This window comes from Paenibacillus sp. J5 (genome assembly GCF_054955055.1).
Genome location: NZ_JBUEDD010000008.1, coordinates 230,687 through 288,357, shown reverse-complemented (window position 1 = coordinate 288,357; position 57,671 = coordinate 230,687). Strand labels below are relative to the sequence as shown.

48 protein-coding genes and 1 pseudogene (2 of these 49 running past the window's edge) are annotated in these 57,671 nt (G+C 56.1%); 39 read left to right on the top strand and 10 right to left on the bottom strand.

The features are described 5' to 3' along the window. Positions 1–679, bottom strand: the 5' portion of a protein-coding gene (locus ACY1JZ_RS16565; protein WP_462630172.1) for an SDR family oxidoreductase. 194 nt of this gene lie to the left of the window's left edge; only the first 679 of its 873 coding nucleotides appear in the window; it begins with the start codon at positions 677–679; its stop codon lies off the left edge, out of view. 118 nt (positions 680–797) lie between these two features. Further along, positions 798–1,742, bottom strand: coding sequence for a glutaminase A (gene glsA / locus ACY1JZ_RS16560; RefSeq protein WP_462630212.1), 945 nt, complete (start codon positions 1,740–1,742; stop codon positions 798–800). A 200-nt stretch (positions 1,743–1,942) separates the two neighbouring features. Here glsA and ACY1JZ_RS16555 point away from each other — a divergent pair, with 200 nt between their 5' ends. The 5 genes from ACY1JZ_RS16555 (at position 1,943) to ACY1JZ_RS16535 (ending at position 9,555) form a co-directional block, all read left to right on the top strand. After that, a complete protein-coding gene (locus ACY1JZ_RS16555) occupies positions 1,943–2,626 on the top strand; it encodes a tetratricopeptide repeat protein (RefSeq protein ID WP_462630170.1) in 684 nt (227 codons plus the stop codon). Positions 2,627–2,629: 3 nt separating this feature from the next. After that, positions 2,630–4,372: a sensor histidine kinase gene (locus ACY1JZ_RS16550; protein ID WP_462630169.1), complete on the top strand. Its 1,743-nt coding sequence runs from the start codon at positions 2,630–2,632 to the stop codon at positions 4,370–4,372. A 153-nt stretch (positions 4,373–4,525) separates the two neighbouring features. Beyond that, complete coding sequence (locus tag ACY1JZ_RS16545) at positions 4,526–6,136, top strand: SWIM zinc finger family protein (protein ID WP_462630168.1); 1,611 nt, start codon at positions 4,526–4,528, stop codon at positions 6,134–6,136. Further along, entirely contained in the window at positions 6,133–9,225 is a 3,093-nt protein-coding gene (locus ACY1JZ_RS16540) for an SNF2-related protein (protein ID WP_462630167.1), read from the top strand. The genes ACY1JZ_RS16545 and ACY1JZ_RS16540 overlap by 4 nt, the downstream gene beginning before the upstream one ends. Positions 9,226–9,255: 30 nt before the next feature. Then, positions 9,256–9,555: a hypothetical protein gene (locus ACY1JZ_RS16535; protein WP_270169715.1), complete on the top strand. Its 300-nt coding sequence runs from the start codon at positions 9,256–9,258 to the stop codon at positions 9,553–9,555. A 267-nt stretch (positions 9,556–9,822) separates the two neighbouring features. On the opposite strand, the gene yfbR is transcribed toward ACY1JZ_RS16535, so the two are convergent. Next, the gene (gene yfbR, locus ACY1JZ_RS16530) at positions 9,823–10,443 is read right to left on the bottom strand and encodes a 5'-deoxynucleotidase (RefSeq protein WP_270172402.1); all 621 of its coding nucleotides are present in this window, start codon (positions 10,441–10,443) and stop codon (positions 9,823–9,825) included. 184 nt (positions 10,444–10,627) lie between these two features. On the opposite strand from yfbR, the gene ACY1JZ_RS16525 reads away from it, so the two are divergent. The 4 genes from ACY1JZ_RS16525 to ACY1JZ_RS16510 all read left to right on the top strand — a co-directional run bounded on the left by ACY1JZ_RS16525 (position 10,628) and on the right by ACY1JZ_RS16510 (position 15,921). Then, complete coding sequence (locus ACY1JZ_RS16525) at positions 10,628–12,175, top strand: fumarate hydratase (protein ID WP_462630166.1); 1,548 nt, start codon at positions 10,628–10,630, stop codon at positions 12,173–12,175. A gap of 84 nt (positions 12,176–12,259) precedes the next feature. Next, positions 12,260–13,180, top strand: coding sequence for a bile acid:sodium symporter family protein (locus ACY1JZ_RS16520; protein WP_270169719.1), 921 nt, complete (start codon positions 12,260–12,262; stop codon positions 13,178–13,180). Further along, entirely contained in the window at positions 13,177–14,985 is a 1,809-nt protein-coding gene (gene pnpS, locus ACY1JZ_RS16515; RefSeq protein WP_270169721.1) for a two-component system histidine kinase PnpS, read from the top strand. Before ACY1JZ_RS16520 ends, pnpS begins: the two co-directional genes overlap by 4 nt. A 216-nt stretch (positions 14,986–15,201) precedes the next feature. Continuing rightward, complete coding sequence (locus ACY1JZ_RS16510; protein ID WP_270169723.1) at positions 15,202–15,921, top strand: response regulator transcription factor; 720 nt, start codon at positions 15,202–15,204, stop codon at positions 15,919–15,921. A 143-nt stretch (positions 15,922–16,064) separates the two neighbouring features. Here the strand turns inward: ACY1JZ_RS16510 and ACY1JZ_RS16505 are convergent, their stop codons facing one another. Continuing rightward, a complete protein-coding gene (locus ACY1JZ_RS16505; protein WP_270169725.1) occupies positions 16,065–16,940 on the bottom strand; it encodes a helix-turn-helix transcriptional regulator in 876 nt (291 codons plus the stop codon). Between the two features lie 250 nt (positions 16,941–17,190). Between ACY1JZ_RS16505 and ACY1JZ_RS16500 the strand changes: the two genes are divergently transcribed. Beyond that, positions 17,191–17,715: a DUF420 domain-containing protein gene (locus tag ACY1JZ_RS16500; protein WP_462630165.1), complete on the top strand. Its 525-nt coding sequence runs from the start codon at positions 17,191–17,193 to the stop codon at positions 17,713–17,715. A gap of 195 nt (positions 17,716–17,910) precedes the next feature. Here ACY1JZ_RS16500 and ACY1JZ_RS16495 read toward each other — a convergent pair whose 3' ends face one another. Then, on the bottom strand, positions 17,911–19,266 hold the full coding sequence (locus ACY1JZ_RS16495) for a sugar phosphate nucleotidyltransferase (protein WP_462630163.1): 1,356 nt from the start codon (positions 19,264–19,266) through the stop codon (positions 17,911–17,913). A 51-nt stretch (positions 19,267–19,317) separates the two neighbouring features. After that, positions 19,318–20,229, bottom strand: a complete 912-nt coding sequence (locus ACY1JZ_RS16490; protein WP_462630161.1) for a DUF6492 family protein — start codon at positions 20,227–20,229, stop codon at positions 19,318–19,320. Positions 20,230–20,398: 169 nt separating this feature from the next. Between ACY1JZ_RS16490 and ACY1JZ_RS16485 the strand changes: the two genes are divergently transcribed. Both ACY1JZ_RS16485 and ACY1JZ_RS16480 read left to right on the top strand, forming a co-directional pair. After that, positions 20,399–21,268 (top strand): helix-turn-helix transcriptional regulator, encoded by an 870-nt coding sequence (locus ACY1JZ_RS16485; protein ID WP_462630160.1) that lies wholly within the window; start codon positions 20,399–20,401, stop codon positions 21,266–21,268. Between the two features lie 113 nt (positions 21,269–21,381). After that, complete coding sequence (locus ACY1JZ_RS16480) at positions 21,382–22,608, top strand: methyl-accepting chemotaxis protein (RefSeq protein WP_462630159.1); 1,227 nt, start codon at positions 21,382–21,384, stop codon at positions 22,606–22,608. On the opposite strand, the gene ACY1JZ_RS16475 is transcribed toward ACY1JZ_RS16480, so the two are convergent. After that, complete coding sequence (locus ACY1JZ_RS16475) at positions 22,554–23,453, bottom strand: LysR family transcriptional regulator (RefSeq protein WP_462630158.1); 900 nt, start codon at positions 23,451–23,453, stop codon at positions 22,554–22,556. The genes ACY1JZ_RS16480 and ACY1JZ_RS16475 overlap by 55 nt on opposite strands. A gap of 186 nt (positions 23,454–23,639) precedes the next feature. On the opposite strand from ACY1JZ_RS16475, the gene ACY1JZ_RS16470 reads away from it, so the two are divergent. The 6 genes from ACY1JZ_RS16470 (at position 23,640) to phoU (ending at position 28,928) form a co-directional block, all read left to right on the top strand. Then, on the top strand, positions 23,640–24,602 hold the full coding sequence (locus ACY1JZ_RS16470) for a phosphate ABC transporter substrate-binding protein (protein ID WP_270169739.1): 963 nt from the start codon (positions 23,640–23,642) through the stop codon (positions 24,600–24,602). Positions 24,603–24,729: 127 nt separating this feature from the next. Then, positions 24,730–25,626 (top strand): phosphate ABC transporter permease subunit PstC, encoded by an 897-nt coding sequence (gene pstC / locus ACY1JZ_RS16465; protein ID WP_462630156.1) that lies wholly within the window; start codon positions 24,730–24,732, stop codon positions 25,624–25,626. Beyond that, positions 25,623–26,510 carry a phosphate ABC transporter permease PstA gene (gene pstA / locus ACY1JZ_RS16460; RefSeq protein WP_462630155.1) on the top strand — a complete coding sequence of 296 codons (888 nt, stop codon included), beginning with the start codon at positions 25,623–25,625 and terminating at the stop codon, positions 26,508–26,510. The genes pstC and pstA overlap by 4 nt, the downstream gene beginning before the upstream one ends. A 125-nt stretch (positions 26,511–26,635) precedes the next feature. Beyond that, entirely contained in the window at positions 26,636–27,481 is an 846-nt protein-coding gene (gene pstB / locus ACY1JZ_RS16455) for a phosphate ABC transporter ATP-binding protein PstB (protein WP_462630211.1), read from the top strand. Positions 27,482–27,497: 16 nt separating this feature from the next. Continuing rightward, complete coding sequence (gene pstB, locus ACY1JZ_RS16450) at positions 27,498–28,253, top strand: phosphate ABC transporter ATP-binding protein PstB (protein ID WP_270172406.1); 756 nt, start codon at positions 27,498–27,500, stop codon at positions 28,251–28,253. Positions 28,254–28,268: 15 nt separating this feature from the next. Next, on the top strand, positions 28,269–28,928 hold the full coding sequence (gene phoU, locus ACY1JZ_RS16445; RefSeq protein ID WP_270169745.1) for a phosphate signaling complex protein PhoU: 660 nt from the start codon (positions 28,269–28,271) through the stop codon (positions 28,926–28,928). A 929-nt stretch (positions 28,929–29,857) separates the two neighbouring features. Here the strand turns inward: phoU and ACY1JZ_RS16440 are convergent. Together ACY1JZ_RS16440 and ACY1JZ_RS16435 are read right to left on the bottom strand one after the other, a co-directional pair. After that, positions 29,858–30,523, bottom strand: a complete 666-nt coding sequence (locus tag ACY1JZ_RS16440; protein ID WP_462630214.1) for a hypothetical protein — start codon at positions 30,521–30,523, stop codon at positions 29,858–29,860. Between the two features lie 36 nt (positions 30,524–30,559). After that, a pseudogene (locus tag ACY1JZ_RS16435) lies at positions 30,560–30,718 on the bottom strand (transposase); the annotation flags it as partial. 508 nt (positions 30,719–31,226) lie between these two features. Here ACY1JZ_RS16435 and polA point away from each other — a divergent pair. The 5 genes from polA to ACY1JZ_RS16410 all read left to right on the top strand — a co-directional run bounded on the left by polA (position 31,227) and on the right by ACY1JZ_RS16410 (position 36,967). Further along, a complete protein-coding gene (gene polA, locus ACY1JZ_RS16430) occupies positions 31,227–33,887 on the top strand; it encodes a DNA polymerase I (RefSeq protein ID WP_462630154.1) in 2,661 nt (886 codons plus the stop codon). 36 nt (positions 33,888–33,923) lie between these two features. Then, positions 33,924–34,805 (top strand): DNA-formamidopyrimidine glycosylase, encoded by an 882-nt coding sequence (gene mutM / locus ACY1JZ_RS16425; RefSeq protein ID WP_462630153.1) that lies wholly within the window; start codon positions 33,924–33,926, stop codon positions 34,803–34,805. Positions 34,806–35,035: 230 nt separating this feature from the next. Then, positions 35,036–35,755: an MntP/YtaF family protein gene (locus tag ACY1JZ_RS16420; RefSeq protein WP_462630152.1), complete on the top strand. Its 720-nt coding sequence runs from the start codon at positions 35,036–35,038 to the stop codon at positions 35,753–35,755. Positions 35,756–35,804: 49 nt separating this feature from the next. Continuing rightward, positions 35,805–36,404: a dephospho-CoA kinase gene (gene coaE / locus ACY1JZ_RS16415; RefSeq protein ID WP_462630151.1), complete on the top strand. Its 600-nt coding sequence runs from the start codon at positions 35,805–35,807 to the stop codon at positions 36,402–36,404. Then, positions 36,398–36,967, top strand: coding sequence for a lytic transglycosylase domain-containing protein (locus ACY1JZ_RS16410; protein WP_270169758.1), 570 nt, complete (start codon positions 36,398–36,400; stop codon positions 36,965–36,967). Before coaE ends, ACY1JZ_RS16410 begins: the two co-directional genes overlap by 7 nt. Before the next feature lie 370 nt (positions 36,968–37,337). Here the strand turns inward: ACY1JZ_RS16410 and ACY1JZ_RS16405 are convergent, their stop codons facing one another. Continuing rightward, complete coding sequence (locus ACY1JZ_RS16405; protein ID WP_270169760.1) at positions 37,338–37,553, bottom strand: alpha/beta-type small acid-soluble spore protein; 216 nt, start codon at positions 37,551–37,553, stop codon at positions 37,338–37,340. Between the two features lie 135 nt (positions 37,554–37,688). Here ACY1JZ_RS16405 and nrdR point away from each other — a divergent pair, with 135 nt between their 5' ends. The 16 genes from nrdR to ACY1JZ_RS16325 all read left to right on the top strand — a co-directional run. Further along, a complete protein-coding gene (nrdR, locus tag ACY1JZ_RS16400) occupies positions 37,689–38,162 on the top strand; it encodes a transcriptional regulator NrdR (protein WP_270169762.1) in 474 nt (157 codons plus the stop codon). A 210-nt stretch (positions 38,163–38,372) separates the two neighbouring features. After that, the gene (locus ACY1JZ_RS16395; protein WP_462630150.1) at positions 38,373–40,211 is read left to right on the top strand and encodes a right-handed parallel beta-helix repeat-containing protein; all 1,839 of its coding nucleotides are present in this window, start codon (positions 38,373–38,375) and stop codon (positions 40,209–40,211) included. A 130-nt stretch (positions 40,212–40,341) separates the two neighbouring features. Beyond that, positions 40,342–41,064, top strand: coding sequence for a hypothetical protein (locus ACY1JZ_RS16390; protein ID WP_462630149.1), 723 nt, complete (start codon positions 40,342–40,344; stop codon positions 41,062–41,064). Between the two features lie 29 nt (positions 41,065–41,093). After that, the gene (locus tag ACY1JZ_RS16385; RefSeq protein ID WP_462630148.1) at positions 41,094–41,885 is read left to right on the top strand and encodes a YomU family phage tail tube protein; all 792 of its coding nucleotides are present in this window, start codon (positions 41,094–41,096) and stop codon (positions 41,883–41,885) included. 219 nt (positions 41,886–42,104) lie between these two features. Next, positions 42,105–42,566, top strand: a complete 462-nt coding sequence (locus tag ACY1JZ_RS16380; protein ID WP_462630147.1) for a hypothetical protein — start codon at positions 42,105–42,107, stop codon at positions 42,564–42,566. Then, positions 42,559–42,984 (top strand): YomO family phage-derived protein, encoded by a 426-nt coding sequence (locus tag ACY1JZ_RS16375; RefSeq protein WP_462630146.1) that lies wholly within the window; start codon positions 42,559–42,561, stop codon positions 42,982–42,984. The genes ACY1JZ_RS16380 and ACY1JZ_RS16375 overlap by 8 nt, the downstream gene beginning before the upstream one ends. A gap of 32 nt (positions 42,985–43,016) precedes the next feature. Then, positions 43,017–47,759, top strand: a complete 4,743-nt coding sequence (locus tag ACY1JZ_RS16370) for a coiled-coil domain-containing protein (protein WP_462630144.1) — start codon at positions 43,017–43,019, stop codon at positions 47,757–47,759. An 18-nt stretch (positions 47,760–47,777) separates the two neighbouring features. Then, a complete protein-coding gene (locus ACY1JZ_RS16365) occupies positions 47,778–48,371 on the top strand; it encodes a phage tail domain-containing protein (RefSeq protein ID WP_462630143.1) in 594 nt (197 codons plus the stop codon). A 131-nt stretch (positions 48,372–48,502) separates the two neighbouring features. Beyond that, positions 48,503–49,138, top strand: coding sequence for a hypothetical protein (locus ACY1JZ_RS16360; protein ID WP_462630142.1), 636 nt, complete (start codon positions 48,503–48,505; stop codon positions 49,136–49,138). Continuing rightward, positions 49,060–49,785 (top strand): hypothetical protein, encoded by a 726-nt coding sequence (locus tag ACY1JZ_RS16355; protein WP_462630141.1) that lies wholly within the window; start codon positions 49,060–49,062, stop codon positions 49,783–49,785. The genes ACY1JZ_RS16360 and ACY1JZ_RS16355 overlap by 79 nt, the downstream gene beginning before the upstream one ends. A gap of 12 nt (positions 49,786–49,797) precedes the next feature. Further along, positions 49,798–53,865 (top strand): phage tail spike protein, encoded by a 4,068-nt coding sequence (locus ACY1JZ_RS16350; RefSeq protein WP_462630140.1) that lies wholly within the window; start codon positions 49,798–49,800, stop codon positions 53,863–53,865. 120 nt (positions 53,866–53,985) lie between these two features. After that, entirely contained in the window at positions 53,986–54,435 is a 450-nt protein-coding gene (locus tag ACY1JZ_RS16345) for a PAAR domain-containing protein (protein WP_462630139.1), read from the top strand. Positions 54,436–54,474: 39 nt separating this feature from the next. Beyond that, on the top strand, positions 54,475–55,626 hold the full coding sequence (locus ACY1JZ_RS16340; protein WP_270169781.1) for a hypothetical protein: 1,152 nt from the start codon (positions 54,475–54,477) through the stop codon (positions 55,624–55,626). A gap of 97 nt (positions 55,627–55,723) precedes the next feature. Then, complete coding sequence (locus ACY1JZ_RS16335; RefSeq protein ID WP_270169782.1) at positions 55,724–56,266, top strand: hypothetical protein; 543 nt, start codon at positions 55,724–55,726, stop codon at positions 56,264–56,266. Between the two features lie 557 nt (positions 56,267–56,823). Further along, positions 56,824–57,441 (top strand): hypothetical protein, encoded by a 618-nt coding sequence (locus tag ACY1JZ_RS16330; RefSeq protein ID WP_270169784.1) that lies wholly within the window; start codon positions 56,824–56,826, stop codon positions 57,439–57,441. A gap of 14 nt (positions 57,442–57,455) precedes the next feature. Continuing rightward, positions 57,456–57,671, top strand: partial view of a hypothetical protein gene (locus tag ACY1JZ_RS16325; protein ID WP_462630138.1) — the 5' end (the start) only. Its footprint extends 234 nt past the window's final position; only the first 216 of its 450 coding nucleotides appear in the window; it begins with the start codon at positions 57,456–57,458; its stop codon lies off the right edge, out of view.

Genomic DNA, 57,671 nt, shown 5'->3' with positions numbered 1-57,671 from the left:
GTCCGGGGGCGATGCCGTTCACACGTATGCCCTGCTGGACAACATTCAGTGCAAGCGAGCGGGTAAAGGCGACGATGGCGCCCTTCGTCGCTGAATAATCCAGCAGGTTCGCACTGCCGCGGTACGCGGTAATCGAGGCTGTATTAATAATGGAAGCGCCCTGCTTCAGATGGGGCATGGCGGCCTTGGTGACATAGAAGTAGCCGAACACGTTGGTACGGAAGGTCTTGGCAAGCTGCTCGGCTGTAATATCCTCCAGCTTCTGCTGCGGATGCTGCTCTGCACCGTTGTTGACCAGGACATCAAGCTTGCCGAAGGTATCCATCACATCCTGGACGCACCGCTTGGCGAAGGCTTCATCGCCCACATCTCCGGCCAGGAGCAGGCAGCGGCGTCCAAGCTGCTCAATCCGCTTCTGCACAAGCCGGGCGTCGTCATGCTCGTCCAGATAGACGATGGCAACATCAGCACCCTCCTTGGCGAAGGCTATCGCTGCGGCTCGTCCGATGCCGCTGTCGCCGCCGGTAACCAGCGCTGCTCTGCCCGTGAGCTTGCCGCCAGGCCGGTAGCTCTCTGCTTCAAAGATCGGGAGCGGGTTCATCTCCGACTCCAGGCCGGGCTGCCTTAGCTGATGCTGGGGCGGGAAGGTGTGCTTGGGGTATTGCTTGGATGGACTCATACTCATGTACCTCCTTCTGTAATCACAGGCTGAGGCCAGCGCATAGAGTCAGCCTGCGGACAGTGTATAGGCTGAGCTAATCCAAGCATTTTATACCTGTTCCAGTGTAATGCCTACCTCAGAATATGCTCCAGTCAAAGGTGCGCGACAACTGCTCCAGCAGATGGACGCCCGCGGTGCTGTTGCCTTTGCTGTTCAGAGCCGGCCCTACGACACCGATGCCGTACCGCCCTGGAACGAACGTCAGAATGCCGCCGGAGACGCCGCTTTTGGCTGGGAGGCCTGCCTGAATCGCAAATTCTCCAGAGGCATTATACATCCCGCAGGAGATCATGAACGTCTTGGTAATCTGGACATAGCGCCGAGGGATGAGCTGGCGACCAGTAGCGGGATCGGCGCCCTGGTTCGCCAGGATGAGCGCCAGAGAGGCTAGATGGCGGCAATTGACCTCAATCGCGCAATGGCGGAAATAGACATCGAGCACCTCTTCAACGTCAGTCTGCTCGTCGAGCACTTCATTTTCCTTGAGAAAGTAGGCCAGCGAACGGTTGCGGTGGGCGGTTCGCTTCTCGGACTGGTAGACCGCCTCATTCACCTGCAGGCTGTCATCACCCGTCAGCATGTGGAAAAAATCCAGCACCCGTCCGAACCTGTCCGCAGGTGTTGCACCGCGCAGCAGCGAGGTGACGGCGATTGCCCCTGCATTGATGAGCGGATTAAACGGGATGCCGGGCTCGACAAGCTCCAGCTTCAGCATCGAATTGAAATCATCCCCTGTCGGCTCCTTGCCGACCTTCGTGAATACTGCTTCCTCGCCTAAGTCCATCAGGGCAAGCATCAATGTGAAGATTTTGGAGATGCTCTGCATCGTAAATGACAGGCGGCAGTCTCCAGCAGTCAGCAGGTCGCCCTTCATATTCATAATCGCGATGCCGAGCGCGCCAGAAGGGGCAAGCGCCAGCTCCGGAATATATTCAGCGACTTTCCCGCGGGAAGCATAGACGCGGCTCTCCTCCAGCAGTTGTGGCAGCTTGACTTGCAATTGGCTCCATTCATTAGGCATCATCGTAGGCTCCTTATATGTCGGTAGATTCTGTATGTGCATTACGCCGGGGATATGCCGGCTTCTTGCAGAGCGTTCCGCTGCATTTGCGGCGAGCGTTGATTTTAATTCTAATGCGGCTCCCTGTCCTTGTCACTACAGAATCAACATTTGCCTCCATTTATGGTATGATAATATGATGAAACAGCGGAGGGGAGAAGATGGGGAAGTTTCTATTGTTTCCATTGTTATGGTGGCTATTTGGCAATCCGATTGTGGCAATTGTAGTTCTGCTTCTGATCATGTACGTGATTGACCGGCGGTTCATCGGGCTGTCTCCGAGCCTGCTGCGTCCGCTCAAGCGGCGCAGGCACATCTCGCGGTTGCGTCAGCAGCTTCTGCTGAATCCCAATGATATTGCCGCCAAGCATGACATTGCCAGACTGTATATGGAGCAGCGCAATTATCGCGAGGCTCGCCGCTATCTGGAGTCGATCGGAGATGTGCTGGAGCATTCCGCCGAATATTGGGATGATCTGGGCGCCTGTTGCCTGCGCACAGGCGACATCGAGCTTGGAGAACAAGCGATTGGGCGAGCACTGGCATTGAACCCGCGCGTCAAGTACGGTCAGCCGTACCTTCGGCTTGCCGCTCACTATTCCCGCAGCGATGCGGAGAAGGCGCTGGAGTACCTGGAGGCTTTTCGAACCATTCAATCCTCTTCCTGCGAAGGATACTTTCGACTTGGGAGCATCTATGAGCAGATCGGGCGTGCCGAAGACGCGGCGGCTGCCTATGGCGAGGGTGTGCATATCTACCGTTCCCTGCCCAAGTACAAGAGGCGGCAGGAGCGAAAATGGGCGTTTCGCTGTATGCTTAAGAAGCGGCGCCGGCAGGGGTTGTAGCCGATGAAACAACGATATGGCTGGTTGCTGTTCGCGCTTGTCATTGTCATGTTATTGTTGATCAATAATACGATTTATTATTACACGACCAAGCGTTCTCTGGAGCAGAGCCTGAGTCACGAGATGAGCTCTGTCGCCAAGCAGATAGAAATTTCCGTGGAGCAATCCAGGCAGGGCGCGGAGAAATATCAGGAGCTGATCGGTGCGAATCTGCGGACAGCGGCAATCGCCGCCCAGTATGCGCTTGACCCGGATATCGAGAGGGTGAGCAATGACGAGCTGATTGAGCTGAGCGAGCGGCTGGGTGTGCTGCACATCACGCTGCTGAAGCGGACGAGCGACAATATTGTTCTGTACAAATCATCCGATCCGAAGCAGCTTGGCGTGAAGACGTCCTCATGGAAGCCATGGTATGAAGCCTTCAATCAGCTATTCGACGACCAGCAGGTTACGATGGATTGGGGACAGTCGCTGCCCAATTTCTGGACGGGGCCGTTCGAGGTAGCGACCACCGATACAAGCAAGGTGCGTAAATGGGGCTATTACTTTGACGGCTCTACGAATTATATTACAGATCCCTATGTCAGCTATGAGATGCAGGAGCAGTATGAAGAGGTGACGGGCGTGAATCGCCTGATCGAGCAGACGATTGAACAGAATGCCTCGCTGCTGGAGATTACAGCATTCAACCCGCGAACCTTCCCTCACGGGGAGCTGACGACGAGGACAGATAAGGGCGAAGAGCTCAAGCATATTACCCAACAGCCGATCATCTACGGTACGTATAATTACAAGGATGAGGAGGATGTGGAGTATATTGCCCGCTCTTATGAGACGAATCAGCCACTGACCGTCAATACGACGATCAACGGCAAGCATGTGCTCAAGAAATTTATCCCCGTCGAGATTACCAAGGTTGCCAGCATCGTGGATGAGCAGGGGCAGCCGCTGGAGCGGTATGTGCTTAGCATAGTCTCGGATTACCGCTCGATTCAGGAGACGCTGGACGACCAGTTTATGAACATTGGCGTCATTATCGGGATTGTGACGGTGCTTAGCGGGCTCGTCGTCTGGGTGGCGATCTGTGTGTTCCGCAGCTCCAGGGAAAGGGTGGTGCGTGAAACACAGCAGACGTATCTGGATGAGATGAATCAACTGTTCGACGCTATACGCGGCCAGCGCCATGATTTTATTAACCATGTGCAGACGATGCATTCGATGGCGTCCTTGAACAAGGTAACGGAGCTCAAAGCGTATGCGAAGGAACTGAGCGGCGAAATCCATGAGCTGAACGAGCTGATTACGATTGATAATCCATCGATTGCGGCATTGATCCGTTCGAAGCTGTCCCAGGCCGGGACACAGAAGGTACGGATGGAATGTCGATTTGAAGGGATGGGCAAGCTGGAGTTGGGTGTCAAATCATTGGATCTGACCCGTATTCTGGGCAATCTGATTGACAACGCGCTGGATGAGGTGAACCGGTATGCAGAGGACAAGCGACGGATAGAAGTGACCGGGCTGCTGGACGGGGAGCTGGAGTTCTGCGTCTCCAACTATACCGAACGGGCGGATGTGCTCAAGGAAACCTTCTGGTTCGAGGCGGGCTATACGGATAAAGGCGGCAGCCATCAGGGGCTTGGATTGTCGATCGTTCGTAAGATTGTGGAGCATTACAAAGGAACATTGCGGGTGGAGCTGGATCAGCCCAATAAGATCTCGATATTTGTACGATTGCCCAAATAGAGCATGAAGGGGGCCGCATAATATTCATTGTTACCTGTGCGTGCCGGTTCGGCGCACATGCGACAGACCAAGCGGGCTTCACTGCGCGGCACTGTGCATGGCAGCGTATGACGGCCGCACACCATCATCCGCAATGAGATTGGAGAGTGCAGCATGGATGGAGTAATACGTCTGGCAGGCGAGCAGCTCGCTTACCTGGAGGAGCAGTTCGGAGCTCTGGTTCCCCGGCATATTCTGTCCAACGGATGGGACTACTACACGAACCGCAGAGTGCTAACCCTTGAAGTGATTGACGGCAACTCAATCTATGGCGCGGTCAACGGCAGCAGCGTCTATGCTGTCGTGCTTGATTCGGACGAATTCAGCTATAGCAAATGCACATGCAGCTATGCGGGCTATTGCAAGCATATGGCGGCTGTGTTCTATCATTATTGCGCGCTGGCGGGCGAGGACCCGGAGCAGATGTATCGGCATCTGATCAGTGAAGGGACGATCGCCGAGAAGCGCGTCAAGCGAGAGATGGCGTCCCAGCAGCCGAGCGAGCAGGATGGGCCGGATGTATGGCGGGAATGGTTCGGCAAAATGTATGGCGACCTATGGAAGCAGTGCAAGCAGTCGGTTCATCCGTTGCAGTCGGTGCTGTCCGAGCTGAAGGCTGCGGCAAAGCATTGGGAGAAGCCGCTGCAGCGTCTGCACTGGCTGCATGCGATTGAATTTTTGCTGGAGCAGGTGGAGCGGGCGTATGAAGCCACTGACAGCTACAGCCGTTATTATTATGAGATGTCGTTCAACCGCACGGTTGATCCGTGGATAAGCAATTTCTATGAGCTGGCTCAGGGCTTGCCGCAAGCCCCCCATGGCGAGGCTTATCGCGACTGGCTGTCTAAGCTGGTAAAGGTGCTGCGCGAGCTGGCACTGGCGGATAAGCCGTTGCTGCTGCGTTGGGATTTGCTCTACCATATGATTGCCGAGCAACTGGCATCGGAGCCAGGCTGGCGCGAGGCGGAGCACGCGGTGCTGGAGCGCGAATTGGCGGCGCGCCTGCCTGTGAATTCGTCGGCACAGGTTGTGCAGACGAGGAGCAGGCCGATTACCTTCTTACAGTCGGCGCTTGCCAATCTGGATATGCTGGATAGTCTGGATGCCTCCGCGGTAGAACGGATGCAGTGGACGGATTTCGAGCGGACATCAGAGCTTGCCTATCGGTTCGCCCGCAGACGTCTGGAGCAGCGGAGCTGGGAGGCGTTCGCGCTGTGGATGGATTTTCTGTATGAAAGGCTGGAGGGGAGTCGAAATACGGCTGTCCTCCGTCCTTATCTCGTCTTATGCCGCGAGGCGGATCAGCAGCAGGCGCGGCCCGGTACAGGCGAATGGACGCGCAGGCTCGTCGGCTTCCTGCCCGCCTCCTATCACGAGCTGGCGAGCCACTGGCTCCAATGCGGCTGCTATGAGGAGTGGGCAGACCTGCAGTTGTACCTGGGCATTCGACCAGATGAGCTGGATGCAGCGGATGTGCGCTCTGTAGCCAGGAGTGCCCCCGCGAGTCTGATCCCGCTCTACCATCAGGCGATCGATGAGGCGATTATGACGCGCAACCGTCAGGGCTATCGACAGGCGGTCAAGCTGATGAAGCGGCTGGAGAAGCTGTATAGCGAGGATGGTCGCGCCGAGAAGTGGGTGCGGTATGTGAGCGGGATTGCCGACAAGTATCAGCGGCTTCGGGCGTTTCAGGAGGAGCTGTGGAAGGGGAAGGTGCTGACATGAGCAGAGCGACCGACAGCATCATCTGGACGATTGAGGGAAAGTGGCTGAAGCAAGAGGGGCTATGGATGACGCAGGGAGATTATAGCAGCTCGTCGCAACGGCTGAAGCAGCTACTGTTTGCCTGGCATGCCGGCTCCTGGTACGGTGCAGAGGTTGAGGAGAAGCTTGTGGATGGTGTAAGCGGCCTGCTGCTGTCGCCGCTGCTGGCTGCTGATTATCTGGCCGCTCCTGCTCATGCGCGGCTGATGAAGGTGAACTGGAGCGAGGAGATGGAGTGCTACAGGCAAGCGGCCCGCTTCATCCACGAAGCGCTGCTGGAGGGCTGGTATGCGCCCGCCCCAGGCGGGGCAGCGGGCAGGGAGCCGCTGTGGAGGCTGCATCTGCCGCCGGAGAAGCAAGCCGATTACATCGCATGGGCAGAGGCGGCGGCTGAGTCGGGCCTGCCACCGGGGCTGGCTGACGAGTGGCTGAGCCTGGCGGCGATGCAAGCCATCAACAGCAGCGCCAGGGCGCAAGCAGCCTGGGAGCAAGTGGCGCCAAGGCTCGGCCGCAGCATGGGCGAGAGCTTCATAGGCGACGAGGCGCAATGGTGGGCGCAGATCGGCTGGCAGCAGGACGATTCGCCCTTCGGCATCGTCCTGCAACTGGCGGAGCCCCGGCAGGCCGACGGCTGGCAACTGCGGGTGCTGCTGCAAAGCCGCGAGGAGGAGCGGTCGCCGTTCGTCATGCAGCATGGCGAGCAGGGCTGGACAGCCGCGCTGGAGACGGAGGCGGGGGCTGTGCCGCTGTCAGAGCGGTCGCCGCAGGAGGAGCGGCAGCTCAATGCCGAGGCAGGCTCGGCCGCGCATCGGATCAGCCCTGCCGCATCTGCCGCCAGCAGGGAGCGCACGCGGTCTGTGGAGCAGCCAGCCGCCTTGGAGGCGGCTGGCGCTAGCTCCTGGATGATTGCGGCGGAGCTGCCGGAGCATTGGCAGCCCACAGCGAGCGAGAAGCTCGAGCGGGAGCTGCGCCGCTGGCTGGAGGCGTATCCGCCGCTGGCAGACGAGGAGTCAGGCGGCGTGCGCCTGAGAGAGCGGCTGACGGATGAGGAGGCATGGCGCTTCCTGGAGGAGGGCAGCATCAAGCTGCTGGAGGCGGGGGCGTCTCTGCTGCTTCCAGCTTGGTGGGAGGCGGCGCGTAGCCGTCGTCCGCGGCTGCGGGCACAGGTGAAATCCTCCGTTGGCTCAGCGGCTCAGCCATTGTTCGGTCTGGATGCGATCGTGGACTTCGACTGGAAGCTGGCCATTGGCGATCTGGAGCTTAGTGAAGCGGACTTCAAGCGGCTGGCACAGGAGAAGCAAAGACTGTTTCGGCTCCACAATGAATGGGTCTATCTGAATCCTGACGATGTCGAGCAGCTTCGCCGCTGGATGCGTGGCAAGCATGGGCGCCGACCGATGACGCTCCGCGAAATGCTGGAGCTTCATCTACGCGGCGGCTGGATGGAACGTCTGGATGACGAGCTGATCGAAGCGGGAATCGAAGCAGAGGTGCAGCTCAATGCCCATCTGGAGCATTGGCTGTCTCAGCTCCGGCATAACGCAGAACTGCCTGTTGTGGCCAAGCCCGATTCCTTCCAGGGGGAGCTGCGCCCTTACCAGCAGCAGGGACTGTCCTGGCTCGTCTTTTTGCGGCGCTTCGGCCTGGGCGGCTGTCTTGCAGATGATATGGGGCTGGGCAAGACGATCCAGTTCACCGCGTATCTCCTGTATATCAAGGAGCAGACGGAGGCCTCCGGCACGCAGCAGCGTGTCCCCTCTCTGCTGATCTGTCCGACCTCGGTGATCGGCAACTGGGAGAAGGAGCTGGAGCGCTTCGCTCCCTCACTGCGCGTGCTGGTGCATTACGGGCCGCGCAGGCTCAAGGGCGAGGAGTTCCAGGCGGCTGTACGCGAGGTGGATCTGGTCATTACGTCGTATGCGCTCGCTCCGCTCGATGCGGAGGAACTGGGGGACACCCGCTGGAATGCACTATGTCTGGATGAGGCGCAAAATATTAAGAATGTGTACACCAAGCAATCGGGAGCGATTCGTCGTCTTCCTGCGTATCACCGGCTTGCGATGACGGGAACGCCGATGGAGAATCGGCTGACGGAGCTGTGGTCGATACATGATTTTATGAACCCCGGCTATCTCGGCTCGCTGAGCGAATTCCGGCGCGAGGTGGTGCAGCCCATCGAGCGCACGCGAGACGAGGAGATGATTCAGCGTCTGCAGCGATGGGTGCAGCCGTTCATGCTCCGGCGCTTGAAGAAGGACCCGGCGATTGCATTGTCCCTTCCTGACAAGTATGAGGCCAAAACCTATATCTCGCTAACGGTCGAGCAGGGGACCCTCTATGAGAATCTGGTCAATGGGCTGCTGGAGCAGCTTGCCACCCTCTCTCCCATGCAGCGGCGCGGCTTGATCCTGGCTACGCTGACGAAGCTCAAGCAGGTATGCAACCACCCCTCCCTGCTGCTCGGCGACAAGAGAGGCGGCCCGGCTACATGGGAGCTTCAGCGCTCCAACAAGGTGACACGCCTGCTGGAGATGGTGGAGGAGATTGCCGCCAAGCAGGAGCGCTGCCTCATCTTTACGCAGTTCATCGATATGGGCATGATGCTGCGGGCTGTGCTGGAACAGCAGTTCGGGATGCCGGTTCCGTTCCTGCATGGCGGCATTCCGAAGGCCGAGCGTGATGCGATGATCGCGGAATACCAGGATGAGCGCCACAGCCGCTGTGCGTTCGTGCTCTCCTTGAAGGCGGGCGGCACGGGTCTGAATCTGACGGCGGCCAATCATGTATTTCATTTTGACAGATGGTGGAATCCGGCGGTGGAGAACCAGGCTACGGATCGCGCGTTTCGGATTGGTCAGCAGCGGGAGGTGCAGGTGCACAAGTTCGTGACGCTGGGCACGCTGGAGGAGAAGATTGATGATATGATCTCGCGCAAGCAGGCGATGAATGAGCAGGTCGTCACCCGTTCGGAGAACTGGATTACCGAGTTATCTCATGATGAGCTGAGCGAGCTGTTCACATTGCGCAAAACATGGCTAAGCGGGTCGTAGTCCTATAGCGGCTGGATAAGGAGGAGACTCATGAACAAGAGGGAAGAGCAGGCTGAGCGAGGCGTGCTTCCGCTCACAGAGCAGATGGCGGGCGCAGAAGAGCGGCCGACAAGTGCTAGCGAGCGCTCCGCTTCTCGACCCGCCAGCGGCGGGCCCGGGTTCGGCCGGGACGCCGCCAGCCAATCAGCGGGCGAGGAACGAGCGGGAGCGACTGCGATGCCAGGCCGCAGCCGAGGGATCGGCTCCAGGCCGCAGATGCTGCCGGGAGCCGATCCGCAATGGCAGGAGCTGTACGATGCGATTCGTCAGGCGGTACAGGAGCTGCGCTAACTGCTTCTGAGGCGACTGCGTAAGTGAGTAAGATAAATTCAGTTCTGAAGCAATCGAGTGAGGCAGCAAGATGGAGGCTGATGAAGCAGGCGCAGAAGGGCGCCTGCTCATCATGCTTGGAGCGAAAGAGCTGGGCGGGAGCGTTCTCCGTCCGGCTCTTTCGCTGTCTGCTTCAAGCGTCAGGCTTCAAGCTTCAAGGTTCCAGGTTCAAGTGACAAGTTTGAAGTCACAAGCTTGAAGCCAATCATAAGCTTCAAGACCAACACATCAAGGCTCTGACAGCTCATCGAGCGTCTTGCCCAGACCAGGAGCGAGGTGGGTGAGGAACCACTCGACCTCTGGCATCTCCAGCTTCGCCAGGGCATGCTCGGTCTGACCCTTGGCAACCGCGAACTCGCGATTGCCTGACGACAGCTCGGACATGCATTTCAAGTAGGCATCCAGCAGGTCGGCCGCCTTGAGGTATCGCTTCAGCTCGGCGGTCTCGGGATCAGGCTCAGCGCTGTTGTCCGCAGTGCGTGGCGAGCCTCCGATCAGCGGTTCGTAAGCCTCGCGCAGCGGTGCAGGCACCATCGCGAGCAGCCGGTCGGCAGCGAGCGTCTCCAGCTCGCGGAAGCTGGCGAGCATCTTCGGATTATGATGCTTGACAGGGGTAGGGATGTCGCCGGTGAATACCTCGGCAGCATCATGGAACAGCGCCATCGTCGCGGCGCGTTCGCTGCTTAGCTGCCGTCCGAACAGCCGATTGCCGATCTCGCACAGCATATGGACGAGCAGCGCAACGTGGTAGGAATGCTCGGCGACCGTTTCCTTGGTCGTATTGCGCATCAGGCTCCATCGTTTGATATAGCGGAGGCGATACAGGTAGGCGAAGAAATGACTATCCATGGATGGTGTATGCTCGTCATGCTCAGTGTAGCTATTCATAGCTTGGCAGACTCCTTGCTAGCTGCATGTGGGCCTGGAATTATGCGAGCCCTCCATGCGCTTTTAATGATTTATGAAACACTCTTAACTATGCTATTATAATATTATAGCTGAAAAGCGACCAGAGAGGAGCAATCAGGACGACATGAACCGTTTTCAAGACAGTGTCTATCAATTAATCGTAGAAACCTCAACCAACCTGCCGGGCGATGTTCGCCAGGCGATCAAGGCCGCACAGGAGGCGGAGGACAGCGCGACGCGCGCAGGTCTGTCTCTGTCGACGATTGCGACCAATATCGAGATGGCGGAGTGCAACGTCTCGCCGATCTGTCAGGATACAGGGATGCCGACCTTTGTCGTGCATACTCCAGTAGGCGCTAATCAATTGATTATGAAGGAGCAGATTCGTCAGGCGATCGCTCAGGCAACCAAGGACGGCAAGCTGCGGACGAACTCGGTGGATTCGCTGACCGGCGGCAACACTGGCGATAATCTGGGGCCAGGCACACCGGTCATTCATTTTGAGCAATGGGACAAGGACGATATTGATGTGCGGCTTATTCTGAAGGGCGGCGGCTGCGAGAACAAGAATATCCAGTATAGCCTGCCCACTGAGCTGGAGGGGCTCGGCAAGGCTGGACGCGATCTGGATGGCATCCGCAAATGCGTCATGCACGCTGTCTACCAGGCGCAGGGACAGGGCTGCAGCGCCGGCTTCATCGGCGTCGGCATCGGCGGCGACCGCACGACAGGCTACGAGCTGGCGAAGCAGCAGCTATTCCGTCGGGTGGATGATACGAATGAGATCGACGAGCTGCGCCAACTGGAGGAGTATGTAATGGAGCACGCCAATCAGCTCGGCATTGGAACGATGGGCTTCGGCGGTCAGGTGACGCTGCTCGGCTGCAAGGTTGGTGTCATGAACCGTCTGCCGGCTAGCTTCTTCGTCTCTGTGGCCTATAATTGCTGGGCGTACCGCCGCCAAGGTGTGCTGCTGAGCGCAGAGACCGGAGAGATCAAGGAGTGGCTGTATCCAGAGGGCGATACGGTGTCGATGAAGTCGCAAGCCATCAGCGAAGCCGAGCAAGCCGCTTCTGAGGGAGCTGCGCAGCGACGCGAGGTCGTGCTGCAGACACCGATTACCGAAGAGCAGGTACGCGAGCTGCGCGTGGGCGATATTGTCATCATCAATGGCGAGATGCACACGGGCCGTGATGCGCTGCACAAGCATCTGATGGATCATGATTCGCCGATTGATCTGAATGGCTCGGTCATCTACCATTGTGGACCAGTTATGATGAAGGATGGCGATAACTGGGTCGTGAAGGCCGCCGGGCCGACCACGAGCATCCGCGAGGAGCCGTATCAGGGCGACATTATGAAGAAATTCGGCATCCGCGCCGTCATCGGCAAGGGCGGGATGGGAGCGAAGACGCTGGCGGCGCTTCAGGAGCATGGCGCCGTCTATCTGAATGCGATCGGTGGAGCGGCTCAGTATTATGCCGAATGCTTCAAGCGTGTTAATGGCGTAGATTTCCTGGAATTCGGCATTCCTGAAGCGATGTGGCATTTGCAGACCGAGGGCTTTGCAGCAATCGTGACCATGGATGCTCATGGCAACAGTCTTCATGCAGAGGTTGAGCAGGATTCTCTGGCGAAGCTGTCTCGCTTCAAGGAGCCGGTATTCAAGTAAAGAGAGGGATGACTTACGCGAGCATTTGGACTGGCCTTTAGTCGTTATTTTGAACAATGGATGTTTCTTATTATCCCGGGATCTTTGGTTCTCGGGTTTCTTTTTGCGGAGCCGCTGACGCCCTTTGTTCCGCTCGTCCCTTACTTGTTCGCATTCGTCACGCTGACGATGGCGATCGGCTGCGGGCTGGGTGAGATTCGGCTGGCAATCGCAAGGCCGCTGCCTGTAGTGTGGACGATCGTGATCGCTCATGTGCTGTTGCCGCTGCTGGCCTATGGCATCGGGGCGGTCACCTTCGGCGGGCAATCTCCCTATACGATCGGCCTGGTGCTGTTCACGCTCATTCCCTTCGGGGTCTCCTCCGTCATCTGGGTTGGCCTGTCAGGGGGCAGCGTGGCGCTCATGCTCTGCCTGGTCGTGCTGGATTCGGCGATTAGCCCGGCGCTGGTTCCGGTCGGCATTCATCTGATCTTTGGTCAAGGCATCGAAGTGGATACGTCCAGCATTATGATGGATCTGCTGCTCATCGTTGTGCTGCCGACCGTCGTCGGCGTAGCGCTTCATGAGCTGACTCGCGGCCGGGTGCAGCCAGTGGTGAAGCCGTATGCAGCACCGCTATCGAAGCTGTGCTTCGTCGGTGTGGTGCTGCTTAATGCGGTCGCCGTCGCTCCGTCTGTGCAGCAGCTCAGCGGCGATATGCTCAAGCTCGTTCCGATTGTAATGCTGATCGTGGCGATGTGCTACCTGGCAGGCTTCATTGGAACGCGGTTCTTTGGCAGCCGTGAGCTGACAGTGACTGCAGCGTATGCGACCGGCATGCGTAACATTTCGCTGGGCGTGGTGCTGGCTATGGGCTACTTCAGCCCGCTGACGACCGTACCCGTCATGCTGGCGATATTGATTCAACAGCCGGGGGCGACGTTGGTACATTATATCATTGGAGTAAGGGACAAACTAACAGCCAGGCAGAAGTTGCCCGCCGCAGGAAAGGATGCATCCTCTTGAATAGCTTCCGCTTTCGCTTGACCTTGATGATGGTGCTGCTGATTGGGCTGTCAGTATTGGCAGCAGGCTTATTCATTGGAAAAACCTATAAGGATAATTATCTGGATGATCTGGAAAAAAGTATGATTCGTGAAATGAAGGTTGTACTGGCGACGACGGAGTGGCTGGAGGCGCCGCTGGAGCAGCAATACAGCTACTTCACGGCGGAGGCGAAGCGCTTCAAGAGTGTGACTGGAGAGCGGATCACCTTCATTCTGGGCGACGGCACTGTCGTCGGCGACTCGGATCATGATGCTCGCTCGATGGAGAATCATAAGGATCGGCTGGAGATCAGCACGGCTCGCCAGCAGGGCGAGGGTCGCGATATTCGGACGAGTGAGACCACGAAGAATAATTTTCTATATGTGGCTATCCCGATCCGCCCTGACCAAGCGAACTCGCCCATGGTGCGCCTTGCACTTAGCCTGAGCGAGGTGGAGGCGAGCATCAGCAGGATGTGGATGGTGCTGCTGCTCGGCTTGCTGCTGCTCTTCGTCTTGGCGGCGCTGCTCTGTTACCGGATTGCGAAGGGACTGACTCAGCCGCTGGAGCAAATATCCGGCGTGGCGAAGCGTATCAAGAATCAGGACTACGAGGCTCGTGTGAGCGGACCGCACAAAGGTGAAATCGGAGAGCTCGGTCAATCGATTAACGCGATGGCCGACAGCCTGCAGGAGCAGATGCGGCAGATTCGGCAAAATGAGACCCAACTGGAGAGCGTCCTTGAAAATATGATTAATGGCATCGTCATGATTGACCGCAGCGGCAAGGTGGTGCTGATGAATCAGCGAGCCGAAGAGGTGCTGGGCATCTCGGCCAAGGATTTTGTCGGCAGTCACTATAACGAGGCCAAGCAGCAATATGAACTCGCGCGCATGATTCAGGAGGGGCTGGAGCTGCGCCAGCATCTGAAGGAGGAGCTAACCTTCTACTTCCCGATTGAGCGGCTGCTGGAGCTGCATCTCGTTCCGGTATTTCATGCAGGAGGAGAGTTTGGCGGCGCGTTGCTCGTCGTGCAGGACGTATCGGCGATCCGACGTCTGGAGCGGATGCGCAGTGAATTTGTCGCGAATGTCTCGCATGAGCTGAAGACGCCGATTGCGGCTGTCAAGGGGTTTGCCGAGACGCTGCTCGGCGGGGCGGTCGACGACCCGGAGATTTCCCGTTCCTTCTTGCAGATTATATTTGACGAGAGCGAGCGCCTGAATCGGCTGATCGGTGACATTCTGGAGCTATCGAAGGTGGAGTCGCGGCGTATTCCGCTGCAATTCTCGCCGATCGAGATGTCCAGCTTCGTTGCCAAAGCAGTCGAGGTCATCTCAGCTGAGGCGGCCAAGAAGCGGATTGTGCTGGAGATGAAGGTGGAGGAAGGCATCTATGTCGAGGCGGACGAGGATCGGCTGCTGCAAATTTTGATGAATCTGCTGTCCAACGGCATTAATTATACGCCAGAGGGCGGGAAGGTGTCTGTAGCGGTCGAGCCGATGTACAAGAAGCAGGCGGGGCGCAAGACCGGGGAGCAGGATTATGACCATATTCGGATTCGTATTACCGATACAGGCATCGGCATTCCGAAGAAGGATCTGCCGCGCATCTTCGAGCGGTTCTACCGGGTGGACAAGGCGCGATCGCGCAGCTCGGGCGGAACAGGACTTGGCCTCTCGATCGTCAAGCATCTGGTGGAGCTGCATAAGGGAAGCATAACCGTTGACAGTGTGGTAGGCGTCGGCTCGACATTCTCGATCGAGCTTCCGGTACTGCATTAACTGCATAAGTTCAAATGGCACTTTACATTGTGTTTACATTGTTTTAATCTATTTTTTATAAAGACATTGTAAACTGAGTGTAAGACGGATGTTCTCACAAGGCGGCGCATGCTTCATCGAAGGAGCGCCGTCTCACTGCTTGCCTCCCGCCGTACAAGCCTGCGGCTGGATGTGCAAGCCGTGCGAATCTGTGAAGTCGCAAACTGGAGGTAGAGCATGTCGCAAAAGGTGCTAGTCATAGAAGATGAGCCGACACTGGCTCGGTTGCTATCGTATAATCTGATGCAGGAGGGCTATGAGACGACGGTGGTCGATCATGGCGCAGAGGGCTTGCAGGTTGCGCTGCAAGGCAGCTTCGAATTGATCATCCTGGATATCATGCTGCCCGGCATGAATGGGTTCGAGGTGCTGACGAAGCTGCGTCAGAACCGGATTGCGACACCTGTCATTATATTGACGGCACGCAATGCGGAGGAGGAAGTTGTGCAAGGGCTCAAGCATGGTGCGGATGATTACATTACGAAGCCGTTCGGCGTAGCCGAGCTGCTGGCGCGTGTATCCGCGGTGCTGCGCCGTTCGCAGAACGAGGAAGTGCGAAGCAAGGAGCAGACCGAGAAGGTCATTACGGCCGGTGTGCTCTCCATCTACCCCGAAAAGTATGAGGTCGTGCTTGACGGCGAGGTCGTGCCGCTGCGTCCGAAGGAATTCGAGGTGCTGCTGTATCTTGTACAGCGTCCAGGCATGGTCATCACTCGCGATGATCTGATGAACGTGGTCTGGGGCTTCGATTATATCGGCGGCCAGCGCACGGTGGATGTGCATGTCAGCTCACTGCGCAAGAAGCTGGAGTTAGGCCAGCAGTCGGTACAGATCGAGTCGATTCGTGGTGTAGGCTACAAGCTCGTGATGCCCAAAAAGCTCGTCACCCCCATGTAAAGGGAGAGACGAGCTTTTTGGAATGTGTTCAGCCAATGCGAGTACGACATCTATCGAGGTAACGCAGTTATCACAGCTTTCATAAGAGGGCCGATAGCCTGATCTCAATCGAGGCGAGGCGTTGCGGCAGTGAGCAGCAAGCGCTAGGCTTGTCCCTGATTCCATGCGAACATCCGCTTCTGGTACTCCTTCGGAGAGCAGGCGTGGTATTTTCTAAACATTTTGTAGAAATGCGCCATATTGGGCATGCCGATCAGCTCGCCAACCTCGGCGATGCTCACATCGCGGGTAAGCAGCAGCCGTTCCGCCCATTTGATTTTGCGGTAATTCACATATTCGGTGAAGGACATGCCGAATGTCTTCTTGAAGAATTTGACGAAGTAATAATAGCTCATATTAGCCAATTGGCACACCTCATTAATGGAGATGCGGTCGCCGAGCCGATCTTCGACATAACTAAGCACCGGCTTCATTCGCTGTCTATCGAAGCTCTCCCGCTCGGTCAGCACCTTGCGCTGATCGTTGCGGAGCAGCAGCAGAATGATCTTCTTCACAAGCAGATCAACAGCCAGTTCATAGCCCGTCTGCTTCTCCGAGGTTTCCACCTGAATCTCCCGCATAATCGCAGCGATCTGCTGCTTCACCTGCGGCTTCTCATTAAAAATATAATTAATGCGGCTAAGCGGCTGCTCCGCTTCAAAGAAATACCGAATATAAGGCATCGTGCTATGGTCAAAAAATTGCTCCAGGTCAAATTGCACGACCACATAGCGTAGCGGACAGCCGATGCTGCGGTCGCGGTGCAGTTGGGAATTGCCGATGATGGCAATATCTCCTGCGTGAAGCTGGTAATACTCGTCATCGACATATACATCCAATACACCCGATTCAATCAGGAGCAGCTCCACCTCACGATGATAATGCCAATCGATCATCCGGTCGTCGGTTCTCTCCGTTACAATGACATGCAAAGACAAAAGAGGGTTTTCATACTGAACCTTCTCATTATAATACTCCATGGACAAGGCCTCTCCTTGGTAAAATGGCATCCTGTCAGCCATACTGTGTATTGTAGTGCCATCGCAGGGTCTTCACTATACTTTAGTCTATTCGGAGCGCGAATAGCAAGTCAGCAGGCCGCTTTTGAAGTATGGTCAAAAAACTGTTATAACTATCTGCAAAAAACGGTTGTGTCGGCGGCACAGATTGTCTATTCTAAAGCTATGTGCTTTAAAGCTCAGGATTCATATTGATTTGAGGGGTGTCAGGATGAAACAAAAACGTAGCTTTACGCTGCCGATCGTCATTTTCTCTATTGTGCTGGTCGGTACGATCGGCCTGCTGTTTTTTTTGCCGGCGTATGACGGCGAGGTTGGCTTTGATGTCACCATTTTACCGTTATTGAATGCCATCTATAATTTGTTTACCTTCAGCTTTCTGGTCATCTCGCTAATTGCGATCAAGAAGCGGAACATTAACAGGCACCGCAATTTTATTATGTGTGCCTTCGTGTCCACTGCATTATTTCTGGTCACGTATGTGGTCTACCATTTCCTGACGGAGCCGACTCCGTTCGGTGGCGGGCCGGTCATGAAGATGATCTATTTCTTCGTGCTGATCAGTCACGTGCTGCTCGCGATCGTCAATGTGCCGCTTGCGTTGATTGCTGTCGTTCGCGGCTTCAATATGCAGATTGAGAAGCACCGCAGGATCGCCCGCTGGACGATGCCGGTGTGGCTGTACGTCAGTGCAACAGGCGTGCTCGTCTATATACTGATCTCCCCATATTATTAAGGCTTGCATTGCGGCGCCCATCAGGCGCCATGAGGATCGCTTGCACAGCGAGGCGGCGCCGGACTTCAGGTCTGGCGCCGCCTCGCTGCATGTGGGCTGTAATTTGGCTAACAGGGCACCGCGTACACGTATCGCTTCACCACTAGCCTGCGCCTGTCAACCTCCACGTATCTCCGCTTAGCAGTTCCATAACTTCTAGGTCTGCTCCAGGCATTCACGAGCAAGCTCATGCTTATCGTCCTCCAGCAGCCGTTCTCCAAGCTGCACTTCAATCCATTCGAGAGCTCTAGTCCCAGAACACATGCCGTGCGGCATCCCCGGCGGAATGTCCAGCACTGTGCCAGGCTCGACATTGCGCTGCTGCCCCTCACAGAAGAAGCGTCCTCTCCCGCTCACCACTGTCCAGATTGTATGCTTGCGGTGATGGAGGTGATAGCTGGTGCTTGCGCAAGGCGCCATCGACATCTTGCGTGTCCAGCATTCTGACCCGGATGCGGAGCGGCTATAATCCAGCGTCCGTATATGCCCCCAACGCTTTTCCTCCATCCAGGTGACCGCATCGGCGACAGGGTGCAATTGCTTGATCCGGTCCGCGTTCTCCCGGCTGGCGACGAGCACTCCGGCGGCACTCGCGGCTACGATGATCTCCGGCACATCGATGACATGGACAGGGCAAGCCAGCTCGTTGACCAGCCAGGTGCCAGGCGAGTCGGCTGATATGCTGCCCGCTCCAATCTGCCGCTGGCCGATCTCTGAGGTTAAGGCAGACCAGCTACCCAGGTCTTTCCATGCTCTTATATAGCGAAGCACGATGGCATGGGAGCAATGCTCTGCGACTTCCTCGTCGAAGCTAAGGGTCGCCAGCTTCGCATAGCGCTGCAAGAGCTGCTCCGGGTTCAGCGGCAGCCCTCGCTCCTTCATCAATTGCAGCATATAGCCGAGCCGAAAGGCGAAGACGCCGCAATTCCAGAGTGCGCCTTCTGCAATCAGCGCTGCCGCGCTTGTCTTGTCCGGCTTCTCTGTGAAGCGGCTAACCCGTGAATAGGCTGGGCACGTCTTGGTCTGCTGCGGCACAATGTACCCGTATTGCGTAGAAGGATGGTCAGGGCTGCAGCCAATAAGCGCGAGCTCTGCACCGGACTGCGCCAGCGCGTCCGGCAGTTGCCTTAGCAGGCTGAGGAAGGGCTGCTCTGCATACATATCGGCTGGCAGCACGCACACCGTCTCCTCGTCCCCGGCTGCGCCCGCAGTGTAGAGCGAGGCAGCGGCGAGCGCGATGGCGTGGAAGGTGCCGCGCTTATGCGGCTCGCTCCAGATCGCGAGCTTCTCGCCACAATGCTGGCGGGTCAATTCGATCTGGCTCGCATGAGTGACGATGGCTGCTGTCTGCAGCAGACCTGCCTGCTCCAACTGCTTGCATATCCGCTCAAGCATGGACTGGGGAGCGCCGCTGTCATCATTCAGCAGCCTTAGAAATACCTTTGTACGCGCGCCGCTTGACCAGGGCCAGAGCCTCTGCCCGGAGCCGCCCGACAGCAAAATAATTCGCACGGCTAACCCTCCTCTCGTCCGGCGCAGAGATGATGCGCCAATTTCCCAAGATCACGCCTTGCTCCGCTGCGATCCAGGACGACGGACATAGGCCCTGCGCTTATGGAAGGAGAGCGAGCGGTATCGCAGCGCCAGGGAGGCAAGCTTGCCCGGAGTCAGCAACGACGCCTCTGTCGACAAGCTTTTATTCTGTGCAGGCTTGAAGCGGATTCTATCGGGCTGCTGGGCATACAGATAGTTGCCATACGTTTCGAATTCGGAGAATCCGAACTGCTTATGCTTACGGATGCTGTTCATAATGGCAGTATGCCATTTAACGCCATGCCGCTGCTCGATGACCTTCTTCAACTCACGCACCTTGCGTTTGTCCATGAGCATGTAATGGGCGACAAAGGAGCGGGGGGATGAAGCTTTTCTGCCAAGCAGCCGGGCATAGGTTACGAAATATTCATCCTGGCTCCAGCGGCGGGTATAGAAAACATGTTTGGCGCCAGACTTGAAGCGATGCGGTCGAAGTAGCACGGTATCGGCATCGATAACGAGATAATGGCTCTGCCTGCCCAGCTTCTCTCCTGCCAGCTTGAGCAACTGCTGATAGAGCCAGCCGGAGCGTTCCCAGCGCTTGGAGCGGTATTGAATTTGCTTCTTGGTAAAAGGCAGCAGTGTCCGCTCATCGACGAAGGTGCAGCCCTTCTTGCGGCAGAGCTCGCGGATGCGAGGCAGATCGGGCGAGACAATCATCAGCTTGTCGATCGGATGGCGCACCTGCTTGCGCACGCTATCGATGACATACGGAAGCGTGCCGATGTCCTTCTCAATGGCCGGGATGAATACATCAATCGTTAGCTTGCTGCGAGTTCCGCTGGTTTTGCTGCTGTCAGGGAGGTTAGTATGGTCGGACGGGCTTGAAGAATGAGCGGCACTACGTACTGACTGGATGAAGAGGGTGCCTGGTTTGGACATTGTATATCTCCACCTACCTTTCCATTGGGGCGTTCCACATGGGGAAACACGGTGTAACCGATAGTGCTATGATATGAGCTTTGCTCCGATTTGAACTGGGCTGATAGCTATGGATGGAGTTTGTTATAATAGCTGTAGCATTCTTAGTTCAAGAGAGGGGGGCTCTGCAATGGCAGTCTTCGAGACGATGCTTCGTCATGAGAGGATCGATTTTGGCTATCGGCACGACAAGCCTATCCAGGCCGTCTTCCATTCACATATGGAGTATGAAATTTTCTATTTCCACGAGGGTAGCTGCCGGTACTTGATCGGTGACAAAATCTACGAGCTGGAGCCAGGCGACCTTATATTAATGCATGGCATGACGCTGCACTGCCCGAATATGAGCAAGCATCAGCCGTATGTTCGGACGATCTGTCACTTTGATCCCGTCTATGTGGAGAGATTGATGCCGATACCGGGAGCACCCGAGCTGATGGAGCCATTCAGACGGCTACAAAATATTCGTCTCCCGCTCAGCCCGGACGAGCGCCAACTGGTGGAACGTCTGCTGGCAGATATGCACCACGCTTGGGACGACGGCGCATCGTCCGCATTATTCCGTTTCCACCTTCGGTTCTATGAGCTGCTGCTGTTTATCTTCGACAAGTGCAGTACGCATGCGTTGCCAGGTCTGCCGCCCCCATCCGAGAAGTTAGAGCATGTACAGCGTATGATCTCATTCATGGAGGAGCATTACATGGAGGATATTCATCTGACAGATCTGGAGGAAGCGCTGCATCTGAATAAGCAGTATATGTCAAAGCTATTCAAGGAGGTTACAGGCGCGACAGTCTTCACGTATCTGTTTGAACGGCGAATCAATCAATCGCGCATCCTGATGACGATGCACCCGGAGATGAAGCTCACAGATATTTCCTATCAAGTAGGCTTCAAGCACCCGGCTCACTATAGCCGTGTATTCAAGCGGCATATGGGAATGACACCGGAGCAATATCGCAGAAGTCTTGACTTTAACATTCCATTAACCTCTACCTGATGTTGGGATAACACTGTTTCGCTATCTTTGCCTTATAGATTGGTTAATTCAGGCAGACGCCATCCGGTGATACCAGAACTGCCACTGCCAGCAAAAGCCGAGGGGGAATAGACATGAAGACGGCAATAAGGCAAGACGATGAAGTGAAAGACATCAAGGAGGGAGCCCGGCAGCAAGAGGGCACAAAGCCTCAGGAAGCGGTAAACCCGCAGGGGGAGGGTGCGCTGCTGCTGCGCTATATCCGGCCATGTCAGGGCATACTACCAGATGAGCCGTGCCATGTGGTTGGCAAGCTATTCATGGCGCATGAGGGCGAGGAATGCGTGGTCGTTCATGATGGGCGGCAGCAGCCGATCGGGCTGGTGATGCGGGATCGTTTCTTCCGCAAATTGAGTATGCGTTACGGCACCGACCTGTATGGCGAGCGTCCGATTCGGGTGCTCATGCATGAGTCCCCATTCATAGCCGAGCTTGATCTGCCGCCAGAGGAGCTGATACACCGAGCTCTTAGCCGCCCTCATGGACAAGTCTATGACTGTGTCATCATCACGAGAGAGGGGAAATGGATCGGTATCGTGACGATGGCAGACCTGCTGGCGCTCTCCAGCGAGCTGCAGCGCCGAACTGTGCAAGCGCAGATCGATGTCATCCATAGCGTTCATGACAAGCTGAAGGGGATTCGGCGAGCCTCCGGCCAAGTTCATCATACGGCAAGAGAGGGGATCAAGCTGTCGGGGGAAATGGTCGACATGACGCTGCGTGGCAAGCTGGAGCTGGACCGTGTACTGACGTCCAGCCGTCGCCTCTCCGAGCTGACCGCCGAGCAGCAGAAGGGAATGGCTGAGCTCAAGGAGCGAGGCAATGCCATCACTGAGGTCTCGAAGCTGATCCGCGAGCTGGCCGATCAGTGTGGTCTGCTGGCCATTAATGCAGCGATCGAGGCCGCTCGCGCCGGCGAGCACGGAGCCGGCTTCTCTGTGGTCGCCGATGAGATTCGCAAGCTGGCGCAACGGACGAAGCAGTCTGTCGATGAGATTCATCTGTTGACGAGCAGTATTCGAAGCGGAGTCGATACCGCTGCAGAATGGATGGAGAGCGGACGTAAGGAGACACAGGATAGCGAGAGAGTGGCTCGTCATGCCGTGGAGCTATTCCATCAATTATTTGTTGCTGCTGGCAACAATAAGAACGGCTCGGAGATGATGGAGACTGTCTCCGCAGGCAGCCATCAGCATGCCAATCAGGTACTGGAGGAGATGGAGAGACTGCTTCGGGAGATGAAGCATCAAGTCCAGACAAGCATGTCAAGCGCCCTGCGCACGAGCGGCGGATTCCAGTGAGAGCCGGCACGAGCTGTGTGCAGACTCCATAGCGGAGCTGCTCCGGGCAAGGGGAGTCGGACAAGCCCTGGGTGCTGTCTTGCCACCAGCTCAGGCACGATGGCCACGCCTGATCCATCAGCTACTGCCTGCAGTGCCAGGCTGGGCTGATCCAATCTCAATACGGGCCGCAGCTCCAGTTGCTGTGCGGCTTCCCATTCCATACAGGCTGCCTCCACCGAAGGATCGGTTATGGAAATAACAGGATAATGCAGTACATCTGCTGCGCTTAGCGGTTCTACACCCAGCAGCGGATGAGTCGCCGACAGCGCCAGCACGAGCGGCGAATGGAGCAGCTCCTCGCTTCTAATAAGCGGGTTATTGCTTACTTTGGCCTCCCCTTTCCCTGCTGCACCGGACACGATCAAGTCCAACTCCCCTGACACGAGCTTCTCTATTAGGTTCTCCGTCTCCCCTGTTTGAACCGTTATAGCCAATTCCTCATGATTTCCCTGGCCTGTTCTGTAGCCATCAAGTAGCTGCCTCGTTAGCAGTGTGCTTGCCACTGACCCAGAGCAGCCAATGACCAACCGATAGCGGTCGTGCTGTGTCAGCTCCCTCATGCGTCTGCTGGCTTCATCTGAGCTGGCTACGATCTGCCGTGCATAATAGAGCAGTAGCCTGCCGGCCTCCGTCAGCACGACCTTTCCTGTCTTCCACTCGAACAGCTTGGTTTCCCATTCCTCCTCCAGCTTCTTCATATGAAAGCTGACACTCGGCTGCCTCATGTTCAAAGCTTCAGCTACGGCGGTTACTTTTTTTAATTGGTCGATCAGCACAATGATCCTCATTTTTAATATACTCATCACATTCCAGACTCCCTATTTCACAATTATAGAATTATTCTATGATACATCTGATAATTATTCAATTTACTTTTAATCATTTGTTATTCGCTTTACAAATTGAAAATATTGAATTAATTCAACTGCTCTACAATAACAACTGTAAACAAAATAAAAGCAAGGATAACGGAAGGGGAAACGTTAGAAATGAGAAAGAGCTTGTTATTGATTATGTCCATTGTACTGACCTTCACGCTGGCTGCGTGCGGAGGAGGCAATGCCACCACGAATACATCCAGCGGGAATGCAGGAACCAGCTCCGCAGCAGGAGGAGAAAAGACACAACCAGCCGAAACGAAGAGCCTTGAGGGTTCGATACTGGCTGTTGGCTCGTCTGCACTGCAGCCGCTGGTAGAACAAGCTTCCAAGAAATTCATGGACCTTCCCGAATACAATAAGATTACAGTGCTTGTCCAAGGCGGAGGCAGCGGAACCGGTCTGACTCAAGTTGCAGAAGGACAATCTGATATTGGCAACTCCGATATTTTTGCAGAGGAGAAATTCTCTGGAGACGAAGCGTCCAAGGCCGAAGGGCTTGTCGATCATCAAGTTGCGGTTGTCGCTATGGCCGCCGTCGTTAACCCTGCAGTAGGCATCGACAATCTGACCAAGGCACAACTGGTTGACATCTTCACAGGCAAGACAACCAACTGGAAAGAGGTTGGCGGAGCGGATCAGGAGATCGTGCTGATTAATCGTCCTGCAAGCTCGGGTACACGCAAAACCTTCGAAAAGTATGCGCTCGGGACGAAGACAGAAGATCTGCCAAAAGCCGTTCAAGAGGAGTCCTCTGGTAACGTAAGAAAGCTCGTAGCAGAGACGCCTGGCGCAATCGGTTATCTGGCTCTGTCTTACCTGGACACAAGCGTTACCGCGCTCAAGTATGAGGGTGTAGACGCAACAGTAGATAACGTAGTGACAGGTAAATATCCGGTATGGGCATACCAGCACATGTATACAAAAGGCGAGCCGACTGCTGTAGTCAAAGCTTTCCTTGACTACATGCTGTCGTCTGAGGTTCAAGGCAAAGACGTTGTAGAGCTGGGATACATCCCTGCTGCCGACATGAAAGTATCCCGCGATCTGAATGGTAATGTGACACAGAAGTAAACAACATTACGTCTGTCCTGACGGACAGCAGCAATCGGAAAAGAGGCGGAATTGCTCCGCCTCTTTTTACAGGATATATGAATGCGAAGATAGGGTTACGATAACTGGATGAAAGGGTCTGCTGCCTATGCAGGACAAACAACGCCTCGCCAAGCCTCATATTGCGGAGGAATGGGTTGGGAAGATCTACACACTGCTCTGTATCTTGTTTCTGATCATTACGATTTTTTCCATGGTATACTTCGTCGCCTCCAAAGGGGTCGGGACGTTCCTTAATCATGATGTAAACTTCTTCAAGTTTTTGACCGGATTGAAATGGGCGCCAGAAGGCAGTCCGCCATTCTTCGGAGCGCTGCCCTTCATATTCGGTTCCTTCTCTACATCGATTCTCGCCGCACTGATCGCAGCTCCGCTCGGTTTCTGTGCAGCAGTGTTCATGACAGAGATTATGCCTGGCGCCGGGAGGCGTTATCTGCAGCCGGTTATTGAGCTGCTGGCAGGCATCCCGTCCGTTGTATATGGCTTTGTCGGACTGAGTGTGCTGGTTCCTCTGCTGCGTGATGTATTCCCTGGTCAGGGGCTTGGCATCGCAGCAGGTGCGATGGTGCTGTCCATTATGATCCTGCCGACGATCACGACGATTGCTGCAGACGCACTGGCTGCCTTGCCCCGCAGCTTGAAGGAGGGCTCCTATGCGCTTGGTGCGACGCGGTGGCAGACGATCTATCGCATTATTCTGCCAACCACGATGCCCGCGTTGTTGACGGGTGTGGTGCTGGGCATCTCGCGGGCATTCGGCGAGGCGCTGGCGGTACAGATGGTTATTGGCAATGCGCCGCATATTCCCAAGTCCCTGTTCGAGTCGACATCGACGCTAACTAGCGTCATTACACTCAGCATGGGCAACACCGTGACAAACTCACCGCATAACAGCGCACTCTGGTCGCTGGCGCTTATTCTGATGTCCATGACGTTTGTCTTCGTCTTTGTCGTCAGATGGCTGGAGAGGAGGTCCAAGGTATGAACGCCAAAACGGCTAATCGCATCGCTAACATTGTCATTATATCGGTTGCAGTCTTCATCGTCGCCTTGCTGGCCTCCCTGTTGGGCTTCATCCTGATCCGGGGACTTGGACATGTAAGCTTTCATTTCCTAACCTCTGCCCCGCAGACAATCAAAGCGGGAGGCGGGATCGGTCCGCAGTTGTTCAACTCCATCTTTTTGCTCGTGCTGACCCTTATTATTACAGTACCGCTCGGCATCGGGGCAGGCATCTATATGAGTGAATACGCCAAGCCGGGAAGGTTCACCGATTTTGTGCGGCTCGTTGTGGAGGTGCTGTCTTCCTTCCCGTCAATCGTAGTTGGCTTGTTCGGCTTGCTGGTCATTGTTAATCTGTTCGGCTTTGGCTTCTCGCTGTTCTCTGGCGCGCTGGCCTTGACTGTATTTAATCTGCCGCTAATGGTGCGCATCACTGAGCAAGCGCTTCGTGGTGTGCCGCGCGAGCAGAAGGAGGCCAGCCTGGCGCTGGGTCTCTCCCGCTGGAAGACGATTACGAGCGTGATGATGCCGATTGCGCTGCCGACGATTGTGACAGGGACGATCCTCGCTTCAGGGCGTGTGTTTGGCGAAGCAGCAGCTCTGTTATTCACCGCAGGGATGAGCTCGCCGCGGCTGGACTTCACGAACTGGAATCCGTTCAGTCCTACATCGCCGCTTAACCCGTTCCGTCCAGCGGAGACGCTGGCGGTGCATATCTGGAAGATTAATAGCGAGGGGCTTGCTCCTGATGCGGCCGAGATTGCGGCAGGCGCATCCGCTGTGCTCGTCATTGTTGTTCTGTTGTTTAACTTTACTGCCAGGTGGTTCGGACGCTACATGTACCGCAAACTGACCGCCAGCAAATAGCCTATGGATTGCGACAAGAGCTACGAGGAGGGTCTAGCATGCAGATGCAGATAGAAGCAGAGAAGAAGCAGGCAGGCGGCAAGCCCGGAGGGCATGAGAAGCCGCATACGGGCACGGGGCTGAACATGCAAGGCGAAGGGAGTGCCGGACAGGAGAGCAGCTTCACTCTGCTCCCGAACCATGACATACGCAAGGAACAGGGCGGACAGAGCAAGGGTGTGCCGGGCCTGTCCACACGCGACTTGTCGGTCTACTATGGCAGCAAGCAGGCGGTGCGCAGCATCTCGCTTGATTTTGCCAAGCAGCAGGTGACCGCATTGATCGGGCCATCCGGCTGCGGCAAGTCAACCTTTTTGCGCAGCTTGAACCGGATGAATGATCTGATTGGGGGCGCTCGCGTCACCGGGGAAGTCTGGATAGGCGAACAAAATATTTTAGATCCGCATGTGGATGTCGTCCTGCTGCGTCAGCAGATCGGCATGGTGTGGCAGAAGCCGAATCCGTTCCACAAATCAATCTATGAAAATATTGCGTTTGGACCGCGCTATCATGGGATCAGGAACAAGAAGCAACTGGATGAGATTGTGGAGAGCTCGTTGCGGAAGGCTGCGCTCTGGGAGGAGACGAAGGATCGTCTGCATCAGTCGGCGCTTGCACTCTCCGGAGGCCAGCAGCAGCGGCTGTGCATCGCACGTTCGATTGCCGTCAAGCCTCAGATTATTCTGATGGATGAGCCAGCTTCAGCACTTGATCCCGTATCCACTGCGAAGATTGAAGAGCTGATTACGGAGCTGAAGCAGGAATACTGCATTATTATCGTGACCCATAACATGCACCAGGCGGCGCGTGTGTCGGACAAGACAGCATTTTTCTATATGGGTGATCTGATCGAATACGATGACACGCAGAAGCTGTTCACGAACCCATCGAAGCAGCAGACGGATGACTATATATCAGGAAGATTCGGTTAAGAAGGGGGGCGGCATGATGACGACCAAGTTCGAGGTCAAGGAGCTGCAGCTATACTATGGGCAATTTCATGCTCTGAAGCAAGTCAATATTTCCATTCCTGAGCGCTCGGTTACGGCGCTGATCGGCCCGTCTGGCTGTGGCAAGTCGACCTTCCTGCGGACGCTGAACCGAATGAATGATATGATCAGCTCTGTTCGTGTTGAGGGCTCCATCACACTGTCTGGCACAGATATTTATCAGTCAAGCATGGATATTGAGGTGCTGCGCAAGCGGGTGGGCATGGTGTTCCAGCAGCCCAATCCATTCCCTAAGTCCATCTATGAGAATGTAGCGTATGGGCCACGGCTCCACTTGAAGCCAAATAAGAAGCAACTGGATGAGATTGTCGAGAAAAGTTTGCGAGGCGCATCGCTATGGGATGAGGTGAAGGACGATCTTCACAAATCCGCGACAGGACTCTCCGGAGGCCAACAGCAGCGTCTGTGCATCGCTCGGGCATTAGCGATCAACCCGGAGGTACTGCTGATGGATGAATCGACCTCAGCGCTTGATCCAATCTCGACCTTGAAGATTGAAGAACTGGTGCAAGAACTGAAAAGGGATTACACCATTGTTATGGTGACGCACAACATGCATCAGGCGGCGCGTGTGTCGGATTACACGACCTTCTTTCTCAATGGAGAAGTCATTGAGTCTGCGCCAACGGAGAATCTGTTCTCCACGCCGACTGACCATCGTACAGAGCAGTACATTACGGGAAGATTCGGATAAGGGAGAGTGTCAGACATGATTGTGCGCAAAGATCTGGATGAAGGATTGGAGCAGTTGAAATCCATGCTGCTTGAGATGGGCAGCCGAGTAGAGACAGTGCTGCATGAGGCGATGAGAGCACTGGAGCAGGTCGACCAAGAGAGCGCCCGAGCGATCATTAAGCGAGATATGGAGTTGAACAGGCTGGAGGAGCAAATATCCGAGGCGGGGGCGCGCTTGATTGCGACACAGCAGCCTGTTGCCAAGGATTTGCGCCGCGTGCTGGTGGCGTTCCGCATGGCGAGCGATCTGGAGAGGATGGGAGACCTGTCCGTCGATATTGCCAAGGTTGTGCTGCGGCTGGAGGGGCAAGGGCTGATTAAGCCGCTGATCGATCTGCCTAAGATGGCAAGCATCTCACAGACGATGATCTATGAATCGATACAGGCTTATATTCGTGAGGATATTGACCTGGCCTACAAGATGGCCAACGATGACGATACCGTAGATGCGCTGTACAGTCAAATCCTGCGCGAGCTGTTCACGTTAATGACGCAGGACCCAACACTGGTGTCGCAGGCTATGCTGTTCAGCTTCGTTGGTCGTTATGTGGAACGAATCGCTGATCATGCGACCAATATCGGAGAGAGCGTCGTGTACCTTGTAACAGGTCAGCGTCCTGACTTGAATGCTTAATACTTCCCATCTGGTCTTATCGGGCCGAAGCTAAGCCGAAATTATGGAGCATGGTGTTCCATGGTTTCGGCTGCATGGTGTTTATGGTGGTGTTTAAATGCGGTCTGGTCGTATGGTAGTCTGGTTGGTGGGTTGGTGATCGTGAGGCGGGAGGAGTGAGGAGAGGGGAAGGGAAGGTATGGTGTTTTGGAGAGCCTGGAAAGTAGAGGCACTATGTACTTAAATCAGCTTGTAATCAAAGGAGCAGCTTCAGGCCTCCCATTAAGAGTCGAACCAAGCGTGATCCCAATCGTCCATCAAGAGTCGCAACCAAGTGTGATTTCAAGTGTCCCATCAAGAGTCGCAACCAAGTGTGATTTCAAGTGTCCCATCAAGAGCCTTACCAAGCGTGATTCCAAGAGTCCATCAAGAGTCGCACCAAGTGTGATTCCAAGCGCCCCATCCAGAGTCGAGCCAAGCATGATCCCAAACGTCCATCAAGAGTCGCAACCAAGTGTGATTTCAAGCGTCCCATCCAGAGTCGAGCCAAGCATGATCCCAAACGCCCATCAAGAGTCGCAACCAAGTGTGATTTCAAGCGTCCCATCAAGAGCCGTACCATGCGTAAATCCAATCGTCCATCAAGAGTCGCACCAAGTGTGATTTCAAGTGTCCCATCAAGAGTCGAGCCAAGCATGATCCCAATCGTCCATCAAGATTCGCAACCAAGTGTGATTTCAAGTGTCCCATCAAGAGCCTTACCATGCGAAATTCCAAGTGTCTCATCAAGAATCGAGTCAAGCGTCACTTGAGCCCTCGCTCTAAGCACCCCCTTTATAGTGTAACCTCAACCAATCCATCAAGTTACACTTCTAGCCACACATCAAACTTCAGACGTTAAGTCTATACAGCAGGCGCACGCTTAAGAGCTAGATGACACTAGGCGTCAGCTACAAACAACGCTGTGAGCAGGCTGAAGCTAACGCTCGCAATGGGGAACGCCCCTGGCGCCGGCAGTTTTCCCGAAAGCAATATTCATCCCAATACAACTGCAAATATTTCGCCCCGATTCCGTGGAATGTCACGTCGATCCACTGCTTGGCATAATAAATAAACCGCTGCATACTCTGGCAGGCCGTGGTATCCGAGGCCATTCCTACTGCGAGTGGAGCGGGATGGAGTACAAGGTCTTGCGGCTCAAGATGCTGTCTGAAAAAGAAGGGCTGCAACACAGCAGGCATCCTCCGATTCACCATCAGCGCAGGATTGACTATCTTGAGCTTGACGATGTCGGTCTCAGAAGATGGGGAAGAACTGCTGCCTTGCGAAGCTACGACTCCCTGTAGAGCTACGATCGAATGCTCTCTTGGCTTCCGATAATAGGATCGACCGCCACCGCCGCCATAGAAGTCAAGCCCTGCGGTGATGAATCCGCACAGTCTCTGCTCCATGTCCACCATACTGATTGCCAAGCGGGCGCGCTTGAGCATGTACCACGCAGATTTGTAAGAAATGCCGAGCGATCGCTGGAGTTGAACGGCTGTTACGCCTCCCGGCTGTGTCATGAATTGGAGGGCGCTGCGCCATTGCTCTAGCGATAGGCGAGAGTGCTCCATAATTGTCCCCGATGTGAGAGAGGTCTGATGCCGACAGTGTGCGCATTGGTAGAGGGGAATGGAGCGTGAACGAAGCCGATAGCAATGCCTGTGGCTGCACCTGGGGCAGCAGTAGCCCTGGGGCCATTTTGCTTGAAAGAAGAAGGATTCAGCATCCGTTGCAGAGCCGGATCTGCAACCGCGGGTTCTATTCATAGCTGTTATGCTCATCGTTCCATCCCACCTTGAGTAAAAATGGTATAGCTTAGGCTTAGGGTTAGACATCTGCAACCATCTCAACGATTTTATTATACCGAACAAACGTTCCGTTGTAAACATATACAGGGAAAACTTTTGGCTCAAATTTTTCAATAACAGTGGCGCTCAAACAGGGTCGACGGAAACCATTTCGCTCCATTTACAGTGGCTAAGGGTGCAGGCTGAAGCAGGGTTATAGTAGCACCCGTAACCACTCCCAAAAAAATGAACACCCATCGCACACCCATCGCACACCCATCGCACACCCATCGCACACCCATCGCACACCCATCGCATACCCATCGCATACCCATCGCGCACCCTCCGTGCACCCTCCGCACACCCTCTGTACACCCTCTGTACAACAATCGCCTTGTCCGCCTCCGATCCTTCATGCGAATTATTGTTCCGGTCTTGTTTATGTTAAACTATAGGAAGACAAGCACACAGAAGAGGTGTCTCTTATATGGATAAATGGATTTTAATTGATGGGAACAGCATTGTATATCGAGCTTTCTTTGCTATGCCGGCGCTATCGAATTCGGCAGGTCTTCATACCAATGCGGTGTACGGCTTCACGACGATGCTGCTGCGCCTGCTGGAGGAGGAGAAGCCGACCCATATGCTAGTTGCGTTCGATGCGGGGAAGGCTACCTTCCGTCATGAAGGCTACGAGGACTACAAGGGCGGTCGCGAAAAGACCCCGCCAGAGCTTTCCGAACAATTTCCGCTCATTAAGGAGCTGCTGGAGGCGTTCGGCATCGCCCAATTCGAGCTGGATGGCTATGAGGCCGACGATATCATCGGTACGCTGACGAGGCTGGCGGATGAGTCAGGAACGAAGGCGCTGGTCGTGAGCGGTGACAAGGATATGCTGCAGCTCGTGTCAAACCATGTCACGGTGGCGTTAACCCGCAAGGGGGTTAGCGAGGTTGAGCATTATACGCCGCAGACGGTAGAGGAGAAATACAATCTGACGCCTGCGCAGATCATTGATCTGAAGGGACTGATGGGCGATGCCTCCGACAACATCCCGGGCATCCCTGGTGTGGGCGAGAAGACGGCTCTCAAGCTGCTGCATGAGTTCGGCAGTGTGGAGAAGGTGCTGGAGAGCACAGACAGCCTGAAGGGCAAGATGAAGGAGCGGGTGGAGCAAAATAAGGAGTCGGCGCTGATGAGCAAGCAACTGGCGACGATCTTCCGCGAGGTGCCGCTAGAGCAGGAGCCGCATGAGATCGCTTATACGGGCTATGAACCGGCGAAGCTGGCGGAGGCGTTCCGCAAGCTGGAGTTCAAGTCGCTGCTAGAGAGGCTCGACTTGCCTGCTGGCGTCAGTGCGTCGGCGGAGGAAGAAGAGGGGAGCCATCCTCCGATTGAGATCGTCATCGTCGATGAGGATGGACTGGAGGAGCTATGGGCGATGCTTCCAGAGGTGAAGGCGGTTCATGTCGAAGCTGCCGGCGAGAACCCTCACCATGCGGAGCTGCTGGGCATGGCACTGGCAACGGAGGATAAGACTTACGCCTTGACCTCAGAGCTGCTTCTCTCTGACAAGGCGCAGCCATTGCGCGACTGGCTGGGGAACGAGGAGGCGCCAAAGCAAGGCTTCGACATGCATAAGGCAGAGCTGGCGCTCGCCTGGAGCGGTATTGGGCTGAGAGGAACAGCGTTCGATGTGCAACTCGCTGCTTATCTGCTGGACCCGTCCGACTCGGGAATTTCGCTGAATCGGCTAAGCAGCCGCTATAAGCTGCCGCATGTTGCGGCAGACGAGGATGTCTTCGGCAAGGGAGCGAAGTTCAAGGTGCCGCAGCCTGCTGAGCTGTTGACCCATCTGGCGCGCAAGGCGGATGCTGTGCGTCGATTGGCTCCGCTTCAGGCCAGAGAGCTGGAGGAGAGCGAGATGACCAAGCTCTATTATGAGATGGAGCTGCCGCTCTCTCGCATTCTGGCCGGGATGGAGAAGCAGGGCATTGCCGTGCAGAGCGAGACGATCGTCCATCTAGGCCAGGAGATTGAAGGCAAGATTACTGCAGCGATGCATGAGGTGTATCGTCACGCGGGTATGGAGTTCAATATTGGCTCCACTCGCCAGCTCGGTGAGGTGCTGTTCGAGAAGCTGGCTCTGCCTGTTGTGAAGAAGACCAAGACAGGCTACTCCACCGATGCGGATGTGCTGGAGCGGCTGGAGCCGTACCATGGCATTATCCCTTCCATCCTGCACTACCGGCAGTTGACCAAGCTGCAATCCACGTATGTGGAGGGTCTCCTCAAGGAGGTTCGCAAGGACACCGGCAAGGTGCACACGTATTTCCGCCAGACGATTGCAGCTACTGGCCGTCTGAGCAGCCAATTCCCCAATCTGCAGAACATCCCGATCCGGCTGGAGGAAGGTCGCAAAATTCGTAAAGCCTTCGTGCCCTCCGAGCAGGGCTGGTCGATTCTGGCTGCGGACTACTCGCAGATTGAGCTGCGAGTGCTGGCTCATATCTCGGGAGATGCGGGGCTCAAGGAAGCCTTCATCCATGATATGGATATTCACACGAAGACGGCGATGGATGTCTTTGGCGTCTCGGCTGATGAGGTGGACGGCAATATGCGCCGTCAGGCCAAGGCGGTAAACTTCGGCATTGTGTATGGCATCAGTGATTTCGGGTTGTCGCAGAACTTGAATATTACCCGGGCGGAAGCGGCTCGCTTCATTGAGCAATACTTTGCGGCCTTTACCGGCGTTCGCCAATATATGGACGATATTGTGAAGGAAGCAAGGGAGCATGGTTATGTGACGACACTGCTGGAGCGGCGTCGCTATCTGCCTGAGATCAAGGCATCGAACTTCAATCTGCGCTCCTTCGCCGAGCGGACGGCGATGAATACGCCGATTCAAGGCACAGCGGCGGATATTATCAAGCTGGCGATGGTGAGGATGGATGAGCAGCTCAGAGAGCGCAGGCTGCGCAGTCGGATGCTGCTCCAGGTGCATGATGAATTGGTCTTCGAGGTTCCCCCGGAGGAGCTGGAGCTGATGATAACGCTCGTACCAGAGGTGATGGCAAGAGCCATCTCTTTGGATGTGCCATTGAAGGCGGATGTCAGTTACGGAGCCAATTGGTATGAGACGAAATAACGCGAATCAGGTATAATGGACGAGAGGTGAATGAGCATGCCGGAATTGCCGGAGGTAGAAACCGTCCGACGCACGCTGATCGAGCTTGTAGCGGGAAAACGGATTGAGCGGGTGACGGTTCATCTGCCCCGTATTATACAGCGTCCGTCTGACTGTGCCGCTTTTGAGCTTATGCTGGCGGGGCGCACGATTAAGAGTGTTGAGCGGCGAGGGAAGTTTCTGAAGATTATGCTGGATGGGCTGGTGCTCGTCTCGCATCTGCGCATGGAAGGGCGCTATGGCGTCTACTCGCAGACGGAGCCGCTGGAGAAGCATACGCATGTGGTATTTCATTTTGATGATGGAACCGAGCTGCGGTACAAGGATGTACGGCAGTTTGGCACGATGCATCTGTTCGATCCTGGAGAGGAGCAGGCGCTTCCTCCACTGAGCAAGCTGGGAATTGAGCCGTTGTCGAAGGAGTTCACGCTGCAAGAGCTCAAGGGGCGGCTGGCCAGACGATCCACCGCCATCAAGCCGCTGCTGCTTAATCAGGCCTATGTCGTAGGTCTTGGCAATATTTATGTCGATGAGGCGCTGTTTCTGGCGGGCATCCATCCATTGCGCTCGGCCGAATCGCTGCAGGAGAGCGAATGGGAACGGCTGCATAAGGCCATCGTCGATACACTGGAGAGCGCAGTGCAGGCTGGCGGTTCTTCGATCAAGTCCTATGTGAACGGACAAGGCGAAATGGGGATGTTCCAGCATGCGCTGGCCGTCTATGGACGACAAGGCGAGGACTGCAAGCATTGTGGCCATTCGATCGAAAAATCAGTCGTTGGGGGCAGAGGGACGCATACCTGCTCCCGCTGCCAGCCGCTGAATGACGCGCTTCAGGCGCGCTCGGGGCGCAAGCTCAAGGATGTCGCGGCAACGTAATAACAGCCTGTTCGCTCCATGCAGCGTTGCATTGCCTTGACGTACCCCCGGTACGCCTGCCAAAAAGCGCCTTGCCTGGAACGAACATTCGGCCAGATCTGATCCGTTCAGAGTGTTCAGACACGCTCTAATCATCTAGAAACGGAATACCATGCACGGCGTTATCCTCCTCGCATATGATGTTACAGATATGGGCGCTTCGCTCTTGGGCGCCGGGAGGAGGGAATTCGATGCTGTTGCATGTAGCGGCGCTGGTGCTGCTGGCGTTCGCAGTCAGTCTGGATGGCTTTGGCGTCGGGGTAACCTATGGGTTAAGGCAGATTCGCATACCATTGCTGTCCATTCTTATTATTGCGTGTTGCTCGGGAATTATTATTTTGTTATCGATGCTCTTCGGACAATGGATGGGGGAATATATATCGCCTCATCTGGCTGAGGTGGTGGGAGCGCTGATCTTGATCGGTATTGGCGTGTTCTCGCTCTTGAACTTCATGCGGAGAAGAAGGCAGGAGCAGGCAGAGGTATGTCTGCACTCGTTACCAGATCGTCAGGCGCAGCCAGGCTCGGAGCGTAAGCCAACGCCAGATCAGGGGGCGCTGGCTGCTGGCGCAACCGTGCTGCGGCTGGAGCTTCGCAAACTTGGGCTGGTGATCGAGATTTTGCGCTCGCCGCAGGCAGCAGACGTAGACCGTTCGGGAATTATCTCGCCCTCAGAGGCGGTGCTGCTGGGCTGTGCCTTATCCTTGGACGCCTTCGGGGCAGGTCTGGGCGCTGCGCTGCTCGGCTATCCTCCGCTGGCTACGGCATTGCTGATCGCGTTTGCGAGCGGGCTGTTTCTGTATTGCGGCATCCGTATCGGGTTCAGATTCTCATACTCGGATCGGATGAAGGCACTTTCCTTTTTGCCAGGAGTTGTATTAATCATCATGGGATGTTTCAAGCTATTATAGATGGGGAAATGAAGTGGTTCTCACTTGTAAAGCAGGATTGAGGTGAAGCATGAAGATCGGATTAACTGGCGGAATCGCTTGTGGCAAAAGCACCGTAGGTGCAATGCTTGTCCAGCTCGGGGCAGCGCTTGTTGATGCCGACCAGGTCGCCAGGGAAGTGGTTCTCCCTGGCGAGCCTGCGCTGGGCAAGATTGTGGCTGCGTTCGGCAGCGAGGTGCTGCATGCTGACGGATCGCTGAATCGCGGCGCACTGGGGAATATTGTATTCCAGAATCCGGGCAAGAGGCGCGAGCTGGAGAGCATCGTGCATCCGGCGATTCGAGAGCGGATGAAGGAACAGATACAGCAGCATGAGGAGCAATCCCCGGGTATTCCGGTGATTGCTGATGTGCCGTTGCTGTATGAGACCGGGCAGGACAAGCAGTACGAGCAGGTTATCGTAGTCTATATCCCTAGAGAGCTTCAACTGAAGCGGCTGATGGAGCGCAATCCTGATCTGACGAAGGATCAAGCGCTAGGGCGAATCGAAGCACAACTGGATATTGAGGAGAAGCGGCGGCGGGCTAGTTGGGTGATCGACAACAGCGGCGATATAGAGGCGACACGGCTCCAAGTCGAAGCGCTGTGGGGGCGAATCGTTCGATGTTGAGGACGCTGCGCAAGAAGCGCGTGCTGCTGCTGTTATTCATTGGGCTGCTGCTGCTGCTCTTCCTGAAGTCGGAGTGGCTGGGGCGCTGGATTTATCCGATTGAGTACATAGAAGATATACGAGCCAGTGCAGCCAATTATGATGTTGATCCGTACTTGGTGGCGGCCATTATTCGTGTGGAGAGCAACTTTCAGACGGGGCGCGAGTCGCATAAGGGAGCGCTCGGCATCATGCAGATAATGCCAGATACGGCGGGCTGGATCGCAGACAAGGCCAAGTTCAAACATGTGACCCTGGATGATGTCCGAAATCGGGCAGATGTGAGCATTCAGATGGGAACATGGTATATCCAGTCATTGGAGAAGCAATTCAATCACCGCAGGCCGCTGGTCATCGCGGCTTACAACGCTGGTCCGGGCAATGTCAGCCGCTGGTTGAATGAGCAGATATGGGACGGAGAGTTGGATAGCCTTCAAGATATACCGTTTGGCGAGACACGGCGTTATGTTCAGAAGGTGATGTACTATTATGATAAATACAAGGATTTATATTCTAATTTCTAGCGTCAGCCTTCGGGCTGGCGTTTTTTGGAATCGGGCAGCTTGTCCAGTCCGGCATCTATCTCTTGTCTGTTGAAAGTTCGATTGAGGAGAACGAAATCAACGAAATCCCGCATAACTTGTGCATGGCGAAATGGCGATGAGGCTCAGCGTCAGCTTGGTGAAGTCCACTACACGGTTGGGCGGATTGTCAATGTCGCTATCGCATGAATTTGGAGAGTGAGGGGGATATTATCGCGGGATTGGTTAATATTGCTTTGATATGCTCAGGTTGTTGATTTATAATAAATATATACTCTGGCTAATATGGAAAGCCCCCGACCGCCGCATGCTTCAGATGCGAACGGCCAGGAGCCTTCAGGATAGGATCGTATTATTTGTACTGACCGGCAAGAGATTGCTCGGCGATTTGTACAAGCTTACGAGTGATGTAGCCTCCCAGAGAACCGGCATCACGGGTAGCCATGTTGCCGTAGTAACCGTCTTGTGGGATAGCGATACCCAGTTCTTGTGCAACCTCGTATTTCATTTGGTCGAGGGCTGCAGTCGCTTGTGGTACAACCAATTGGTTGCTGCTGCGTTGGCTCATTGTTGTTCACCTCCTTGCGGTTGGTAACAGTATTATGTGTCGCAAATTCAGACTTCATACAACAATATGTCCATTATTGGCTTGGTAAAAGATAACAGGCTTCCAGCCATCAATAAGTGAAAGGAGGGGACCGTTATGAAATGTCCCTACTGTGATTACAGCGGCACGAAGGTGCTGGACTCCCGGCCTGCCAATGAAAACAAGTCGATCCGCCGTCGTCGTGAATGCGAGCGGTGCAATCGGCGTTTTACAACGTTCGAGATGATTGAGGAGACGCCGCTCATCGTGATTAAGAAGGATGGCAGCCGTGAGGAGTTTAGTCGGGATAAAATTTTGCGCGGGTTGATTCGGGCCTGTGAGAAGCGTCCGGTATCCGTCGAGAAGCTGGAGGTCATCGTCTCCGAGGTGGAGAAGGAGCTGCGCACCACTGCGCAGGCGGAGGTCGAGAGCTTCGCGATCGGCGAGCTGGTCATGGAGCAGTTGTATCCGATTGATGAGGTGGCGTATGTGCGCTTCGCTTCTGTCTACAGGCAATTCAAGGATATTAACATGTTCATGAAGGAACTGAATAATCTGTTGTCCAAGCATCCGCTCTCAGGCAGTGAATAGCAAGAGAGAGTAGAGGTTGGAGAGCATGGACGAAGGGGCCCTGGTTTGCCGTACTGGCAGGCTGGGGATTTTTTTTGTAGAAAATGCTGGACAATACGAACGATTGTTCTTATAATGAGTTTATGTTCCTTTTTGGAACTATAAATATAATCGTTCTATAACGGAACGGAGGCGCTGAACAGCAGTGCCTGGAAGGGAAGGGGAAAAACAATGAAACAAGAGAACACAGACATGCAACTGGATAGCAGGTATACGAACCGCTTCGTTATCCGGCCTGAGGAATGGGGGATTCATACGGATGGAACACATGCCGAGGAAACAACCGCAGGCTTGAATACAGCGATCCTCAGTGCCAAGGCGCAAGGGTATACGGAAATCGTCATCCCGGCTGGGGACTATCTGATCGACGGGGTGTCGAAGACGCACCGGGAACCGCAAAAGGAGGCCGGCGTGCAACTGCCGTCAGACATTCGACTCATTATGGACCCAAACGCGCGATTGAAGGTAGAGGCTAACGGTTTCCTCGGCTACTCCTGTCTGTATCTTAAAAGTGCGCAAAACGTCACGATTGAGGGCGGACAGTTGATCGGGGAACGATATGAGCATGACTATGATGGGGATAAGCGGAAGGATACGCATGAGTACGGCTTTGGCATCTACAGCCATGGAAGCCACAACATCGTCATCGACAATGTTCGCATCAAGGACTTCACAGGCGACGGCATCTTCGTTGCTTCGACGGGGCTTCTGAACACGAGCGATCCGTATACGCCATCCTCGAAGGTGACGATTCGTAATTGCACCCTGGATGGCAATGGCCGCAACAATATTTCGATTACTGCTTGCGATGGGGCATTGGTGGAGAATAATCTCATTATCAACGCGGGCATTAACGGCGGCTATGAGCCCAAGTATGGACTGGACATTGAAAACTATGGCGAGGGCGGGGTTGATTATGAAGAAGCACTCACGGTCATCGTCCGCAACAACGTGTTCCGTGACAATGTACAAGGAGCTATCAATAACTACAACGGGTATCAGGTCATTATCGAGGGCAATCATTGTGATCATACGATCAGTACAGGCTATTGCGCTAATGCTGTTATTGCGAACAACGTGTTCTACAGAGAGGACAATGAGAAGGTAGCGATCATGGGCATCGGCGTCTCCAGCGGCTATATGGGCAATTCCGTTACGATTACCGGCAATGTAATCGAGGGCTTCAGGAGCGGTATTCAGGTACAAGGCAAGGATATGACTGTCTCTGCCAATACGGTGACGAATACGACGGAGGCGGCGATTCATGCGCTGCATTCGGACAATGTATTGATTAGCGGTAATAGTGTGCAGCGCTGCAGCGGTGTACCCTACCGGGTGACGGAATCGTCAAAAGTGACCTTATCCGGTAACAAGGCCAGCGAAAGCACCGGTTTCGGAGTCGAGCTGTTGAATGCTCCGTCAAGAGGCGAAGTGGAGAGCGGGCAACAACGCTTCAATACGACCCCCTGCATCATCTCCGGGAACCATCTCGAACGGTGCAACGGTGGCGTGAGGCTGAATGAATCCCATGCGGTCATTCGGGACAATGTGATTGATCTGCGCGGTAATGAAGCCATTGCTGCCAATTACGGCATCTCGTTTGGATCCAAGGATCATGCCGTGATCTCCGGCAATCACATCATCGGCTCGCGCAATCTGGCGATCTATGGTCAGAAGGGAGTCGGCAAGAAGGTCGCCGTGCTGAACAACCACATTGATGATTGTCTATCGCTGACGGCCATCAGTCTTCACCAGGGAGTACGACCGGAGATTGCGGGCAACCACATCACATTTGCAGAGGGCAAAAAGGGCTTCTACGGCATTTATGTGAAGGGTGCGGAGCAGGCGCTGGTTGCGCATAACCGTGTGTTCAATGGCTCCGGCGAGCCGGTTGCGCACGCCATTCATACCGCCGAATCAACAGCCTCGAGGGTGCTGGGCAATGCTGTAGGTGGACAATTGAACTTGAATACGAACACGGATACTGTGGAGGGCAATGTGACGGTATAGGACGCAGGGGATGAGGTCAGCAGTGCAGGCGGCAGCCTTGGCGTGCGGCATCTGGCGAGGTGTACGCGCGAAGTGGAGGCAAGAGCTGTCGGAGCAGCTACAGCAGTAATGAACGGCGGGTGAACAACCATTGGAACGAGACCATATACTATTCAAGCTCACATTGAATCTTCCCATTGATATTGACGGAGCGGGTTGCCTGACGCTGCCAACTCTTAGGCTGCTTGCGGCCTGGGGCGAGAAGCGGTATAACGAGGCGCTGTCGGCACTGCTGTTCGACAAGGAGCAGTACGAGTCCTTCCGCACGTTTACGGAGGACAATTATGGCATGATGTGCCTGTTGTATGCCCAGGATGAGCGGTACCGCAGCGCATTGGAAGATGCCATCCAGATGCTGCTCGGGAGCCGGCTGCAGCTTCAGCGAAGGGGAGCTGTACCGTGCTTTGCGCTCGTAGCGGGGGAGGAGGAGCGTACCTTGTCTGCGGAGAAGCTGGAGCTGATCCGCTATATTGTGCGGATTGCCCACCAACTGGAGGAGCGACCATCCGACTATAATCCGGCTAATGCTGCGGCTCGCAGCATGATCGAGCTGCTCAGCCGCAACAAGCGAAGCCGACCGGCTCGCAAGCCGACCACCGATCTGCAGAGTATGATCTCCGGGGTAGCCTGGAAGTCGGGCAGCATGAATCTGCTCCATATCGGGGAACTGACGCTGTATCAGCTCTATGACGGTTATCGTCGCCTGCACTGCATTGACAGCAGTCATCACACCTATACCGGCATCTATGCGGGAACCATTGACAGCAAGGCCATCAAGCTGTCCGAGCTGAACTGGGCAGCGATTATAGACTAATACACAATCATAACAGGGGGAAATTGATAATGACAACGAACAAATGGGCGATTCGCGAGGTAGCAATTGCACACTTTTTTGATCGAGTGACTGGTGAGCTGAAGGTCAAGCTGGACAGCCTCAAGCAGAACGGCTTGGAGAATACATCGGAGACGGTCTACACTCAGGGCGGACGCGACAATACGAAAATCGTCGGCTTCTCCAGCAACAAGGCAGCGCGCTTCACGTTGCAGGATGCCGTGTTCACCAGTGAGATGCTGGCCATGCTGACTGGCCATGAGCTGGTCAAGGGAGCAGCTCCGATCATCAAGGAGGAGGTGCTGACGGTATCTGGCAATGCTGCCTTGCTGTCCTGCACACCACGTACAGCAGGCAAGCTCCAGAGCGTTCAGGTGCTGGGCGCTGACGGCAGCAAGGGCAGAACGCTAAGCTATGCGGCCTCGGCGCCGGGTGCGGGTCAATACAGCGTGTCTGGCAAGACCGTCACCTTCGGCAGTGATACCGTGGCAGACGGCGAGCGTGTCCAGATCTATGTGGAGACGATGACGGGTGCGGATGCGAGCAAGTTCGCATCGTCGGCGGACAAGTTCGCTGGCACATACAAGCTGGTGCTGGACTGCCTCGTGCGCGATGTGGCGACTGAACGGGATTATGCAGCGCAGATCGTCGTGCATAAGGCCAAGCTGGAGAGCAATTGGAATCTGACCATGTCCCCGACTGGCGATCCATCGGTGCTGGATATTCCAATGGAGGCGCTGCGCTCCGGTGACTCGAACGAGCTGTACACGATGACGATCTATGACGACAGCGCGGTTGTGTAGAATCCGAATATCGGAGTGAATAAGCTGGCAGCAGGCGTCTAAACCGGGGGATTGGCGCTAGGCAGTGAAGAACCGTGTGCGGAGCATAGCGCATGTTGCGAACAGGATGACGTATTGGTCAGCGGGTAGGGAGTCGGGCGCAGAAGTTACCTTTAGTTAATGGGGCTCGGCTGCTGCCCGCTATCCCGCTGTGAATAGGGACAGGAGGAGAGGCAGCATATGAGACTATATCAATATGAGCTGGCGGAGTGGATTGAATTCTTGTACCGCCTGCGGCTGGTAGATAAGGCAAGTCGGATGCGCTCGCGAATGATTCGCTTGTTAAGCGGCTATATGGAGCGGCTTCAGGGCGAATATGATGAGCTGGTGCAAGAGCATGCCCGCAAGGATGAGCAGGGCAGGCCGACCACGGAGGAGACAGAGGGTCAGAGCAAGCTGGTGCTCGCGAACCCGGAGGCTTTCCAGCAGGCCTATCGTCGATTGCTGGAGGAGGAGATTGTACTGGATCAGACTGCGGAACGCAAGGAGATGCTGCTGGCTGTGCGGGAGGCGGTATTGAACTGCGGCTTGTCCTTCGAGGGAGACGAGGCGGTTCGATATGACCGCTGGTGCGAGATTGTGGAGGGAATCGACACAGGCCAGGACGAGGAAGCTGGGGGAGGAGGAATGGAGCATGGCTGAGAAACGCTTGACGTTGACCCAGTTACATAAGGAGCATCAAGCCAGGTTCAGCGAGCAGACAAAGGTACGGCTGAGCAACGGCAGCTATATCGTCATTCAACGCCGGTTCGAGCGGACGAGGATCGCTGACCTGCTCGTTCGTTATATGGAGCTGATGGAGCAGGCCAGGCAGCAGGAGATGGACCCAAGCCATCTGCAGACGCTGGGCGATGTTGTGTTCCATATGCTGGTGCTCAAGCAGTTCACCAATCTGGCATCGATACCCGATGACCCGGAGAAGATGACGGTCATCTTCAAGCAGCTCGTCAATCTGGAGCTGCTGGGCGAGATCTTCAATCACTTCGACAAGGAGGAGCTGGACAAGATGGAGGCTCAGCTACGGCAGGCTGTAGCGCTTGCGGGGCAGCAAGGCAACTAAAGGCGTGCCGGAGCAGGAAGGGGGGATAATGGATGGCACAGGATCTGAATCTGCTCGTGCGGGCCGAGCTGGACAAGCGTCAATCGATCCAGAGCATCAACCGTATGCTGCAGGAGCTGACGGAGAGTCGATCGCTTAAGAAGCTGCAGGTAAGGCTGGAGCTAGGGCAGACGCAGCTGCTCGCGCTGGTGACTGACCAGACGCGTGTGCTGTACAGTGCGCTCGCCGGAATATCGGGGCAGCTCGGCGGCACGCTGGCTTCGATGGGAGAGCTCGGGATGGCGATGTCTGCCGCCAATTACCGGATCGGCGAGGTTGCCCAGTCCATCGAGGCGTTGGCTGGCCAGTGGCGGGCGCTGGCGGCTGCTATATCGGAGGCTTCGACCGCCTCAGCCGGGGCCGGGAAGGCCGCTGAGCAGGCAGCGCCAGATACGAAGCCATTGCTGGAGTGGCGGGAGGTGGTTAATCAGGTCTTTAATGATGTCGGGGCGCACCGGATGGTAGCAGATGTCATGATCGACAAGATTAAAACGATGGCCGCAGGCATTTCCGCTTTGTCTTGGATTACCAGTATTGCATCTGCATCAACTACGGGGCTCAAGCTTGCGATGATTGCGCTGCAGAGCGTTCTTTCATTCGGCATCGCGGCTGCGGTCACAGCCGTCATCTCCGGGCTGTATCAGCTCGTTGGCATGATTGGGGCGGCTAAGGAAAAGCAACAGGAATATCTCAAGAGCTTGTCTGAACAGACGATAGCAGAACAGAAACGTATCGATCAGCTCACAGAGCTGAAGAGCAAGTATGATGACCTGAACCTGTCACAGGAGGAGCTGCGAGCTACTCAAGAGAAGATGGCCAAGCTGATGCCGGAGGCAATCAGTCACTACGATGAGCAGGGCAACGCCATCTACAAATCGAAGCAAGAGATCGATAAGCTGATTGAGAGCGAACAGAAGCTGCTGGCGCTCAAGAAGCAAGCCTTGAGCAATAGCGTGTCGTTATCCATGGAGGACTCAGCCAAGCAGATCGATCAGGCCCGGAGGAATCTGGCTGCTAGAGGGGAGAAGGAAAAGCAGGCGGAGGCTGATCTCAAGGCGGTCGAGTTCGCAAGACAATACAATAAGGAAACTGGATATAACTCGCTGAGTCGTGTCTCGGATGAATTTCAGATTCATCATAAGGTGTTGACCGATAAGATAAGGGACATCTATGAAGCGTCTGGGCTGAAGCGCAACAAGCGTCTGACGGACAACTTGTATTTGCCCGATCTGGACGCCTACGCGGAGCAACTGACGAAGAAGCTCGGGGCGATTCAAGCGGAGGTCGCAATAGAGCAGGATAAGCTGGAGCAAGGGATTCAAGCGTTCATGAGCAGCTTCCAGCTTATTAATGAGGACGTGCTGCGCTCTGCTGATGTGAAGGACGCGAACGTATCGCTCTTTCTGGAGAGGTTCGCCGCATCATTTCTGGATACGAAAGAGCTGACGAAGAGTAATTTTCAAGAGATGATTGGCCTGTTCCGTTCCTATTCCAAGGAGCTTGTCGATGTCCTGCAAGAGAATAAGGTGGATCTGGGCGAGCTTGTGGAAACAGGGCGACTCAAGGAGCTGGAGAAGCTTCTTAAGGAGAGCGGTATTCCTGCCGAAGCGGCTGCCCTCTCGTATCAGGCCTTTGCGGGGAGTCTGGCCGGGGCCAGCAAGGAAAGCGAGCGCATGGCGGATGCCAAGAAGATGCTGGAAGGCAGTCTGAATCAGTTGGTACAACAAGCGGTCAGTGATGTGCAGCTACTAGATCAGGCGATGGCGCAGTTGAGTCGGGGGCAAGGGCTGAGCACAGACACGATCATAAAGCTGACCGAGCAATATCCTCAGCTCCAGCTTCAAGTGGGCGCGACGACAGATATTCTGAAATTACAGCAAAATGAGCTGAAGAATGTCCGTCAGAAGGTCATTGAGAAGGCGCAGAATGATCTGATTCAAGAGGGGAAGAGCACTGCGGCTACCTATCAAAATATATTCTCGCGACTCCAAATGTATGGCATCGAAGTGGAAGCCCTGGATAAGCTGCAAAGCCGGAAAGCTGTGATTGCGGAGTTGGAGGGCAAGAAGCTCCCGACCTTCAATATTAATGAAGGAACAGATGGATGGGGGGACTCCAAAGGACTGTTCGCGAGTGTAGTGAATAGCGGCAAAAAACGATACAATCAGTTCGCCGAACAATACAATAGCAACATCAGCCAGTTGCAAACGGGTGTCGAGGAAGTCGGAGCTGTATTCGACAACTATCAGAAACGGTTGAATGCTGCCTTGAATCAGTCGGGGTCAGGCGGCGGCACCCAGACCTCCAGAGTCTCTGCCGGTTATACTCCGCCCAAGATGAAGGAGCCGCCCTACGAGCCCGGTATTCGCTTCTCGCGGCTGGAGGAGGAGATCAAGCAATATAATCGGCTGCTGGAGGACAATCGCAGCCGGATAGAGGATGCCATCGCCAGAGGCAAGCCATACAGCAGTCTGCTGGAGAACCGCATCAAGCTGTATCGGGAGCTGGCCGGTTCGATGAAGGAGCTGGAGCAGGTGCAGCTCAAGGAGCAGCAGGAGCTGGCAGGCAAGCTGACCAAGCTGGGGCTGATCGACGGCTCGGGACAGGTGATCGACGGCTTGTCCGAGCGTCTAGTGGAGCTGAGCAAGGGCACGTCGAAGAACCGGATGAATCTGTCGATGGACGCGATCGAGCAGATGGTGACCGACTTCACGGCGCTCAAGGATAAGGTTGCGCAGACGAAGCAGGAGCTGAACGGGCTCGTCACGGAGCTGGCTCAGGCGCTGGAGGGCTCTCTGGAGCGGATTCGGGATGCGGGCACAGGCAAGCGCGATGCGATCCGGCGTAAAATCTCGCTTATGGGCGAGGTGAATACGGAGGAGGAGCTGACGGCGCTCGCTGGCTACACGGAGCGGATCGTGGCTTCGCTGAAGTCGGACAGCGCTCGAATCTGGAGCGAGATCAGCAGGCTCCGGGGGATCGTGAACGATGCTTCAGATACGCCAGAGATGAGGAAGGCTGCGGAGCTGGCGCTGACCGCTTACAGCGAGGAAGCGAATCAGTTGCAGGCCGAGCTGGTCGAGACCAGCGAGGAGCTTGGCAAGCAGCAGGCCGAGAGCATCGTCAAGGGCTTCGACAAGCAGTTGGAGGCTGCGGAGTTCGAGCTGTCGCTGCTTGGAGACTCGGAGGAAGATCTGCGCAAGGCGGAGCTGGTGCAGGAGCAGCTTCGGCGCCTGACGGTGGCGGCGCGAGAGAAACTGAATGCCCAGCTCGTGGAGCTGGAGCGCAAGCTGGGCAGCGAGCTTGACCAGGCCGAGCGCATGCGTACCCAGACCAAGCTGGAGGAGCTGCAGCGGTACGATCAACAGCTTATGAAAAGTCTGGCAGATATGGAAAGGCGCGAGCAGAGTCGCCAGCAGGAGGCGCTCAAGGCGCGCGAAGCTGCTGCCGAGGAGATCATCGCCAGCTACAAGAAGATGCTGGAGAAGCAGCGTCAATTGCAGCTTGATGCGATCAAGGCCGAGCGGGACAGCGAGAATAAGCGCTACACGGAGCGGATGCAGCATCTCGATGAGGAGATGGGCAAGTTCGAGGAATCAATCCAGATGCAGCTACGGTCACTCGATCGACTGAGCGAGGCGGAGGACAGTGAGGAAGCGCTGGCGAAGCTGCTCAAGGAGCGCGGAGAGATCGAATCCAGGCTCAATGTGCTGGCGCTGGATGACTCGTGGGAGAGCAAGGCGAAGCAGAAGGAGCTGCGAGAGCAGCTCGAGCAAAAGCAAGAGGAGATCAGTAAGTTCCAGCGTGACCGCGAACGCGCAGAGCAGAAGCAGGCGTTGCAGGATCAACTGGATGACCGCAAGAAGACGCTCGATGAGGCCAAACGGCTGGAAGGCAAATTCCATGATGCGCAATTGACGGCGCTGGATCAACGCCAGCAGGCCATCGAGCGTGCATTCGAGGCGCAGTTGGGCGATGAGCGGCATTTCTATGAGATGAAGCAGCAGCTTATGAGCGATGATGCCTCCAAGGTACAGACGCAATTGACAACCATTCGCGAGTCGTATGAGACCTTCTTTCAGCAGGTGCTGGACAACTCGAAGCTGTACGGCAGTCAGATTGCTGACAACATCCTCTACGCCTTCCAGCAGGATCTCAAGCCGTTGGAGTCGTACCAGACCAACCACGGAACCGAGGCGGGCGCGGGTAGTGCGAAGACGGCGGAGGCTTGGAAGCAGTATCTGGCGAACAAGCAGGAGGCGGAGACGAAGGGGACGACCGCCCAGCGGCTGAAGGAGTTGAAGGGGGAGAATGACAGGCTCCGTGCGGAATTCAAGTTCCGCGACGGCAGCTTCACCGAGCTGAGCAGACTTCCGGGGCCGGTATTTACGGCAGAGACGGGAGGCGTAACGCCAAGCTTTGCAGGCGGCAAGTTCCTGCTGGCGCATGAGAAGGAGATGGTGCTGAACAAGCAGGATACGCAGCATGTGCTGGAGGCGATCGAGATCAGCAGGCAGTTGACGGCTCCGCTTAGGCAGAGCGTTGCTGGTATGCTGCCGGCAGCGACGGGAGCGGCGACAGTGGCTGCAGCGGCTGCTTCGGCCAAGTCGGCGCTCGGGACGGTCATCGAGCGGCTATATATCGATGTCTCGGGCAAGTTCGCCCAGCCGACAGGAGAGGATGTTGGTGCAAGCATCATTCAATCGCTGCGTCGCAAGGGCATTACATTTGCTTAGAAGTCAGGGGGTGCAGAGATGACGATTCGCGATGCAGATTATTTCAAATATGCTGGCGTAGCAAGCAGCGATTATGGCATCCGCAATGTGAATGTGACAAGCGGGCTGCAGGAGGAGCCATTCGGCTCTGGCCGCAGCATCACGGAGATCGCGGTTCGCGGCAGGAGCCGTCCTTACTTTCAATCGATTCGGCGCGAGCCGCTGACGCTGCGCGTGTCCTTCGCCTTCGAGCAGGCGTGGGACAAGGAGCGGCTGCGCGAGGTATGCCGCTGGCTGACGGAGCAGCCCTATTACCAGCCGCTCAGCTTCACGAGCGATAACGACCGCATCTTCTATGCGCTGGTCGTGGAGGACCCGCAGCTTGTGCATAACTGTCTCAGCCAGGGCTATGTGCAGTTGACCTTTCGCTGCAATGACGCTTATGCGTACTCGCCTGCTGTGGTTCGCACGCTGAAGGCGCGAGATGCGGCAAGGCGCTTCGAGCGCAGCGCCTTCCATGAGGGCGAGCGGCAGCAGACCGTGCTGAATGCGCAGCAGCAGTTGGAGCTGCCGGCACAGGCGGCGAGCTGGCTGGATTATGCGGCGGATGAGAGCTGGGACAGCCTGCTATAGGAAGCGTTGGTACGCTAAGAGCAAGCAATGCAGCACGGGGCGAAAGGGCGGTGAAGGATGCCCTTGAGCGGGCTTGAAGACAGGCCGTGGTCAAGTAAAATAGCAAGTCTAACAGGGAAGGAGTCATACAATTGGCAAAGATAACAGACAAGCTAAAGCTAGTGCAGCCGGAGCTGAGCGACAGTATCCATAGCACGATCCAGTCGCTCGCTCACAATATGCAGCGGCTGGACGAGCATGCAGACGAAGCGATGCCAGCGATTCCGACATACGGAGCGTGGAAGCAGGGCGTCCGCATCTGGAATAGCGCGCCGGCAGCAGGTGTCCCGGTCGGATGGGTCAACGTGCGAGAGGGCGAGCAAGCTCCGACATGGGCGCGGCTCACCTATTATCAGGCGGGGGAGAAGGTGCTGTCCGCTGACAATAACGGTCATATCTACACCTGCTCGCAGGCGGGATATAGCGGTATCGTGGAGCCGATCTTCCCGCTGACGGCAGGCGCACAGGTGGAGGATACACGGGGGCGGACAGCCTGGTCGCCACTAGCGGTGCGGAGTCTCGGCGAGCTGGTGATGCCCAGCGCGCCCAATGGATTCTTCTACGTCTCCGTGGTAGCCGGGAGAACGGGAACCGCCGAGCCGCCGTGGACGGTCGTGAACGGCAGCTCGGTCAATGATGGCGAGGTTGTATGGCACGCCTACAAGATCGCCAAGTGGAAGGAAGCGGGCATATCCGCCCATTTCCGGCCATTCGGGATGATCGGGTGAGCGCGATGATGACCTGGGCGGATATGGCGAGGATGCGGGGCTGGTATGTGTCGGACGCGCTCCCGATTATGCTGCAGAGTGATGGCGCGCTAAGCTCCATTCAGTGGGAGGCGCTGACGCCACAGGGAACATCGGTCGCTATCGAGACGACACTGTCGTTGGACGGGGGGCATGACTGGACGCCATGGTCGGCGTGCGTGAATGGGGGCGGGCTTCCAGGCCTTGCGCCCGAGACGTATTTGGGCAATGCCCATGTACGGTTCCGGGTGCTGCTGCAGAGCAGCGAGCCTGGGGTGACTCCGGTGCTGCAACGGGTGCGGCTTGAATTTGCCCCGGTGTTCGTGCTCCGCAATGAAGGCGATGCGGCGTGTCGGCCGGAGCTGTGGATTACGAAGCAGGGAGAGGGGGATTTTGCAATACGGAATCTCTCGCAGGGGAATCAGCCCTTCCGGTTCACGGCTCTGGCAGATGGGGAGACCGTGTATGTGAATAATGAGCGGCAATATATCGAGACAGACCTGGCGGTCACGGAGCGATACGGCAGCTTCAATGATGCGTATCTGGAGCTGCCAAGGGGGGGCAATCTGTTGCGGCTGGAGGGGGATGCGGATGTGCGCATTCGTTATGAATGGAAATGGCTGCAGTAAGGAGAGATGGCGATGCTAGGCGAGATTGATGCCGGGAGACGACCGGTTGTTCCACGACTGTTCCTGGCGCGCCCGGACAGGACGATCGTTAGCAAGCTGTCGGAGGCGTACACGATCCAGCTCTCCGTGAAGCTGCTGGCGGTCAACGAGCTCAGCTTCCGGGTGCCTTATGAGCTGGAGGTGAATCATCGGCTGGAGCGCAATCACAATGTGGCGCTGCTGCGCGAGCACTACTATGTGCAGGTTCGGCTCGGCTCCTCTGTGGAGTGGTACCGCATCCAGACGATCCAGGATGTAATGGAGGAGGAGGCCGCATACAAGGAGGTCAGCGCGTATGCACTCGAATATGAGCTGGCGGACAAGCTCATTCGCGGCTATGGGGTCGAGTCGGTGCACGCTCGCCAGGTGCTGCAGGATGTGCTGTCTGGCACACTTTGGCAGCTCGGCTCGCTGGATGCGGACTTTGAGCTGACGTATCGGGCATTCGACTTCAGCCAGACGACGGTGCTGGATGCGGTCTACCAGGTGGCGGAGACGTATAACGCCATCGTGGAATTCGATACCGAGCAGCGTACTGTGAGCATGGTGAAGCCGGAGCTGCACGGAACGTACAGAGGGCTGAACTTCTGCTACGAGCAGTATCTGCAGACGATCAACCGTTCCTCCGATGCGGAGCAGCAGGTGACGAGGCTGGTCGTCGAAGGGCGGGACGGGCTGGGCATCCAGCGTGTACACCCGGCGGGGCAGCCCTATATTGAGAATTACAGCTATTTCATGTATCCCTTCGAGCGCAACGAGGCGCGTGAGGTGTTACAGTCGAGCTATTATATGTCGGATAGCCTCTGCCATGCGATGCTGGATTATGAGGCCAAGCTGGAGGCGCATCGCGGCGAATTCGAGGCGCTGACTGCCGAGCGGGGGCGGATCGGCTCGAAGCTGGCTGCGCTGGAGGTAGAGCGGAGCGAGCTGCGCAAGCAGGAGAAGATCATTACCGATACGATGATTGCACAGCAGTTCAACGGGGAGATGTTCTTCGAGCGATATACGTATGCGGGGCTACAGGTTGCCAATGGGTTCCCGCTGAAGCCGGAGCTGCCCTATGCGATTATGTTCCGAGCCAGCAGCACGGCCGGGCTGAGCGTGGCGATCAATGGCGCACCCAAGGCGGTGGCTGCGGGGCAGTGGATACTTCTCGGCAAGACGGCAGGCGCCTCCTCGGCAGAGGTGCAGGTGAGCGGCTCCGCGGTCGGTGTGGACATTTACCTGCAGGTGGCTGCGCTGTCACAGGAGGAGTATCGCACGATCAGCAATGAGGGGGCGATCATCGAGCGCTATAGTCTTGACCACAAGCAGCGGCAGCTCGCTGCCAAGCAGGCGGAGATCGATGAGGTGCAGGAGCAGCAGACTGCTGTGGCGGCAAGGATCAGTGCGCTCCAGACGCAGCTCGGGGCGCAGGCGCATTATACGACAGAGCAGCTTCAGGAGCTGAATCTGTATGTGAAGACGAAGGAGTTTAAGGATGAACGATATGTGGATGACCATGATTTGCTGCAGGCCGCACAGGAGAAGCTCGCAGAGCTGCAGAAGCCGCAGACTGCAATACGAATGGATGTGGTGGATTTTCTCGACCTCGTAGAGGAGCAGGGCAACTGGGACAAGCTGCGGCTTGGCGACGAGGTGAAGGTGAGCTATGACTGGCTGGGCGTGCAGGTGATGGCGAAGCTGATCGAATTCGACTATGACTATGAGGCGGCGTCCATCCGTGTCGTCATCGCCCATCTACGCGAGTTGAACGATGATGCGCGCAAGCTGGAGAGCTATATCGCCAGCAGCCGCAGCACCTCGGTGACGGTCGATCTGAACAAGCATCGCTGGGGACAGGCGGTCTACGATGCGAGCGAGATGAGCCGACTGTTCGATGCATTCTGGGACAAGGTGACGAGTCAGATCAATATGGCAATCAATGAGACGGTGACGCTCGATCAGAAGGGGATTACCATTACGGATGATCAGGACCCGGCACGCTTCCTGCGGCTGACACACGGGGCGATCGGCCTCACCCGCTCAGGCGGCCTGCGCTACGAGACCGCGCTGACCGCAGATGGTCTGATCGCAGAGACGGTGCTCGGCAAGCTGATCCTCGGCTCGAGGGTGACGATCGGCGATGACGACGGCATCTGGATGACGGAGGGGCCACGCACGACGATTACTGACCGGTGCGGGCGCGAGGCGATGCGGCTGGGCCTGTACGAGACGGAGCCTGACCGCTATGGGCTGGTGGTGAACCGCTATGACCCGGAGGAGCCATGCAGCACCCGGCTGGTCAATACGGTGCGGGTGGACTCGGAAGCCGGATTCGCGATCCGTCAACGCAGCGGACAGAGCTTCGAGGATGTCGCCTGGCTGGGACTGGACGGGCTGCTGCATGTGCGCAAGCTGCAGATTGCTGCGATGGACGGCATGCTCTCCAGCGGCATCGAGATCGACAGTGTGAGCGGGATCGTCGTTACACGCTCTGACCAACGGGTACGCGGGCGATTCAACGCGCAGGATGGCCTGGTGTTCGAGCGGTATGAGGACGGGCGGTGGGCGAAAAAGTTCTATTTTGAGCCGGGTGGGCGCTTCTATGCAGAGGATCTGCATGCGAAGCGACTTACGATCGTCAACGCGGATGACGAGGTGCTGATGGATGCGCGGGACGATTATCTGAATATCGGCCGCTTCGAGCACATCGTGACGGACGGCAAGCTGACGGCACTCGAGAAGCTGGTACTGCTCCAGGAATGGGAGACGATCCAGACCGAGTATTTGAAGCTGCTGCCGCAGGCGGAGCGATACCGCACGGTGCAGCGGGATGGCTTCAATCGGGTACTGGTGAACATTCCGCCCTTCACGGCGGCCTATAATCGGCTGGACGCTTATGTGCGTCCGCTGCTGGCACAGATGGACGAGACGACGGCGGTTGACCGGGAGACGTTCCGCGAGCATTTTCAAGGCTACTACGATCAAGCGCGCCGCATCATGAATGAGATTGCCGATGCGCTCCAGTGGGGCAGTGTGCAGCTCGGGCACAATTACAACAAGGTCGTGATCGACGCTGAGCATGGCATTACGGTGACGCGCACCGACCAGCTCGTCAAGCTGACGATGAACGCTTCATCGGGCATCAAGCTGGAGCGCAGCGGGCAGCCGGTGCTATTTGCAGATGAGAAGGGGACGCTGCATGCGGTGGATCTGGTAGCGAAGCGGCTGAAAATTACCGCCGATCCGTTCGGCGGGGGCACAGAGGATGACCTGCTGATCGATGCGGAGAATCGGATGATTGACTTGTCCAAGTTCCATCTGATCGTAGGCAAGCTGGGGGCGGACAATATCGCTTCGACGATCGTCACGGCAGAGGACGGCTTCATCAGCAATCTGGTCAGCAATAAGGTGAAGACGATCGGACGGCAGGCGGAGCAGAGCTGGGCCAACTACATTCACATTCAGGACAACAAGGCGATGTGGATTACCGGGCAAGCGCGGGCAGGCAGCGGCACCCAGCGCACGAATGCGCTGGATGAGCCGTATTACTGGCGCGATGAGCAGCGTAGCGGCTTGACGACAGAGGTGACGCCCTATCCGGTGATGCAATATGAGATGGATGAACGGGTGAAAATGCTGCTGCAATTCGTTGGCGAGGGCACTGCCGCCTACCCGCAGATGGTGCTGGGCGAGGGAGACGGCGTGGCGGATGCGGACGGAGTGTACCGCAAGGGGCGCGGCTTCGTGGAGAAGCCGCAGGGCAGCCTCGACATCCTCTACTACAACCAGGGCTATGGGCGGGAGCGCAGTCTGCGGATGGAGGATGAGGGAATCAAGCTGCTGGCCGACAATGGCAAGCTGCTTCTGGATGCCAAGGAGTATGCCTGCACCGTGAGCGAGAATGGCAGTCTGGTGATCCGGCACAGCAAGGGCTCGTCGATTACGATGACGCCAGAGGGCGATATTGAGCTTGTGGCCGCACGCGATGTCGTGATGCGCGCCGGGCGCAATATGAAGCTGAACGGTACAAGGCTGGATCTGAATACGCCGGGCTAGGGAGTATTGACTGATCGCGCCACTCTAAGAGAAGGAGCGTACAGGACATTTGGCGTTAATCCGTTGTTGATCGTCCTGAGTTGGTAGGGAGAAGGCGCGCAGAAGAAAGGGGCAATGTGGATGGCAGAGGCCGCATATGACGGTTGCCGCATTCAAGAGTGGACCGCCCGCGACATCCGGTATTCGCTTTGGAATCCGTACTTGAATCCATATCCATGCGGAACAGCGGAATCCCCGGCTACATGCTTCGCAGGAGGAGAAGAGCAGCATACTGGAGCATCTACGGTTCGAGGTATGGTGAGAGCGTCCGCGACAAGCGTCATGATTAATGGAAAACCGGCAGCCTGCGCGGGCGACCCTGTGGAGGAGCAGGAGACGGTGACAGGTCTGCCTGGCGGTGCATATAACGTGCGCAACCATGAGGGCGGTCGCGGGGCGATCGATAGCGCTAATATAGCCGGGGTATATTGCGAGGGCAAGCTGCTGGCCGTCAACGGCAGTACAGTGAGCACACATAATGGACAGCGAACCGTGATCGCCGAGGGAAGCAGCAATGTGTTCGTCGGCTAGCGGGATTGAGGCCAATAGATGAAGGGAGGTGAAGCAAGAATGGCTGAGCTATTATCTTATCTGGAGTACAACGATCCGCTCATAATGCTGCACCGCACAGGGCAGCCGGGCGATGAGCTGAAGCCACGCACCGATACGCTGCCGGTTATTAATCAACTGGTGACGCTGCTGGAGACGCCGTCCGAGTTCCATCGGGTGCAGATCGCCGGGATGACGGAGCTGACGATGGAGCAGTTCCAGCGCCAGCGCGCGCTGGCGCCGCATGAATATATCGTGAACTATGCCAGCGGCATCATTAATTTTCATCCGTCGCAGGAGGGTCAGAGCAAGATCTGCTCCTATATGGGACGCGGGCTGATCCTGTACCCCGCCAGCAAAATCTATGCCATGGCCAGCCGCAGCCCGGATGTCGTGGTCACGCTACAGGACTATATCAACGATATTCAAGGGCGGCTGAACGATGCTCAGCTTGCGATGCAGCAGGTAAATGAGGTGATCGCCAGGGCGCAGATGGCGCTGGAGCGGTCGGATACGGCGGCAGACAATGCGCAGCGCGCAGCACAGGCGGCAGACGAGGCGAGCGAGGCGGCATGGACGGCGCATCATACGACGAAGCTGGTATTTCGCCCTCCGGTGGCAAGTGAGGCACAGCTCAAGGAGACGTACCCGTTCCCGGAGATCGGCTGGACGGTGCAGACGTATACGGACGGCAAGCGTTACCGCTATGACGGACGCAAATGGGAGCTGATCGACATCTTCGGCTCCAATCTGCAGCCGGTCAACGAGTATAAGGACGGCTTGATGAGTGTGGCGGAGCATCTCAAGCTCCAGTCGATTCCGCTGGAGGTGAAGGAGCGTGTCGTGGTGTTCTGCCTGCCGTATGTCGTGCAGGGGCCGCAGGAGGCGATGGTGAGGTTCCCCTATGACGGGGAACTGGTAGCCATCGAGGCGTTCTGCGGCATGGCGGGCGAGACGGAGACGGAGCTGTATGTGGAGAAATCGCGCAATGCGGCGACATGGCACAATGTGCTGGAGCAGCGCATGCGGATGGCTCCGTTCGCAAGGTTTGACGACCAGAGCTATGTGCTGGCGGAGCGGACGGTGGAGAAGGGCGATCTCTTCCGCGTCCATATCTACAAGCAGGGGCTTGGTCTGCAAAATGTAACGGTGCAGGTGACCATCCGCACGTGATGGAGCATGCACGAGCAGGTGTAGGTTGAAGTGAAGTGTTACGGCAACAGGGCCTATTGCAAGGCCATACCATAATGAACATAAAGGGGAATGCATAATGACGACGCCAATTATTTCATGGAGAAACAGCACACATGAGCAGGAGATTACCGAGCCCTTCAATTTCGGGGTCATCGACGCGGGCGATCCTAGCCCGGTGTATACGTTCAATATTTGGAATAACCGAGGCGGGACGGCAGATGTGCCGAAAATGGAGGACTGCACCATCACCACCCGTGATATGAAGGGCGGCACGGGCGAGGAGGCTGGCAACGAGGTACAGGTGGTCAAGGATAACTGGTTTCACGCGCAGGTGGATTCGCTCGGGGAGACGGATCTGGACGAGGAGACGAGCCGCATCGGCAAGGATTTCCTCAAGGCGCTCGGCACGACCGGGACGACGAAGAAGAACCATGCGGGTGCGAGCTACCCGGCGCCACTGGCTCCGGCGGCCAAGGAGATTCTGGGTGTGAGCAACAACGGCAACCCGACAGACGCTGCGGGCAACTATGTGACCGTCAGCCTGCGTGCCCAGGTTCCGCTCGATGCGCGTAGCGGACAGCAGGCGTTCAAGCTGCGGGTGTCGTACCGTTACGTGTAGGATTGCTGTAGGCTGTTGCCTACGTGCAACAGGGCGGCATAGCGATAGGGTGATAGAGCAATAGAACGACAGGTGACAGGGTCACATAGCAACATAGAGTAACGTAGCAGCAGGGTTACAGGGCAGTATAGCAACATGGAGTAACATAGCAGCAGGGTTACAGGGCGGCATAGCAACACAGCAACATAGTAACAGGGCGGCAGTGTGACAGGGCAACATAGCAATAGGGTGATAGGGCCATAGAGCAACATAGCGACAGGGTGGCGAGGACAGCAGGACAACTCGGGTATGGCGCAGCGGGAAGTGTGTTCGGTTCGAATGGCATGAGTAAAATCGTGAGTGTGAATCTGGAGGAAATGAATGTGCGTGGTGTGAACAGTCTGGGCTTATGTCCGCTGTTCAGGCCACGTCATAGCCAGACTCGGCAGGGAGTGGCGAGACGGACGGCAAGGCCCGGAGGAGCAGGCAGGAGATGATGGAGCTGCTTTATGCTTCGATGCTTGATGCCTGCGGTTATCGGGATTGCCCTGACCAGCCAGGCAAGGGAGAGATGAACGATGGTGTTGGGAAATAAGCAATACAGTCGCTCGCCGGTAGCACAGAGCTTCATCTGGGCGGCAGACTATTATGACGGCAGCTCTATGCTGGAGTTCGATCCGCGCACGCACCAGCCGAATAGCTTTTATGCGATTGACCGCAGCCGTCTGGTACGGTTTGGGTTGATCGGGGGCGGGTCGCAGATTTTTTTTGACGTTGGCAATGGCGTATTCGAGCTGAATGGTCATCGAATCATGGTCACCTATGCCCCGCATGGGCGGGAGGAGCTGCCGTTGACCGGGAGGGCGTATGGCTACAGTGACATTATTACGTATAAGGATGCGGTGGCGGATGCCGATTTGCTGCGGCGTGGCCATCAGGGACGCTTCGCGCATGAGATTACGGCATTCAGTGTCGGGTATAAGAAGCTGCTGGAGCTGGAGGGGGTACGGCTGCATTATCAGGCCCTGGTCACGGTGCCGGAGCATGCGCCGGTGTATATGCAGCTCAAGCTGACAAGCGAGCAGGCGCTGGAGGGACGGCTGAATATTCGAGTGAACGGCAAGCTGGTGGACAGCATCGAGGCGCCGTTGCAGGCGAGGACAGCGGGAATGATCAACTGGCACATTAAAGGATGAGAGGGGAATGACGCATGTCGGACATTTGGGAAACCGATCGTTACGGAAGACTCTGGGGCAAGCAGCCGATAAACGGTACGGTCGAGATTAGCGAGAGCAATAATAAGCTGGTGCTGGAGCTGGAGACGGGTATGGGAGCAGGTACAGGCGAGGGGACGGGCACGGATTCGGGCGCGGGCACGGGTTCAGGGACAGGGGCAGGTACGGATACAAGTACAGGGTCGAGCAAA

Excerpts from the sequence above, each read along its gene's own strand:
- glsA (WP_462630212.1), bottom strand. The coding sequence starts at position 1,742 with ATGCCTAATGAATGGAGCCAATTGCAAGTCAAGCTGCCACAACTGCTG.
- ACY1JZ_RS16555 (WP_462630170.1), top strand. The coding sequence starts at position 1,943 with ATGGGGAAGTTTCTATTGTTTCCATTGTTATGGTGGCTATTTGGCAAT.
- ACY1JZ_RS16550 (WP_462630169.1), top strand. The coding sequence starts at position 2,630 with ATGAAACAACGATATGGCTGGTTGCTGTTCGCGCTTGTCATTGTCATG.
- ACY1JZ_RS16545 (WP_462630168.1), top strand. The coding sequence starts at position 4,526 with ATGGATGGAGTAATACGTCTGGCAGGCGAGCAGCTCGCTTACCTGGAG.
- ACY1JZ_RS16540 (WP_462630167.1), top strand. The coding sequence starts at position 6,133 with ATGAGCAGAGCGACCGACAGCATCATCTGGACGATTGAGGGAAAGTGG.
- ACY1JZ_RS16535 (WP_270169715.1), top strand. The coding sequence starts at position 9,256 with ATGAACAAGAGGGAAGAGCAGGCTGAGCGAGGCGTGCTTCCGCTCACA.
- yfbR (WP_270172402.1), bottom strand. The coding sequence starts at position 10,443 with ATGGATAGTCATTTCTTCGCCTACCTGTATCGCCTCCGCTATATCAAA.
- ACY1JZ_RS16525 (WP_462630166.1), top strand. The coding sequence starts at position 10,628 with ATGAACCGTTTTCAAGACAGTGTCTATCAATTAATCGTAGAAACCTCA.
- ACY1JZ_RS16510 (WP_270169723.1), top strand. The coding sequence starts at position 15,202 with ATGTCGCAAAAGGTGCTAGTCATAGAAGATGAGCCGACACTGGCTCGG.
- ACY1JZ_RS16505 (WP_270169725.1), bottom strand. The coding sequence starts at position 16,940 with ATGGAGTATTATAATGAGAAGGTTCAGTATGAAAACCCTCTTTTGTCT.
- ACY1JZ_RS16500 (WP_462630165.1), top strand. The coding sequence starts at position 17,191 with ATGAAACAAAAACGTAGCTTTACGCTGCCGATCGTCATTTTCTCTATT.
- ACY1JZ_RS16490 (WP_462630161.1), bottom strand. The coding sequence starts at position 20,229 with ATGTCCAAACCAGGCACCCTCTTCATCCAGTCAGTACGTAGTGCCGCT.
- ACY1JZ_RS16485 (WP_462630160.1), top strand. The coding sequence starts at position 20,399 with ATGGCAGTCTTCGAGACGATGCTTCGTCATGAGAGGATCGATTTTGGC.
- ACY1JZ_RS16480 (WP_462630159.1), top strand. The coding sequence starts at position 21,382 with ATGAAGACGGCAATAAGGCAAGACGATGAAGTGAAAGACATCAAGGAG.
- ACY1JZ_RS16475 (WP_462630158.1), bottom strand. The coding sequence starts at position 23,453 with ATGAGTATATTAAAAATGAGGATCATTGTGCTGATCGACCAATTAAAA.
- ACY1JZ_RS16470 (WP_270169739.1), top strand. The coding sequence starts at position 23,640 with ATGAGAAAGAGCTTGTTATTGATTATGTCCATTGTACTGACCTTCACG.
- pstC (WP_462630156.1), top strand. The coding sequence starts at position 24,730 with ATGCAGGACAAACAACGCCTCGCCAAGCCTCATATTGCGGAGGAATGG.
- pstA (WP_462630155.1), top strand. The coding sequence starts at position 25,623 with ATGAACGCCAAAACGGCTAATCGCATCGCTAACATTGTCATTATATCG.
- pstB (WP_462630211.1), top strand. The coding sequence starts at position 26,636 with ATGCAAGGCGAAGGGAGTGCCGGACAGGAGAGCAGCTTCACTCTGCTC.
- pstB (WP_270172406.1), top strand. The coding sequence starts at position 27,498 with ATGACGACCAAGTTCGAGGTCAAGGAGCTGCAGCTATACTATGGGCAA.
- phoU (WP_270169745.1), top strand. The coding sequence starts at position 28,269 with ATGATTGTGCGCAAAGATCTGGATGAAGGATTGGAGCAGTTGAAATCC.
- ACY1JZ_RS16440 (WP_462630214.1), bottom strand. The coding sequence starts at position 30,523 with ATGGAGCACTCTCGCCTATCGCTAGAGCAATGGCGCAGCGCCCTCCAA.
- polA (WP_462630154.1), top strand. The coding sequence starts at position 31,227 with ATGGATAAATGGATTTTAATTGATGGGAACAGCATTGTATATCGAGCT.
- mutM (WP_462630153.1), top strand. The coding sequence starts at position 33,924 with ATGCCGGAATTGCCGGAGGTAGAAACCGTCCGACGCACGCTGATCGAG.
- ACY1JZ_RS16420 (WP_462630152.1), top strand. The coding sequence starts at position 35,036 with ATGCTGTTGCATGTAGCGGCGCTGGTGCTGCTGGCGTTCGCAGTCAGT.
- coaE (WP_462630151.1), top strand. The coding sequence starts at position 35,805 with ATGAAGATCGGATTAACTGGCGGAATCGCTTGTGGCAAAAGCACCGTA.
- ACY1JZ_RS16410 (WP_270169758.1), top strand. The coding sequence starts at position 36,398 with ATGTTGAGGACGCTGCGCAAGAAGCGCGTGCTGCTGCTGTTATTCATT.
- ACY1JZ_RS16405 (WP_270169760.1), bottom strand. The coding sequence starts at position 37,553 with ATGAGCCAACGCAGCAGCAACCAATTGGTTGTACCACAAGCGACTGCA.
- nrdR (WP_270169762.1), top strand. The coding sequence starts at position 37,689 with ATGAAATGTCCCTACTGTGATTACAGCGGCACGAAGGTGCTGGACTCC.
- ACY1JZ_RS16395 (WP_462630150.1), top strand. The coding sequence starts at position 38,373 with ATGAAACAAGAGAACACAGACATGCAACTGGATAGCAGGTATACGAAC.
- ACY1JZ_RS16385 (WP_462630148.1), top strand. The coding sequence starts at position 41,094 with ATGACAACGAACAAATGGGCGATTCGCGAGGTAGCAATTGCACACTTT.
- ACY1JZ_RS16380 (WP_462630147.1), top strand. The coding sequence starts at position 42,105 with ATGAGACTATATCAATATGAGCTGGCGGAGTGGATTGAATTCTTGTAC.
- ACY1JZ_RS16375 (WP_462630146.1), top strand. The coding sequence starts at position 42,559 with ATGGCTGAGAAACGCTTGACGTTGACCCAGTTACATAAGGAGCATCAA.
- ACY1JZ_RS16370 (WP_462630144.1), top strand. The coding sequence starts at position 43,017 with ATGGCACAGGATCTGAATCTGCTCGTGCGGGCCGAGCTGGACAAGCGT.
- ACY1JZ_RS16365 (WP_462630143.1), top strand. The coding sequence starts at position 47,778 with ATGACGATTCGCGATGCAGATTATTTCAAATATGCTGGCGTAGCAAGC.
- ACY1JZ_RS16355 (WP_462630141.1), top strand. The coding sequence starts at position 49,060 with ATGGCACGCCTACAAGATCGCCAAGTGGAAGGAAGCGGGCATATCCGC.
- ACY1JZ_RS16350 (WP_462630140.1), top strand. The coding sequence starts at position 49,798 with ATGCTAGGCGAGATTGATGCCGGGAGACGACCGGTTGTTCCACGACTG.
- ACY1JZ_RS16345 (WP_462630139.1), top strand. The coding sequence starts at position 53,986 with ATGGCAGAGGCCGCATATGACGGTTGCCGCATTCAAGAGTGGACCGCC.
- ACY1JZ_RS16340 (WP_270169781.1), top strand. The coding sequence starts at position 54,475 with ATGGCTGAGCTATTATCTTATCTGGAGTACAACGATCCGCTCATAATG.
- ACY1JZ_RS16335 (WP_270169782.1), top strand. The coding sequence starts at position 55,724 with ATGACGACGCCAATTATTTCATGGAGAAACAGCACACATGAGCAGGAG.
- ACY1JZ_RS16330 (WP_270169784.1), top strand. The coding sequence starts at position 56,824 with ATGGTGTTGGGAAATAAGCAATACAGTCGCTCGCCGGTAGCACAGAGC.